The organism is Hymenobacter miniatus, from assembly GCF_016427455.1.
Taxonomy (GTDB): Bacteria; Bacteroidota; Bacteroidia; order Cytophagales; family Hymenobacteraceae; genus Hymenobacter; species Hymenobacter armeniacus.
Genome location: NZ_JAELXR010000016.1, coordinates 1 through 56,793 on the forward strand (window position 1 = coordinate 1; position 56,793 = coordinate 56,793).

The 56,793-nt window shown below is 61.1% G+C and carries 54 protein-coding genes and 2 pseudogenes; 37 read left to right on the top strand and 19 right to left on the bottom strand.

Annotated elements, in window-relative coordinates:
- From JAO73_RS19555 to JAO73_RS19635, 17 genes are all read left to right on the top strand, one after another.
- Positions 1-282 (top strand): four-helix bundle copper-binding protein (locus JAO73_RS19555; protein WP_198978968.1); only part of this gene is annotated, 282 nt, incomplete at its 5' end.
- 161 nt (positions 283-443) lie between these two features.
- Positions 444-1,070 carry a hypothetical protein gene (locus JAO73_RS19560; protein WP_198978969.1) on the top strand — a complete coding sequence of 209 codons (627 nt, stop codon included), beginning with the start codon at positions 444-446 and terminating at the stop codon, positions 1,068-1,070.
- A 127-nt stretch (positions 1,071-1,197) separates the two neighbouring features.
- Positions 1,198-1,407 (top strand): heavy-metal-associated domain-containing protein, encoded by a 210-nt coding sequence (locus JAO73_RS19565; protein WP_198978970.1) that lies wholly within the window; start codon positions 1,198-1,200, stop codon positions 1,405-1,407.
- A 383-nt stretch (positions 1,408-1,790) separates the two neighbouring features.
- A complete protein-coding gene (locus JAO73_RS19570; protein ID WP_198978971.1) occupies positions 1,791-2,156 on the top strand; it encodes a DUF6799 domain-containing protein in 366 nt (121 codons plus the stop codon).
- A gap of 30 nt (positions 2,157-2,186) precedes the next feature.
- On the top strand, positions 2,187-2,777 hold the full coding sequence (locus JAO73_RS19575; protein WP_198978972.1) for a hypothetical protein: 591 nt from the start codon (positions 2,187-2,189) through the stop codon (positions 2,775-2,777).
- A gap of 24 nt (positions 2,778-2,801) precedes the next feature.
- The gene (locus tag JAO73_RS19580) at positions 2,802-3,221 is read left to right on the top strand and encodes a hypothetical protein (RefSeq protein ID WP_198978973.1); all 420 of its coding nucleotides are present in this window, start codon (positions 2,802-2,804) and stop codon (positions 3,219-3,221) included.
- Between the two features lie 52 nt (positions 3,222-3,273).
- Positions 3,274-3,948: a hypothetical protein gene (locus JAO73_RS19585; RefSeq protein WP_198978974.1), complete on the top strand. Its 675-nt coding sequence runs from the start codon at positions 3,274-3,276 to the stop codon at positions 3,946-3,948.
- Between the two features lie 66 nt (positions 3,949-4,014).
- On the top strand, positions 4,015-6,093 hold the full coding sequence (locus JAO73_RS19590) for a 2Fe-2S iron-sulfur cluster-binding protein (RefSeq protein WP_198978975.1): 2,079 nt from the start codon (positions 4,015-4,017) through the stop codon (positions 6,091-6,093).
- A 5-nt stretch (positions 6,094-6,098) separates the two neighbouring features.
- Entirely contained in the window at positions 6,099-6,860 is a 762-nt protein-coding gene (locus JAO73_RS19595) for a hypothetical protein (RefSeq protein WP_198978976.1), read from the top strand.
- The gene (locus JAO73_RS19600; RefSeq protein ID WP_198978977.1) at positions 6,848-7,654 is read left to right on the top strand and encodes a cytochrome c3 family protein; all 807 of its coding nucleotides are present in this window, start codon (positions 6,848-6,850) and stop codon (positions 7,652-7,654) included. Before JAO73_RS19595 ends, JAO73_RS19600 begins: the two co-directional genes overlap by 13 nt.
- 37 nt (positions 7,655-7,691) lie before the next feature.
- Positions 7,692-9,020 carry a family 1 glycosylhydrolase gene (locus JAO73_RS19605; protein ID WP_198978978.1) on the top strand — a complete coding sequence of 443 codons (1,329 nt, stop codon included), beginning with the start codon at positions 7,692-7,694 and terminating at the stop codon, positions 9,018-9,020.
- A gap of 155 nt (positions 9,021-9,175) precedes the next feature.
- The gene (locus JAO73_RS19610; RefSeq protein ID WP_198978979.1) at positions 9,176-9,721 is read left to right on the top strand and encodes a hypothetical protein; all 546 of its coding nucleotides are present in this window, start codon (positions 9,176-9,178) and stop codon (positions 9,719-9,721) included.
- A gap of 87 nt (positions 9,722-9,808) precedes the next feature.
- Positions 9,809-10,135 (top strand): hypothetical protein, encoded by a 327-nt coding sequence (locus tag JAO73_RS19615; protein ID WP_198978980.1) that lies wholly within the window; start codon positions 9,809-9,811, stop codon positions 10,133-10,135.
- Positions 10,136-10,161: 26 nt separating this feature from the next.
- Positions 10,162-10,914 (top strand): SDR family NAD(P)-dependent oxidoreductase, encoded by a 753-nt coding sequence (locus tag JAO73_RS19620; protein ID WP_198978981.1) that lies wholly within the window; start codon positions 10,162-10,164, stop codon positions 10,912-10,914.
- A 60-nt stretch (positions 10,915-10,974) separates the two neighbouring features.
- Positions 10,975-12,357, top strand: coding sequence for an NAD-dependent succinate-semialdehyde dehydrogenase (locus tag JAO73_RS19625; protein WP_198978982.1), 1,383 nt, complete (start codon positions 10,975-10,977; stop codon positions 12,355-12,357).
- Between the two features lie 340 nt (positions 12,358-12,697).
- On the top strand, positions 12,698-13,855 hold the full coding sequence (locus JAO73_RS19630) for a DUF2231 domain-containing protein (protein ID WP_317191259.1): 1,158 nt from the start codon (positions 12,698-12,700) through the stop codon (positions 13,853-13,855).
- A gap of 7 nt (positions 13,856-13,862) precedes the next feature.
- Positions 13,863-16,331, top strand: a complete 2,469-nt coding sequence (locus JAO73_RS19635; protein WP_198978984.1) for a multicopper oxidase domain-containing protein — start codon at positions 13,863-13,865, stop codon at positions 16,329-16,331.
- Between the two features lie 478 nt (positions 16,332-16,809).
- Here the strand turns inward: JAO73_RS19635 and JAO73_RS19640 are convergent, their stop codons facing one another.
- Positions 16,810-17,736, bottom strand: a complete 927-nt coding sequence (locus tag JAO73_RS19640; protein ID WP_198978985.1) for a toxin-antitoxin system YwqK family antitoxin — start codon at positions 17,734-17,736, stop codon at positions 16,810-16,812.
- Between the two features lie 205 nt (positions 17,737-17,941).
- On the opposite strand from JAO73_RS19640, the gene JAO73_RS19645 reads away from it, so the two are divergent.
- The 5 genes from JAO73_RS19645 (at position 17,942) to JAO73_RS19665 (ending at position 24,867) form a co-directional block, all read left to right on the top strand.
- Positions 17,942-19,117 carry a DUF4856 domain-containing protein gene (locus tag JAO73_RS19645; RefSeq protein WP_198978986.1) on the top strand — a complete coding sequence of 392 codons (1,176 nt, stop codon included), beginning with the start codon at positions 17,942-17,944 and terminating at the stop codon, positions 19,115-19,117.
- A gap of 95 nt (positions 19,118-19,212) precedes the next feature.
- Positions 19,213-20,325, top strand: a complete 1,113-nt coding sequence (locus JAO73_RS19650) for an imelysin family protein (RefSeq protein ID WP_198978987.1) — start codon at positions 19,213-19,215, stop codon at positions 20,323-20,325.
- Positions 20,325-21,689: an HTTM domain-containing protein gene (locus JAO73_RS19655; protein ID WP_198978988.1), complete on the top strand. Its 1,365-nt coding sequence runs from the start codon at positions 20,325-20,327 to the stop codon at positions 21,687-21,689. Before JAO73_RS19650 ends, JAO73_RS19655 begins: the two co-directional genes overlap by 1 nt.
- A gap of 19 nt (positions 21,690-21,708) precedes the next feature.
- Positions 21,709-24,120: a TonB-dependent receptor domain-containing protein gene (locus tag JAO73_RS19660; protein WP_317191255.1), complete on the top strand. Its 2,412-nt coding sequence runs from the start codon at positions 21,709-21,711 to the stop codon at positions 24,118-24,120.
- Between the two features lie 36 nt (positions 24,121-24,156).
- Positions 24,157-24,867 carry a DUF6577 family protein gene (locus JAO73_RS19665; RefSeq protein WP_198978990.1) on the top strand — a complete coding sequence of 237 codons (711 nt, stop codon included), beginning with the start codon at positions 24,157-24,159 and terminating at the stop codon, positions 24,865-24,867.
- Positions 24,868-24,927: 60 nt separating this feature from the next.
- Here JAO73_RS19665 and JAO73_RS19670 read toward each other — a convergent pair whose 3' ends face one another.
- The 3 genes from JAO73_RS19670 to JAO73_RS19680 all read right to left on the bottom strand — a co-directional run bounded on the left by JAO73_RS19670 (position 24,928) and on the right by JAO73_RS19680 (position 27,223).
- Entirely contained in the window at positions 24,928-25,392 is a 465-nt protein-coding gene (locus JAO73_RS19670) for a DUF6122 family protein (RefSeq protein ID WP_198978991.1), read from the bottom strand.
- Between the two features lie 431 nt (positions 25,393-25,823).
- Positions 25,824-26,438, bottom strand: a complete 615-nt coding sequence (locus tag JAO73_RS19675) for a DUF305 domain-containing protein (protein WP_198978992.1) — start codon at positions 26,436-26,438, stop codon at positions 25,824-25,826.
- A 158-nt stretch (positions 26,439-26,596) separates the two neighbouring features.
- Entirely contained in the window at positions 26,597-27,223 is a 627-nt protein-coding gene (locus JAO73_RS19680; protein ID WP_198978993.1) for a ferric reductase-like transmembrane domain-containing protein, read from the bottom strand.
- A gap of 828 nt (positions 27,224-28,051) precedes the next feature.
- Between JAO73_RS19680 and JAO73_RS19685 the strand changes: the two genes are divergently transcribed.
- From JAO73_RS19685 to JAO73_RS19710, 6 genes are all read left to right on the top strand, one after another.
- On the top strand, positions 28,052-29,011 hold the full coding sequence (locus JAO73_RS19685; RefSeq protein ID WP_317191256.1) for a site-specific integrase: 960 nt from the start codon (positions 28,052-28,054) through the stop codon (positions 29,009-29,011).
- 76 nt (positions 29,012-29,087) lie between these two features.
- Entirely contained in the window at positions 29,088-30,308 is a 1,221-nt protein-coding gene (locus tag JAO73_RS19690) for a methyltransferase (protein WP_198978994.1), read from the top strand.
- A gap of 60 nt (positions 30,309-30,368) precedes the next feature.
- The gene (locus JAO73_RS19695) at positions 30,369-32,102 is read left to right on the top strand and encodes a hypothetical protein (RefSeq protein WP_198978995.1); all 1,734 of its coding nucleotides are present in this window, start codon (positions 30,369-30,371) and stop codon (positions 32,100-32,102) included.
- Positions 32,103-32,125: 23 nt separating this feature from the next.
- Positions 32,126-32,962 (top strand): hypothetical protein, encoded by an 837-nt coding sequence (locus JAO73_RS19700; RefSeq protein ID WP_198978996.1) that lies wholly within the window; start codon positions 32,126-32,128, stop codon positions 32,960-32,962.
- Positions 32,963-33,084: 122 nt separating this feature from the next.
- Positions 33,085-35,913, top strand: a complete 2,829-nt coding sequence (locus JAO73_RS19705; protein ID WP_198978997.1) for a type I restriction endonuclease subunit R — start codon at positions 33,085-33,087, stop codon at positions 35,911-35,913.
- 11 nt (positions 35,914-35,924) lie between these two features.
- On the top strand, positions 35,925-36,659 hold the full coding sequence (locus JAO73_RS19710; RefSeq protein WP_198978998.1) for a restriction endonuclease subunit S: 735 nt from the start codon (positions 35,925-35,927) through the stop codon (positions 36,657-36,659).
- A 30-nt stretch (positions 36,660-36,689) separates the two neighbouring features.
- Here JAO73_RS19710 and JAO73_RS23530 read toward each other — a convergent pair.
- Positions 36,690-37,343, bottom strand: a pseudogene (locus tag JAO73_RS23530) (recombinase family protein).
- A gap of 442 nt (positions 37,344-37,785) precedes the next feature.
- Here JAO73_RS23530 and JAO73_RS19720 point away from each other — a divergent pair.
- Together JAO73_RS19720 and JAO73_RS19725 are read left to right on the top strand one after the other, a co-directional pair.
- Positions 37,786-38,079, top strand: coding sequence for a putative quinol monooxygenase (locus tag JAO73_RS19720; RefSeq protein ID WP_019949546.1), 294 nt, complete (start codon positions 37,786-37,788; stop codon positions 38,077-38,079).
- Positions 38,080-38,175: 96 nt separating this feature from the next.
- Positions 38,176-39,057, top strand: coding sequence for a helix-turn-helix domain-containing protein (locus JAO73_RS19725; protein WP_140467141.1), 882 nt, complete (start codon positions 38,176-38,178; stop codon positions 39,055-39,057).
- A 206-nt stretch (positions 39,058-39,263) separates the two neighbouring features.
- On the opposite strand, the gene JAO73_RS19730 is transcribed toward JAO73_RS19725, so the two are convergent.
- Entirely contained in the window at positions 39,264-39,806 is a 543-nt protein-coding gene (locus JAO73_RS19730; protein ID WP_198978999.1) for a recombinase family protein, read from the bottom strand.
- A 138-nt stretch (positions 39,807-39,944) separates the two neighbouring features.
- Here JAO73_RS19730 and JAO73_RS19735 point away from each other — a divergent pair, with 138 nt between their 5' ends.
- From JAO73_RS19735 to JAO73_RS19760, 6 genes are all read left to right on the top strand, one after another.
- Entirely contained in the window at positions 39,945-41,060 is a 1,116-nt protein-coding gene (locus JAO73_RS19735; protein WP_022821627.1) for a sensor histidine kinase, read from the top strand.
- On the top strand, positions 41,057-41,836 hold the full coding sequence (locus JAO73_RS19740; protein ID WP_198979000.1) for a LytR/AlgR family response regulator transcription factor: 780 nt from the start codon (positions 41,057-41,059) through the stop codon (positions 41,834-41,836). The genes JAO73_RS19735 and JAO73_RS19740 overlap by 4 nt, the downstream gene beginning before the upstream one ends.
- A 129-nt stretch (positions 41,837-41,965) precedes the next feature.
- The gene (locus JAO73_RS19745; protein WP_051166806.1) at positions 41,966-42,409 is read left to right on the top strand and encodes a DUF305 domain-containing protein; all 444 of its coding nucleotides are present in this window, start codon (positions 41,966-41,968) and stop codon (positions 42,407-42,409) included.
- Between the two features lie 96 nt (positions 42,410-42,505).
- Positions 42,506-43,912 carry a YncE family protein gene (locus tag JAO73_RS19750; RefSeq protein ID WP_198979001.1) on the top strand — a complete coding sequence of 469 codons (1,407 nt, stop codon included), beginning with the start codon at positions 42,506-42,508 and terminating at the stop codon, positions 43,910-43,912.
- A gap of 111 nt (positions 43,913-44,023) precedes the next feature.
- A complete protein-coding gene (locus JAO73_RS19755; protein ID WP_198979002.1) occupies positions 44,024-45,253 on the top strand; it encodes a hypothetical protein in 1,230 nt (409 codons plus the stop codon).
- Positions 45,254-45,360: 107 nt separating this feature from the next.
- The gene (locus JAO73_RS19760) at positions 45,361-46,833 is read left to right on the top strand and encodes a YncE family protein (protein ID WP_198979003.1); all 1,473 of its coding nucleotides are present in this window, start codon (positions 45,361-45,363) and stop codon (positions 46,831-46,833) included.
- Between the two features lie 102 nt (positions 46,834-46,935).
- On the opposite strand, the gene JAO73_RS19765 is transcribed toward JAO73_RS19760, so the two are convergent.
- The 13 genes from JAO73_RS19765 to JAO73_RS19825 form a co-directional block, all read right to left on the bottom strand.
- Complete coding sequence (locus tag JAO73_RS19765; RefSeq protein WP_022821621.1) at positions 46,936-47,217, bottom strand: YidH family protein; 282 nt, start codon at positions 47,215-47,217, stop codon at positions 46,936-46,938.
- A 9-nt stretch (positions 47,218-47,226) separates the two neighbouring features.
- On the bottom strand, positions 47,227-47,889 hold the full coding sequence (locus tag JAO73_RS19770; RefSeq protein WP_022821620.1) for an MBL fold metallo-hydrolase: 663 nt from the start codon (positions 47,887-47,889) through the stop codon (positions 47,227-47,229).
- Positions 47,890-47,977: 88 nt separating this feature from the next.
- Positions 47,978-48,463 (bottom strand): hypothetical protein, encoded by a 486-nt coding sequence (locus JAO73_RS19775; RefSeq protein WP_019949215.1) that lies wholly within the window; start codon positions 48,461-48,463, stop codon positions 47,978-47,980.
- 83 nt (positions 48,464-48,546) lie between these two features.
- On the bottom strand, positions 48,547-49,197 hold the full coding sequence (locus JAO73_RS19780) for a TMEM175 family protein (RefSeq protein WP_198979004.1): 651 nt from the start codon (positions 49,195-49,197) through the stop codon (positions 48,547-48,549).
- A gap of 3 nt (positions 49,198-49,200) precedes the next feature.
- A complete protein-coding gene (locus JAO73_RS19785; RefSeq protein WP_198979005.1) occupies positions 49,201-49,488 on the bottom strand; it encodes a hypothetical protein in 288 nt (95 codons plus the stop codon).
- Between the two features lie 65 nt (positions 49,489-49,553).
- Positions 49,554-49,760: a hypothetical protein gene (locus tag JAO73_RS19790; protein ID WP_073112413.1), complete on the bottom strand. Its 207-nt coding sequence runs from the start codon at positions 49,758-49,760 to the stop codon at positions 49,554-49,556.
- A 116-nt stretch (positions 49,761-49,876) separates the two neighbouring features.
- Entirely contained in the window at positions 49,877-50,593 is a 717-nt protein-coding gene (locus JAO73_RS19795; protein ID WP_233169304.1) for a substrate-binding domain-containing protein, read from the bottom strand.
- Between the two features lie 61 nt (positions 50,594-50,654).
- Complete coding sequence (locus JAO73_RS19800; RefSeq protein WP_019949220.1) at positions 50,655-51,611, bottom strand: molybdate ABC transporter substrate-binding protein; 957 nt, start codon at positions 51,609-51,611, stop codon at positions 50,655-50,657.
- Positions 51,612-51,664: 53 nt separating this feature from the next.
- Complete coding sequence (locus tag JAO73_RS19805; protein ID WP_019949221.1) at positions 51,665-52,159, bottom strand: DsrE family protein; 495 nt, start codon at positions 52,157-52,159, stop codon at positions 51,665-51,667.
- A 74-nt stretch (positions 52,160-52,233) separates the two neighbouring features.
- Complete coding sequence (locus JAO73_RS19810) at positions 52,234-53,364, bottom strand: c-type cytochrome (RefSeq protein ID WP_019949222.1); 1,131 nt, start codon at positions 53,362-53,364, stop codon at positions 52,234-52,236.
- 140 nt (positions 53,365-53,504) lie between these two features.
- Positions 53,505-54,575 (bottom strand): YeiH family protein, encoded by a 1,071-nt coding sequence (locus JAO73_RS19815; protein WP_019949223.1) that lies wholly within the window; start codon positions 54,573-54,575, stop codon positions 53,505-53,507.
- A gap of 227 nt (positions 54,576-54,802) precedes the next feature.
- Positions 54,803-55,204: a hypothetical protein gene (locus JAO73_RS19820; RefSeq protein WP_019949224.1), complete on the bottom strand. Its 402-nt coding sequence runs from the start codon at positions 55,202-55,204 to the stop codon at positions 54,803-54,805.
- Positions 55,205-55,330: 126 nt separating this feature from the next.
- Entirely contained in the window at positions 55,331-56,242 is a 912-nt protein-coding gene (locus tag JAO73_RS19825; protein ID WP_022821614.1) for a LysR substrate-binding domain-containing protein, read from the bottom strand.
- Between the two features lie 104 nt (positions 56,243-56,346).
- Here JAO73_RS19825 and JAO73_RS23515 point away from each other — a divergent pair.
- Positions 56,347-56,682 (top strand): annotated as a pseudogene (locus JAO73_RS23515) (recombinase family protein).
- The last annotated feature ends 111 nt before the right edge of the window (positions 56,683-56,793 follow it).

Here is a 56,793-nt window from a genome sequence, read left to right on the forward strand (position 1 = left end):
CATTGTGCTACTGCCTGCCTTAGTGAACAGGATGTGCAGATGATGGCCCGCTGTATCAGCATTGACCGCGACTGCGCTGACATCTGCGCCATTACCGCCCGCTTTGTGGCCCGCGGCTCCGAGCACGCCATGCACGTGATGCGCGAATGCGCCGAGATTTGCGGCATCTGCGCCGCGGAATGCGAGAAGCACGGCGCCCACATGCAGCACTGTAAAGAGTGTGCCGAAGCCTGCCGCCGCTGCGAGCAGGCCTGCCGCCAGGGTATGAGCACGGCTGCCTAGCAAACCCCGGATTGAAAAAGCCAGCCCGCACGATGCGGGCTGGCTTTTTTGGCTTTTGAGAGCGAGCAAATCATGTAAGTGGCCGGCGTAATCCTGTACCGCGTCCGCTTCGCCGACGGGTACTTTTGAGTGACTTCCGTGTATCCTCAAATCCCTCCATTATGACGTTTGGTCCTGCTTTTCGCAAGCTCATGCTCACGGCCCACATCACGTTTTCGGTGGGGTGGCTGGGGGCGGTGGCGGTTTTCCTCGCGCTGGCCGTCACGGGACTTACCAGCCACGAGGCGCCGCTGGTACGGGCCGCTTACCTGGCCATGGGCCTGAGCGGCTGGTTGGTGCTTGTGCCCTCCAGCTTCGCGGCCCTGCTCACCGGTGTGGTGCAGGCGCTGGGTACCCCCTGGGGCTTGTTCAAGCACTATTGGGTGGTGGTGAAGTTGCTGCTCACGGTAGCCGCCACGGTGCTGCTGCTGGTGCACATGCAGCCCATCAGCTACTTGGCGGAAGTAGCCGCCAAATCCGACCTGTCCTCAACGGAGCTGCGCGGCATGCGCTTACGGCTGATTGCCGACGCCGTGGCGGCCTTTGTGGTGCTGCTTGCGGCCACGACCATTTCCGTGTACAAGCCCTGGGGCCGCATCGGCAACTGGCTGCAGCAGCGCAACGCAGAACCGGGCGCAGTGGCGGCCCTGCCCACATCCCGGGGCCAGTACGTGCTGCTGGCGCTGCTGGGGCTGGTGGTGGTGTTTATCATCGTGCACCTGCTTGGCTGGGGCCTGGGGCACCACTAAGCGGTATCCGCGTCAAATCATGCAAGCCCACGGCGCAATTCTGTATCCTTCCCGGCGCACGGGCCGCTCCTTTTAGACGTTACCTACTTGAAACCGACCCGCTCGGCTTACCCTAACTCCTACTCTCATGAAAACCCTTCAGTTTAAAACCAATATCAATTGCGGCGGCTGCATCAAGGCCGTAACGCCCACCCTCAACCAGGAAGCCGGGGCCGGCAACTGGCAGGTGGATACCGCCAACCCTAACAAGATTCTCACCGTCAGCTCCGACACGCTCTCGGCCGAACAAGTGGTGCAGGCCGTTGAAAAGGCTGGCTTTAAGATTCAGGCCGCCTAAGCATCCGCGCTTCCTCTCATTGAAAACGCCCGGCCCTGCCGGGCGTTTTTGGTTTCGGGCCAATGCCAAGCCAACGGCCCGCCCCGCAGCTGCTTGGCTTACGCCGCGCGCAGAGCCGGCGGTGTTAGCACTGCCTGCACCGGATTACCACCTTTCTGGTAATTCAATAAGCTAACAGGTCTAATCGTGCAAATATGTGCTCATACAGTGCGCATTAGCTGATTAAAGTCATTGCACGGGGCCGCTAATGTCATGTCAGCGGGGGAAGGGAATGGTGAATTTTGCACCAGACTCTTTCCCTTCCGCCTCCCCCGTCCGGTTCAAGCACCGGCGGGGAGATGCAAGGGGCTGGAGCTTATCAATCAACCCCTTCTTTTTCAACCATGAACAAGCTCCCCATCCTTCTTGCCCTGCTGCTTATCACCGCAATTGGCAGCGCCGCGCAGGCCCAAACCGCGCCCATACACCAGCATGCCGCCGGGGCCAAAGCCGGGCAGGACTACATGACGATGCAGAACGGCAAAATGATGATGTCGCACGGCGGCAAAATGATGCCCATGACCAAAAACATGACCATGGCCGATGGCACCGTGTGCATGACCGACGGCACCTGCAAAGCGAAGGACGGCACCATCACCAAAATGAAAGAAGGGGACCACTGCATGATGATGAACGGCAAAATGATGGTTCATCCCGGCTCGGGCAAGCGTCCTATGAAGGGCGGCAAAATGGGCGACATGAAAATGTAAGCCGGCGCACGGCCTGCATTACCTATCCGCATGAAAACCTTTCTAATAGCCCTTTGGGGCATTTTCGCCCTGGCTTCTGCGGCTCGGGGCCAGTCCCCGCCGCTCGGCAGCGGACTGTACCGCTCGGCCGCAGACTTTCGCCAGCATCGGCTGGCGCTGGCGGTGGACTGCAAAACCGCGACCCACAAGCTGCGCCTGCACGAATTCAGCGGTAAGCCCACCATGACGGTCATTCACGGCGGCAAACCCTATCAGGTGGCGAAAGATAGCCTGTTTGGGTTCCGCGACTGCGACGGCCGCGACTACCGGTTTGCCTCCAATAACCAGCACTACCCCATCCTGAACCCGGGCGAGGAGCTGCTCATTTACAAGGTGGAGCAGCCCACCGTGGGCAAGAATCCCGGTTACGTGCACCTTTATTTCAGCCCCACGGCCGCGGCGCCCATCCAGCCCCTGACGCTGTTGGCCGTCAAAAAAGCCTTCCCGAGCAACCACCGGTTCCACGACCTGCTAGACGCGCAGTTTCAAGGCGGCGACATGGCTGCCTACGATGCCTTGCACCGCATGACCAAGCTCAACTGGCTGCTCCGCCAGAGCCAGCCGGCGACGGTCTCGCATTAAGCTAAGGGCGCATTCGCTACCGACATGAAGTTCGCTCCCTACTTCCCCACAGCCCTGGCGCTCGGGGGCCTCAGCCTGCTCGGGATGGGAGGCTACTTCCTGTTCCTGCGGCCGCCCTTGCTGCCCGAGGATGCCCGCTACCTGGGCACTTCCCTGCCCGCGCTGCAAGCGGCCGTGCCGGGGCTAGGGCGCTGGCTCCAGAAGGTGTTCTGGGTGCTGGGCGGCTACATGGCCGCCACCGGGATGCTCACGGTCCACGTCGCGGCTTCCTCCTTTCGGGCCCGCCGTCCGGGCACTTTTCCGGTGGTGGCGCTGGCGGGGCTCAGCTCGATTGGCTGGATGGCGACGGTGAATTTTCTGCTCGACTCCGACTACAAGTGGCTGCTGGCGGGCCTCACGCTGCCGTGGGTGGCCGCCTTGCTGCTGTACCGAATCGAGAAGTAACTCCCCGATTCGCTCATCTACGCTAAATAAGCCAGTACATTCCATCAACGCCATGAAAACGAACCAGATATACCTCATCCTCGCCGCCGGGGCGGCCGCTTTTCTCGGTAGCTGCGAGACCCAAAATCGCTCCGACCGCGACACTACCAACGCTGCGGCCCAAAATGAGGCCCAACTGGACCACGCGAGCGAGGGCATGGATATGATGCACCGGGGCATCGAGCTGGTGAAGTCCGGCAAGGAGCTCGTGGACCGGGGCCAGACCGCGCAGAACCGCGCCATGATGGGCCGGGGCATGCGGGTGGTGGACCAGGGCCTGGCTGTCATGAACGTCGCTAAAGACCTGCTGGCGAAAGAACGTCGCGCCGAAGCCGGGGAGCACAACATGGCCAACATGGCCGACGACATGGGCATGATGCACCAGGGCATGGGCATGATGAGCCAGGGCAAGGACATGGCTGGCAAAGGCATGGGCCCGATGGGCCTGGACTCGGCGGCCGTGCCGGGCATGATGGACGGCGACATGATGGCCAAAGGCATGGCGATGATGGACAAAGGCATGGCCATGGCCGACAAAGGCGCCGCCATGATGAAGGACGACCAGATGAAAAAGGACGCCATGAGCAAGGACTCCATGGCACAGGACCCGCCCATGATGGACGACGACAAGCCCATGACGGATAAGCCGATGAAGGACAAGAAGATGCCCATGGAGGACGATATGTAAGGCCGGCTCACCAGAGTCGCAACCTACCCTTACCAGGCCTACCCTTCCAGCCCTAGCCCCCGGACGATGATGTATTTCCGCGCTGCCATTTCCGTGCTGCTGCTGCCGGCCACGCTGCTGCTCACGCCAGCGCCGGCGGCCCGGGCACAATCCGAGCACGCTAGCCACCACCCCGACACGGCGGCAGGAACTGGTGCGCCGGCCATGGCCCCGGCGGGCGCCGCCAGCGCGCCAAGCGGCGGGGGTATGGCCGGCATGGGCAATGGCGCGGCCGGAGCGAAGCCCGGCGGCATGGGGGGCATGGAAGGCGGCATGGGCGAGATGATGCAGGAGATGACCAAGACGCCCGAAATGCCGCTGTATCCCACCATGATGCAGGACCCGGCCCCCGAGCAGCGCAGCAAAGCGTGTCAGTTGGCCAACGAGCGCATGCGGGAGGGCAGCGCCCTGTTAAATACCGGCCTGCAACGTTTCTCGGAAGCATCCGGCGGCCGGCGCCAGGACCTGGGCGCCATGCAGGACGCCACCGAGCAAATCCGGCGCGGGCAGGAGCTGCTGGAAAGTGGGCTGGCCGCGCAGCGCGCGCTGGCCGAAAACGAGGACCCGCGCGCGGCGGCCCTGCAGTGGTTCAACGTCGAGATGAACCTCACGCCCCGCTTCGCCAGCGAGCAGCCGCACGGGTTTTTCGGGCTAAACTGGTTTCACTACGTCGTGATGCTGACCCTGGCAGCCTTCATGGCCGCGATGATATGGATGTACTTCCACAAGATGCAGCGGGCCAACGCCCTGGTAGCCAAGCTGACGGGCGCACCAGCCGGGAGCACCCCGGCACCGGGGGCTGCCCCCCCCGGCGCTCCGGCGCCCGGCGCGGCCGTTGGCGTTGTAAAACCCGCCGGCACGTCCCCGCCGGCCGCTGCGGCCGCCAAGCCCGTTCCTCCTCCCCCCGGTGCCCCGGCTGCTGCCAGGCCCGGGGCGCCTTCCAAGCCCAACGCGTGGACGGGGACACTGCTCGTATCCGAAATCTTTGAGGAGACGCCCGGGGTCAAAACGTTTCGCCTGATTGACGTGGCGGGCGGGAAAATCCCGTTTGTGCAGCTGCCGGGCCAGTTTATTTCCCTCACGGTGCGGCCGGATGGCGAGCCCGTCACCCGCTCGTACACCATTGCCTCGTCGCCCACGCAGCCCGATTACTGCGAAATCACGGTCAAGCGCGAAGACCAGGGCGTGGTGTCCGGGTATCTGCACCGGCTGGTGCACGTGGGCGAGCTGCTGCAAATCATGGGGCCGGCCGGCCGGTTCACCTTCACCGAACCCGACGGCGACAGCGTCGTGCTCATCGCGGGTGGGGTAGGGGTGACGCCCTTCATGAGCATTATCCGCTACCTGACCGACCGTTCCTGGAAGGGCGACATCTACCTGTTCCTCACCTGCCGCGACCAGGGCAGCATCATTTTCCGCGAAGAGCTGGAATACCTGCAGCACCGCTACCCCAACCTGCACGTCTTCATTGTGTTGACGCGAGCGCAAGGAGAGCTGAAGGAGCCCTATCTGGGCGGCCACATCACCAAAGAGCTGCTCAACCAGCGCGTGCCGGAAATAGCAACCCGCCGCATCCACATCTGCGGGCCACCCAAGATGATTGACGCGGTAGCGCAGATGCTCAACGAGCTGGACGTTCCCAAAGGCAACGTCAAAACCGAACTCTTCGCCAGCCCCCCTCCGGAGCCCCCGGCAGCAACAGGTGGCGGCATGCCGCCGACTACTCCGCCAGGACCGGAGCCAGCGGGCCCGCCGCCCGCGCCTCCGCCCGAAGAACCGGCCCCCGCCGCCGGGCAAGAGCCGGCGCCACCTCCCGCCGCCGCCGCTGACGCGCCCGCCGCGACGGCGGCGGTTGTTACGTTCGCCAAATCGAACAAAACCGCCATCCTGACGCCCGATAAGTCGGTGCTCGAAGCCTCGGAGGACGTCGGCGTCAACATCGACTATTCGTGCCGCGTGGGAACCTGCGGCGTGTGCAAAACGCAGCTGCTGTCCGGCAGCGTGACGCAGGCGGTGCAGGATGCGCTGAGTGAGGAGGAAAAGCGGCAAAACATCATCCTGGCCTGCCAGGCCAAGGCAACGGAAGCCATTGCGGTGGACGCCTGAACGCTATGAAAAACGAACGAGCCCTGATGATTGCCTTACTCGTGCTGCAGCTGGTGCTGTGGCTGGGCTTTCTGTTTCATCAGGCGCCCCGCTTTGCCGGTAGCCTCACGGGCGGCGTGCTCGGCATGGCCGCGGCGGCGCTGCTGCTGGTGCCGCCGCTGCTCTATTCCGCCGTCAAGCGCATCGAGGTGGTTAAGCAGCTCATCACCCAGCGCGTGTCGCTGGGCACGCTGCTCACCTGGCACGTGTACACGGGCATCCTCGGGGCCATTCTGGCCATCCTGCACACCGGGCACCGCTTCGAGAGTCTCCTCGGCATCTGGCTGGTAGCGATGATGATGCTCACGGTGTTCAGCGGCTTCGTGGGGCGCTATTTTCTCGGGTATTCGTCCATGGAGCTGCGCGAAAAGCAGGACCTGCTCAACCGCCTTGCCACCGAGTACAACCAGTTGGTGGGGGCCCTGGCCCGGCAGCCCAACGCCGAAATAACCTACGCTGCCGCGCACGACCCGGCCGCGCACGCCTTCAACAGCTTCGTGGGCACCGCCCCGGCGCAGGCCAACGCCAGCGGGCCGCTGTCCGTGCGGGCCCTGCGCCTGGCCGAATCCATTGCCGACCTGGAATACGCCATTGAGACGCACGAAGTCCTGAAAAAGCGCACCGCGCGCTGGCTCTACGCCCACATTGCTACGTCGGTGGCGTTCTACTTACTGCTCGTTTTTCACATCTGGTCCTCGGTTTATTTTGGCTTGCGATGGTTCAACTAACCCTTAAGAACTGGGCGCAGCTGCTCGGCTTAACGGTCGGGGTGGTGGCGCTGCTGGTGGCCAGCCTTGTGGATTTCGGGATTCGCCCGCCCACGGTGGCCACCTGGCAGCGCCAGGTCAGACCGGGCCATTTGTCGGCCGCGCACGCCATGCTGGCCAGCAACTGTGCCGCCTGCCACACGCCCGTCATGGGCGTGGATGTGGCCAAGTGCATCAGCTGCCACGGCGGCAACAAAACGCTGCTGGCCCGCCAGCCCACGGCCTTTCACGCCACCATCGGCAACTGCGCCGCCTGCCACGGCGAGCACCAGGGCCGCAACGCGAACCTGCGCACAATGGACCACAAAGCCCTGGCGCGGGTCGGGATAAAATTTGTATCCGCCGGCAAGGAAACGCCCCAATACCTGCTCGACGAGCAGCTGCCCGCCGACCACCCGCTGCTCACGGCCCTCGAAGCCAAGCTCAACTGCGCCAGCTGCCACAACGCCAAGTTTGCGCCGCACTTCGGCCTGTTCGGCAAAAACTGCGCTTCCTGCCACGGCACGGCCCAGTGGACCATTCCCAAGTTTCAGCACCCTTCGGTGCTTTCCATCAGCTGCAACCAGTGCCACAAGCCCCCGCCCAGCCACCTGATGATGCACTTCGAGATGGTGGACAAGGGCGTGGTGGAGCAAGGCACCGTCGAGGACCAAATATGCTGCGGCGGCAATGTCCTGGTGGCGCAGTGCTACAAGTGCCACCAGACCACCTCGTGGAACGACATCAAGGGCGTGGGCTTCTACAAGCACCATTAGCAGCCCCGCTTTCCCTCACCATCCAGCAATCCTAGTTATGGGCCTTCAATTCCTCTTTGCCACGGGCATCGAAAACAGCAACCCCACCATTGACCACGGCAAGCAGCGCGTGGACGAGCTGGAAAAGTGCGGCCATTACCAGCGCTGGCACAGGGATTTTGACCTGGTGCAGGAGCTCGGCATCCGCTTTCTGCGCTACGGCCCGCCGCTGCACACCACGTTTGTGGGGCCGGGCAAGTACGACTGGTCGTTTGCCGACGCCACGTTCCGCGACCTGCTCCGGCGCGACATCGCGCCCATGGTCGACCTGTGCCATTTCGGAGTGCCCGACTGGATAGGCAACTTTCAGAACCCGGATTTTCCGGTGCTGTTCGCGCAGTACGCCAAGGCGTTTGCGCAGCGGTTTCCGTGGGTGCAGCTCTACACGCCCATCAACGAAATGTACGTCTGCGCTACGCTCTCGGCCCTTTATGGCTGGTGGAACGAGCAGCTGCGCAGCGACCAGGGCTTCGTGACGGCCCTCAAGCACATCGTGAAGGCCAACGTGCTGGCCATGCAGGCCATTCTGGAGGTGCGGCCCGACGCCATTTTCGTGCAGAGCGAATCGTCGGAGTACTACCACGCTGAAAACCCGGCCGCCATCAAGCCCGCCGAGGAAATGAACGCCAAGCGGTTTTTGTCGCTGGACCTGAACTACGGGCAGCGGGTGAACTCCGAGATGTACGAGTACCTGCTCGACAACGGCATGCGCCGGGACGAGTACCACTTCTTCATGCACAACAAGCTCAAACACCACTGCATCATGGGCAACGACTACTACAAAACCAACGAGCACCGCGTGGCCGCCGACGGCAGCACCAGGGCCTCGGGCGAGATATTCGGCTATCACGCCATCACTAACCAGTACTACGACCGCTACCATTTGCCCGTGATGCACACCGAAACCAACCTGTGGCAGGGGCCCAACGGCGACGAAGCCGTGAACTGGCTGCATAAGGAGTGGGCCAACGTGTTGCGCGTGCGCAACGACGGGGTGCCCATCGTCGGCTTCACCTGGTATTCCCTCACTGACCAGGTGGATTGGGACTCGGCCCTGCGCGAAAACAACGGCCGCCTGAACCCCGTGGGCCTCTACGACCTCGACCGCAACATCCGGCCCGTGGGCGCGGCCTACAAGCAGCTTATTGCCGACTGGAATCAAGTATTGCCCACCCAAAGCATGTGCCTGCAGGTGCCCATCGTGATGCCCAGCGAGCACAATTGCGGATGGGCTCAGAAGCAGCGCGAAGATGTGAGCGCTAGGCAAGTACCCCCCGCCTCCGGTGGGGCGCCCCCGCGACGCAAAGGAAAACCCGCCTGTGCCTGATAACCAAGTTGTAACAGGCTCCGACCCGTGAGGTTCGCATGACAAAAATCACGCGCTGAGGCATGTATTGTCATGGCAGCAACTGAACGGAACACGGAATTTTGCCCCATCCCTTTTTCTCACCGCTGGCGCCCGCGCCGGCCTCGAACCCAACCATGAAAAAAGACCTCTGCTTTCTCTCCCTGCTCCTTCTCACTGGCCTGAGCAGCGCCACCTACGCTCAGAACAAGCCCCAAACCACGGCCTCTACCAACGGCATGGCCATGATTCATCAGGGCATGGACATGGTAAAATCCGGCAAGGCCATGATGGACAAAGCAGAAGCGGCCCAGGACAAGCCGTCGATGGCTCGCGGCATGAAGATGATGGATAAGGGCATGGACATGATGGACATGGGCCAGGCCATGACCAAAAAAGCCCAGGGCACGATGCCCGCGGCCGGCATGGCGACCATGAACCAGGGCATCGACACCATGGGCAAAGGCAAAGCCATGACCAGCAAAGCCATGGACCCGGACCCGGCAATGAATATGGAGCCAATGGACGACGCCATGATGGACAAAGGCATGGACATGATGGAGAAGGGCATGGGCATGATGGACATGTGCTGCGGGGATAAAATGAAAAAAACCCCGATGCAGAAGGCACCCATGAAAAAAGCCCCCATGAAAAAGGCTGCCCCGATGGGCGACCATATGTAAGCCAGCGCCCGTCAGCGAGCGGCTTGTGCAGCGCCCGTCACCGACGGAGCCCCATCCCTCATTTCCTCACGCTCAACTTTAGAAATTATGCGCATCCCCTTTGCTGTTTCCAAGCACCTCTTTGCGACTGCCCAATTTCGTTTGGCTGGCTTTTGCATCGTGGCTTTCATCTCGTCGCTCGCCGTGGGCTGTACGGATAAAAAAACCGTGGACAACACCGGGAGTTCGGGCGCTGCCAATCAGGGCACCAACTTGTCCAATGAGCACGAAAACGAGGCTGAGCAAGAAAACGAAGGGGAGGGCATGGGAATGAACCACGGCCGCGCTTCTGCGGAGGGCATGGATACCATGCGGCGGGCCGGGCGCGCTCATTCCCGTGGCATGGGCATGATGGATAAGGAGCATCGTCGCTAACCCAACCATTCACCAGCTAACGGCTCATGGATAATTCACTTAAAGGAAAGACGGCACTCGTAACCGGGGCGTCTTCTGGTATCGGCAAAGCGGTCGCACTGCTCTATGGCCGGCACGGGGCGAACGTGGTGCTCTCGGACGTGGACGAAGCCCAAGGCCGCCAGGTTCTGGAACAGCTGACTGCCGCTGGGGCCAACGCCCGATTTTTCAAAGCCGACGTGGGAGACCCGCTGCAGTGCCAGGCACTGGTGCGGGAAACGGTTTCGGCTTTTGGGGCCCTCGACATTGCCTGCAACAACGCAGGCATCGGCGGCGAAATGAACCTGACCGCCGATTATAGTCTGGAAGGCTGGCAGCACATCATCAACGTGAACCTCAACAGCGTCTTCTTTTGCCTGAAGTACGAGCTGGAAATCATGCTGAAGCAGGGGGCAGGGGCGGTGGTCAACATGGCTTCGATTCTGGGCCAGGTAGGAACGCCTAACTCGCCGGGCTACGTCGCCGCCAAGCACGGCGTGGTGGGCCTCACCCAAACGGCTGCCTTGGAATACGCAGCCAGCGGCATTCGCATCAATGCCGTCGGGCCGGCCTACATCGATACGCCGCTGCTGGCGCAATTATCCCCGGAAACCAAGCAGCAGCTGGTGGGCCTGCACCCCATTGGCCGCCTGGGCAAATCCGAGGAAGTGGCCGAGCTGGTGCTCTGGCTCAGCTCCGATAAAGCCTCCTTCGTCACGGGCGCCTACTATCCGGTCGATGGCGGCTACTTGGCCAGGTAGGCGGACCAGCCGCACATCCCGGCGCACGGGGCATTCCTAAACCACTTCTTTCTTCCCATCATGCCCATTCAAACCATCAATCCGAACACCAACCAGACGGTCAAATCATTCGAAGAAATGACCGACCAAGCCGTGGACGCGGCCGTGGCTCAGGCCGTCATTGCCTTTGCGAGCTGGAAAAAGACCACCTACCCGGAGCGGGCCGCCCTGCTGCACCGCGTGGCGGACCTGATGCGGGCGCAAAAAGCGGAACTGGCGGCCACCATCACGCTGGAAATGGGCAAGCTCATCGCGCAGGCCGAAGGCGAAATCCTGCTGAGCGCGGACATCCTGGATTACTACGCCGACCACGGGGCGCAGTTCCTGGCCGACAAGCCCCTGGAGCCCGAATACGGCGAGGCGCTGGTGCGCCACAGCCCGGTGGGGGTGTTGCTGGGAATTGAGCCGTGGAACTTTCCTTTTTACCAAGTGGCCCGGTTTGCCGCGCCCAACCTCATGGTGGGCAATACCGTGTTGATTAAGCACGCATCCAACGTCCCGCAGTGCGGCCAAGCCCTGGAAGCGCTGTTTGTGGAGGCCGGCGCCCCCGCCGGCCTGTACACCAACCTGCTGCTGTCGGGCAAACGCGCCTCGGCGCTGGTCTCCGACAAACGCATCAAAGGGGTATCGCTGACCGGCAGCGAAGACGCCGGGGCCAGCGTGGCCGCCGAAGCCGGCAAATACCTGAAAAAGTCGGTGCTCGAACTAGGGGGCAGCGACGCCTTTATTATTCTGGAAGATGCCGACCTGGACAAAACGGTGGAGTGGGCCGTGGTGGGCCGCATGAACAATAACGGCCAGTGCTGCGTGGCCTCGAAGCGCTTCATTGCCGTCGAAAGCATTGCCGATGCGTTCCTGGCCAAGTTCAAGGACAAGCTGGCGCACCTCAAAGTGGGCGACCCCATGGACCGCACCATGGAGCTGGGCCCGCTGAGCAGCGAGGCGGCTGCCGTGCAACTGGCCGACCAGGTACAGCGCTCCGTCGCGGCCGGTGCCACCGTGGTGCTGGGGGGCCAGCGTCTTGACCGGCCGGGCGCCTTTATGGCCCCCACCATCCTCACGGACCTGAAGCCCGGCATTCCGGCCTATCACGAGGAGCTATTTGGCCCGGTAGCCTCTTTTTACCGGGTAAAGGATGAGCAGGCGGCCATTGATTTAGCCAACGATTCCACGTTTGGCTTGGGCGGTTCGGTGTTCACGCAGGACGAGGCGCGGGGCCGGCGGGTAGCCGACCAACTGGACACCGGCATGGTGTTCATCAACCACCCCACCTGGACGCAAGCAGATTTGCCATTTGGCGGCACCAAACGGTCGGGCTACGGCCGGGAGCTGTCGGAGCTGGGCATCAGCGAGTTTGTGAATAAAAAGCTGATTCGCGTCAGCGCCCTCACCGACCCGTTTTAAAAGCGGCTATCGTCCACAACTGTTACCGCTCCGTTTCATTGCCTGACCATTTAGGTCGCACTGGAGCGGAGCCTAGCTTCTTTGACTCGCACAGTACGCCTCGCAGAGCGAGGCGTACTGGTGTAAGGCTGACTATGAGTCTTCAATTTGAAGGCAATAGTGGGAATTATGTAATGCGGACAGGGTAATAGCAGCAAACATTAAGGGGGCCAGGTGGCGTATGGGAGCGTAAAGTGCTGGCCCGCGCATTCCACATGGGCCTTTTGGCCGCGCATTGCTTTTCAGGAGTTTAGGGGTGGGCACAGCTCACCTGCTAACCGCCACCTATATCAGGCACTCTATGTTTTCAGATTTTCCCAACCTGCATCCCTTGGTGGTGCATTTGCCCATTGTCCTGCTCCTGCTCAGCGCCGGCCTGCAGGCGCTGAACGTGTACAAGGACTGGCCGCCGGTGAAGTGGATTACCATGGGGGTGATGGCCGGCGGCTTTCTCGGGGCGCTGGCGGCCAGCACCATCTTCCACGCCATGCCCATGGGCTTGGCACCCCGGGCCGCCGCCGTCTTTGAAGCGCACGAAAAGTTCGCCAGCTACACGCTCTGGCTTGCGGGCATCAGCCTGCTGCTGGCCGGCATCGGCGCTTTTTTCAAGATTCAGCGGCGGGCCTACGAAGTACTGGTGCTGGTTTCGGCCGTGGCCACGGCCGGGGTGTTATCGGTGGCCGGGCACCGTGGAGCGCAGCTGGTCTATGTCGAGGGCGTGGGGCCGCAGGGCCGCCTGCTCGATAAAAGCCATGGCCACGGGGGTGGGGAGGCCATGCCTGGTATGGAGATGGAAGCCGATACGCACGACGAGGCGGCAGGGACCGACGACCACACCAAGGACCAGGCGCCCGCTTCGCCCCATCCAGACGCTGCCCCGGGCTCCGCTGCTATGCCCGGCATGGAGATGAGCACGCCCGCCTCCGGTAAAAAGGGCAGCCGCACTTCCCCGGGTACAATGGATAACATGGACATGCCAGCCGGCCAGCCGGCAGACCAGAGCCGGCCGACTGCCCCGAAAAGCGCCATGAAGGGCATGCCCGGCATGAATATGCCCGCCTCAAAGAGCACGCAACCCATGCCCGCGGGCATGGATATGAGCCGCCCCGCCAAGCAAAAATCCATGAGTGATATGCCCGGCATGGCGGACATGCCGGGCATGAGCAAACCGCCGGCTGGCGCTAGAATGCCGGCAAAAGCCAAATCCGGCAGTGAAGGCATGTCGGGCATGGGCAACATGGCGGACATGCCCGGCATGAAGACCGCCAGCCCCAAAAAGTCGGCGCAGCCGATGCCGGCGATGGGAAATATGAAAGACATGCCCGGCATGGAAAAAGGCCAGGCCATGCCCGCAACGGGCACCATGCCCGGCATGAGCATGCCGGCCAATCCGATGGATAAGTTCCGCTTTGAGGACAACAACCCCGCCCGGAACAAACCCAGGACCGATAAACAATAGCATACTGATGAGATTATTCGCCTGCCTACTCTTTTTGCTCAGCTCGCTGCCCCTGGCGGCCCAAATGCCCCAGCACCAGGCCATGCCCAAGGGTAGGGAGGCCAACGGCATCGCCACACCGCCCCCGGACCAGGACCTGCGCGGCCACGTGGTGGCGCCCCGTACCACCCACGCCGGCCACCGGGTCGAGTACGACCTGTACGTGGACGAGCGCCAGGTGAACTACTCCGGCAAAACCCGCCTGGCCATCGCCATCAACGGGCAGATTCCGGCGCCCACGCTGCGCTTCACCGAGGGCGACACGGCCATCATCCGGGTGCACAACCAGATGGGCGTGGAAACCAGCATCCACTGGCACGGCATCCTGCTGCCCAACCAGTACGACGGCGTGCCTTACCTCAACACGGCTCCCATCGAGCCGGGCGGCATGCACACCTTCACGTTTCCGCTCATTCAAAGCGGCACCTACTGGTACCACTCCCACACCATGCTGCAGGAGCAGTCCGGACTCTACGGCTCCATCGTCATTCAGCCCAAGGAAGTGAAGTATGAGCTTAAAGAGTACGTATTGGTACTTTCCGACTGGACCGACTACAAGCCCAAGGAGGTGCTGCGCTACCTCAAGCGGGCCGGCGAGTGGTTTGCCGTGCAGAAAGGGGCCACGCAGAGCTACGGCGAGGCCATTGCCGCCGGCTACTTCAAGGACAAGGTGAAGCAGGAGTGGCAGCGCATGCCGGCCATGGACCTCACTGACATCTACTACAACAAGTTCCTCACCAACGGCCGCGAGAAAAGCTACTACCCCGACGCCAAGCCCGGGGAAGTGGTGCGCCTGCGCGTCATCAACGGCAGCGCCTCCTCGTATTTCCACCTGCAGTACGCCGGCGGGCCCATGCAGGTCATCGCCGCCGATGGCATCAACGTGGAGCCCTTCCCGGTGTCCAAGCTCGAAATTGCCACCGCCGAAACCTACGACCTGCTGGTAACCATCCCGCCCGCGGGCGCGGCCGAGCTGCGAGCCACCGCCAACGACATCACCGGCTACTCGTCCAGCTACTTCGGCAGCGGCGAGCCGATGAAAGCGCCCGATTTGCCGCGCATCAACTACTTCCAGATGATGCGTGAGATGGGCAGCATGGGCAACATGACCGGTATGGATATGGGCGGCAACGGCCAGATGGCCCCCACGGGCGGCGGCATGAAGGGCATGGATATGAAAGGGGGCGGTGGGGATATGAAGGGCATGGACATGCAGGGCCAACAGCCAAAACAGGCGGCCGACCCCGCCATGAAGGGCATGGACATGAAAAACGGCACCATGCCCGCCAGCACGGCGCCCTCGCCCCAAGACCGGCCGATGAACGAGCAAGAGAAAGCCGGCAAAAGCATGGGCACCATGCAGGACAAGGGCAGCATGGCCGGTATGGACATGGGCGGCGGCATGGCCGGCATGAGCATGGGCGGCAGCAGCGGCGACTTCAACTACAACCAGCTGCGGGCCCTGCACCCCACCACGCTCGATTCCACCCGGCAATGGCGCGAAGTCAAGCTCACGCTCACCGGCAACATGCTGCGCTACCTCTGGTCGTTCGACAACAAGACCTTGTCGGAAGCCGATAAAATCCCCATCCGCCGGGGCGAGAACGTGCGCATGACCTTCACCAACCTGACCATGATGCGCCACCCGCTGCACCTGCACGGGCACTTTTTCCGCATGGTGAACGCCCAAGGGGCCTACTCGCCCATGAAGCACACCTTCGACATCCCGGCCATGGGCACGGTCACCATCGAGTTCGAAGCCAACGAGGAGCAGGACTGGTTTTTCCACTGCCACATCCTCTACCACATGATGGCCGGCATGGCCCGCATCGTGAGCTACGACGCCAGCCCGCAGAACGAGTACGCCAAAGGCAACTACCGCATGCTCAAGCGCGAAGACAACGCCGTGTACCCGTGGTTCGACCTGTCGGTGCATTCGCAGGGCGCTTTCTTGGAGGGCAACCTTTCCAACAACCGCAACGCGTTGGAATTTGAGGGACGCGTGAACTACCTGGGCAACTACGAAACCGAAACTCACCTGCTGCACTACCTCGACAAGCGGCAGCTCTGGGCCGGCTTCGTCGGCTATGACTTCCGCGACAACAAAACCCTGCGCTCGGCCGCCGACACCGAAGGCGGCAACCGCCGCACGACGGAAAACAACCGCAACTTTCGTCGCCAGGCGGAGGTCGGCGTGTACTACCTGTTGCCCATGCTGGTGCGGGCCGAGCTGCGCACGGACCTGACCGGCCAGGCGCGCCTGCGCCTGGAACGCCGCGACCTGCCCCTGAGCAACAACGTGTTCATGGACATCAGCGGCAACACGGACCGCGAATTCACCATCGGCTTCCGCTACATGGTCAGCAAGTACGCTTCGCTGAGCACCAACTACGACAACCAGTACGGCTGGGGTGCCGGTCTCACCTTCCACTACTAGGCGGGGGCATCTTGTGGGGCAGCTCGCTTATACGACTCCCCGAAAGCATTGCATAGTTTATTGGCAGGCAACTTAGTAGGGCTGATTCCCCGATTACGCAGTTAAGCCGGCCGTGAGAAACTTGAGGGAGTGCCGGCACCGGCACTCCCTTTTGCTACGGGAATCCGGCGGCCCTGAAATCAGCCCCATAGCGCGACCTTTCATGCACCCTGAGGAATTTGATTACCTGATACGCCGCGCAGCGCAGGCCGTTAGGCCTTCCTCGGAAGCTGAAATTGAAGGGGGCTGGCAGCAGCTGCTCACCGCCTCGGCCAAGATGAACTCTGGGATGAGCCGGGAGCGGCGCGCGCTTATCTGTGTTGACCTTCCCGGCCCGCATGGCCGGTTATCAGCAGTTGAACGCACCGATACCAATTCCCTAGCAGGCCGGCTACCGCAATAATGCGCATGAAAGCAGCCGGAGGGGCACTTCTGGCCCTTACTTACAAGCCTGCACCAGGGCACTGACGCTTAGCGTAGCCGTCGCGTCGGTGGTGTAGTTGTCGTTGTTCACGCACACGAAGAGCCGGCGCGTGCCGGGGGGCAAGGTAATGGGGCGCGTTTCCTGGGGCGTGTTGAGCGCCGCCCGCAGAATAGTTTTGTCTTGGCTGATAGTGCCCTTGGTATCCAGGAATTGCTGGGCGGCGTCCTCGTCCGGCGTAATGTACCAGTGGCACTTGGTGCTGACGGTAGGCGGGGCGTTGTTGCCTTGCTTCACCAACGCCGAGGCGGCGGTTCCTAACAAAGCCGGGGCCGCGGCGCCGCCGCTGCCGGCAACGGCCGCCACGGCCAGGGCCGTCGACCATGATACCGGGGGCTGGCCTTCGTCCCGCACATCGAGCTTGTACACAATACCCACGGTGCCGTCCGGAATATCCACCGTGAACACCTTGCGGCTAGTGTGCATGCAGTTGCTGCAGTGAATGGTGGCATTGCTCAACGGCAGGGCCTCGACCATCTTGGAACCGCACTTGATTTCGCGCCCGTCGGGGCGCCAGCTGCGAAAGTCGGCCTGCTGCACCCCATTTACATAAGTCCCGCGGAAACTGACCTGGCCGTTCTCATGCCAGCCGCAGCACAGCCCGGTGGGTTTGTCGGGCTTCTCCGCAGCCATCTTACCCTCCCATTGCTTCTTCCACGAAGGGTAGAAGTAGTCCCGGACGGTGCCCACCGTTTTGCCGGCCTCGTCGTGGCGCGCCACGCGGGCGTAGCTGACTTCCTCCAGCGTTTCGGTGCGTTCCCAGTCGCGGTCAAAGTATACCGTGTCGGCCGGCGGAAGGGTGACGGCCGCCGGTTTGGGCCGCTGAGCCAGCGCGGGCAAGGAAACGAGCAGAAATAGGGTATAGAAAGCGTAGCGTTTGGCCATAATAAGTGAATTGGCTGGTAGGAGAGAGGATTTCGCAGGGTAAAGGTAAACCCTTGCGCGCTGCCACCAAACCCTTGTTGCTGGCTCATCAATTTGATGAATAATGACATATATGCAGAATACTTATTTAGACACCTTATAAAAAAACTTTGACCTTATTTGGAATAATTACAAATAAGGTCAATACCTTTGAGGCATCAATCCCATGTCTCTCGTTAACCCTGTTCCCATGACGTTTAAGTACGTTCCCGCTGCGCTGCTGGCCCTCGCTTTTGGCTTCACTTCCTGTGACAAGAATGACGCAGAGTCGGTGCCGGCCCTGCGCACCAAGATGGACGCCAGCACCCTGACGGCTTCTTCCAAGTACACGGAATCATTCAAAGACGCCAGCGGGCAGTCGACGGTGGATTTGACGAGCTCCAACCAGCGTTTGGACATGTTTTCAGAGCTGAACTCCTACATGGCCCTGGTGGCCGTGGCCGCTCCCGCCACGCCCGCTACCCTGGACGTAACCAAGCTGCGCGGCTACTACACCAACACCGGCGGCTACTTCACCGGCACCGGCCTGAACGGCTCGGGCCTGACCCTGCGCACCACCACGGCGGCTTCGTTTCCGGCCACCAACGCCGAAACCGTGCGCACGTATGTTGATACCAAGCTGACTCAGCTGGCCACCGCCAGCCAGTCGGTGAACAACGTGGCCACGCCCGGCACCGCCGGCCGCCTGGGCCGCTACCTGGTGGATGGCAACGGCATCGAGGTGAACCAGGTGATTCAGAAAGCCCTGATTGGCGCCCTGCTGCTCGACCAGATTGACAACGTGCTGCTGACCGACAATGCCCTGAAAGCCAACAACAGCAAGGTGGTGGACGGCAAAGCCTACTCCGAGCTGGAGCACAACTGGGATTTGGCCTACGGCTACCTGACCAGCAACGCCATCATGACCACCGACATTAACCTGACGCCCCGCGAGCGGTTTCTGGCCAGCTACCTCAACGAAAAAAACCCCACCGCTTCGCCAGCCGTGTACATGGCCTTACTGAAGGGCCGCGCGGCCATCGTCAACAACGACGCGGCGGGCGTGAAAACGCAGGCCGAGTTCATCCGCACGGAGCTGGAGAAAACCATTGCCCTGGCGGCGGTGTCTTACCTGAGCAACTGGAAGTCGGCTTCCACGCTGGACGTGAAAGCCCACGCTTTGGGCGAAGGCCTGGGCTTTGTCTACTCGCTGCGCTTCTGCACCAAGTACGGTGCCGATGCGGCTTTCTCCGATAACCTGCTCACGGGCCTGACCTCGGGAACCAGCGGTACCTGGAGCCTGACCAACGCGCAGGCCGACGTGGCCATCAACGCCATCAAGGCCAAGTTCAGCATTCAATAACTTTTGGCCCGCTTAGCGTAAGCGGACCCAAGGCCAACGAATCAGGCAGCTCCGGCGGCGTGGTCCGTTGGCCTTCGCCACGAAAAATTGCCCCGATGAAAAAGACCGTTTTGTTTGCCCTGCTGCTGCTCTTCACGGCGGTTGGCATCTTTAGCTGCCAGAAGACTACGGGCGATGACGCGCCCACCCCGGATACGTCCCTGGACCGCAAGGCCCTGCTCACGCAGTGGGCCGACAGCTTGGTGAAGCCCGGCTACCAGCGCTTCAACGACAAGCTCGCGGCCCTCAAAACCAAGACCACGGCCTTTACGGCAGCCCCGACCACGGCCACGCTCGTGGAGGCCCGCCAGGCCTGGCAGGCGGCCTACCTGGAATGGCAGAAAGTGGAGCTGTTTGAGTTCGGCCCCGCCGAGTCGGTGAGCCTGCGCAACCACTTCAACATCTACCCGGCCGACGTGACCGGCATCAACCGCAACATCACAACCGGCAGCTACGACTTCGAGGTGGCCACGGCCATTCCGCAGCAGGGCTTCCCCACGCTGGACTACCTGCTCAACGGCGTCGCCGGCAGCGACGCGGCCATCGTGCAGCAGTACGTGTCCTCGGCCAACCACCGCCGCTACCTGACCGACGTGGTGGCCAAGATGGACCAGACTTTCGGCACCGTGTATTCGCAGTGGACCGGCTCCTACCGCGACACGTTCGTCAACAACGCCGGCACCGACGCCAGCAGCTCCCTTTCGCGGGTTATCAATGCCTACTCGCTTTACTTTGAGCGCTACCTGCGCGCCGGCAAGGTGGGCATTCCGGCCGGCACGATGAGCGGCACGCCCCGGCCCGAAAAGATTGAGGCCTACTACCTAAAAGGCGCCCTCCCGCTGCAGCTGGCCACCACGGCCCACACCACGGTGCAGCAATTCTTCAACGGCCGCGCGGGCCGGCCCTCACTCAAAAGCTACCTCGATGCGCTCGGTGCCAAGGACAGCCGCACGGGCCAGAGCCTGACCAGCATCATCAACGCGCAGTTCGGCGTCTCCTTCCAGCAGCTCAGCTCGCTGGGTCCTGATTTGTTCACCACCATTACGGCCCGCAACGCCGATGCCGTTACGTCTTATAATGAGATGCAGAAGGCCGTGCGCCTGATTAAGGTGGACATGACCTCGGCCCTGGGCGTCACCGTGACCTACGTCGACAACGACGGCGACTAATGGGGGAAGAGCTCCGGCGCTACTTTCTGGCTGATACTTCTGCCGCTCCACTGGCCACGTTCCGCGTGGCCTTTGGCGTTTTGGTGCTAGCCAGCGTGGTGCGCTTCTGGGCCAAGGGCTGGATTGCGGAGCTGTATCTGAAGCCGAAGTTCTTTTTTCCCTACTACGGGCTGGAGTGGGTAAAGCCCCTGGGCTCCTACACGTACGGGCTGTTCGTGGTCTGCGGGGTGTGCGCCTTGCTGGTGGCCCTGGGCTGGTGGTATCGCACGGCGGCGGTGGGCTTGTTTTTGAGCTTTACTTACATCGAGCTCATGGACAAGAGCACCTATCTCAACCACTACTACTTCGTGAGTTTGGCGGCTTTTCTGCTCGTGCTGCTGCCCGCCGGCCGGTATTTTTCCGTGGATGCACACCGCAACCCGGCGCACTTCCGCAGCCAGGTACCCCGCTGGACGGTGGACGCGCTGCGCCTGCTCGTGGGCATCGTGTACTGCTACGCCGGCCTGGCCAAGCTCAACTCCGACTGGCTGCTGCACGCCATGCCGCTACGCATCTGGCTGCCGGCCAAAAACGACTTGTGGCTGGTCGGGCCGCTGTTCAACCACGTGTGGGTGGCTTACGCCTTCAGTTGGTTTGGCGCGTTTTATGACCTCACGGTGCCCTTCTTTCTGCTCTACCGCTCCACCCGGGCCTGGGCCTACGCCGCCGTAGTGGTGTTTCACGTGCTCACAGCCGTGCTGTTTCCCATCGGCATGTTCCCCTACGTGATGATAGTGGCGGCGCTGGTATTTTTCCCGGCCGATGCGCACGTACGGGCCCTGGCCCGGCTGCGGCGCTGGGTGCTGCGCACGCCGGTGGCGCCCCGGCTTGCCCAGCCGCTGGTGTACGCGCCGCGCACCAAGCAGGCCCTGCTGCTGGTGCTGGGCACTTTTTTCGTGGTGCAACTGCTGTTGCCTTTTCGCTACCTGCTCTACCCGCGCGAGCTATTCTGGACCGAGGAAGGTTACCGCTTTTCCTGGCGGGTGATGCTGATGGAAAAGATGGGGCAGGTGCAGTTCAAGGTGGTTGATAGCCAGACCGGCTGGGCCCGGCTCGTCAACAACGACGAGCACCTGAGCGTGCTGCAAGAAAAGATGATGAGCACGCAGCCCGACATGCTAGTGCAGTTTGCCCATTACCTGCGCGCCTATTACGCCCGCCGCGGCGTGCACCAGCCCAAAGTTTACGCCGATGCCTACGTGAGCCTGAACGGCCGCCTGGGCAAAAGCTTCATTGACCCCACTGTGGACCTGGCCCAGGCGTCTGATGACCTACGGCCCAAGTCCTGGATTTTACCCTTTGACGATGAGATTTCCGGTTTATAGCGTTGCCCTGGCAGTGAGTGTGCTTACCTCCTTTTCGGCCCTGGCCCAGCAGGCCAGCCTGCAGGGCCGGGTGCGCGAGGCGGATACCAACCAGCCCGTGGTAGGCTGCGAAGTGTACGTGCGCGGCTCCCGCCAGATTGCCCGCACCGACTCGGCCGGCCTGTTCACCATCGCTAAACTCCCGGCCGGACGCCAGCAGCTGCAGTTTTCCTCCATTGGCCACGAGCCCTTCAGGACCGAAGTGGACGTGCCGGTGGACGGCGGCATCGTCGACTTCACCCTGACCCGGCGGCAGCGGCAGCTGCAGGAAGTGGTGGTGGCTGCCCCGCAGAGCCGCTTCGGGCCGCAGCGTCTGCGTGAGGTGGAGGGAACGGCCATCTTCGCAGCTAAAAAGTCCGACGTCATCGTGCCCGATAACCTGGTGGCCAACCTGGCCACCAACAACGCCCGGCAGGTGTACAGCCGCGTGGCCGGCCTTAACATCTGGGAAAGCGACCAGGGCGGCCTGCAGCTCAGCATCGGGGGCCGGGGCCTGGACCCCAACCGCACCAGCAACTTCAACGTGCGCCAGAACAACTACGACATCTCGGCCGACGCGCTGGGCTACCCGGAAAGCTACTACACGCCGCCCGTGGAAGCCATCAAGCGCATTCAGCTGGTGCGCGGGGCGGCCTCGCTGCAGTACGGCACGCAGTTCGGCGGCCTGCTCAACTTCGAGCTGCGCGCCCCCGAACCCGACAAAACCGTCTCGGTAGTCTCGCGGCAGACGGTGGGCTCCTACGGTTTTTTCAACTCCTTTAACAGCGTGAGCGGCACGGTCAAGAAGCTGAGCTACTACGCCTTTGCCCAGTACAAGCGCGGCGACGGCTGGCGCCCCAACTCCCACTTCGACTCCAAGACGGCCTACGCCAACGTGCGCTACCAGTTCACGGAGAACTTCAAAGTCGGCGCCCAGGTCACCCACATGGACTACCTGGCCCAGCAGCCGGGCGGCCTGAGCGACGCGCAATACGCCCAGAATGCGCGCCAGAGCAACCGGGAGCGCAACTGGTTTGCCGTGGACTGGAACCTGTTCAACGCCTCGGCCGACTGGAAGCTCAGCCCCCAATCCAATATCAACGTGCTGGCTTTCGGGCTACGGGCCACGCGCAAGTCCCTGGGCTTTCGGCCCAACCAGGTGGCCCTGCCCGACAACGATACCTACCTGCGCGACCTGATTACCGGCGAGTTTCAGAACTACGGCGTGGAAGCCCGCTACCTGAACCGCTACGCGCTGGGCAGCAAAAGCGGCGTGTTGCTGCTGGGCACGCGCTACTACCACGGCTACAACCACAGCGTGCAGGGGTTTGGCCCCACGGGCCGGGGTGCCGACTTCCGCTTCGTGGGCCCGGAAGGGGTGACGTTCGCCAACGGCTTCTCGGACTTCGAGTTTCCCAACCAGAACGTGGCTGTCTTCGCCGAGAACATCTTCTACCTCAGCGACAAGGTGTCGGTGACGCCCGGCATACGCTACGAGTACATCCGCACGAAATCGCAGGGCACCTACGGCAACGTGATTCGCGACAACGCCGGTAACATCGACGCCATCACCCAAAAGAATGAGGAGCGGCTCAGCCCGCGCGGCTTCGTGCTGGGCGGCATCGGCGTGAGCTACAAGCCCGTGGAAACGCGGGAGCTCTACGGCAACATCTCGCAGAACTACCGCTCCATCACGTTCTCGGACATGCGCATTGCCAACCCCTCGGCCGTCATCGACCCCAATTTGCAGGACGAGCGCGGCTACTCCGCCGACCTGGGTCTGCGCGGCGAGCAGGGGCAGTGGCTGACCTACGACGTGAGTTTATTTGCCCTGCAGTACGGCAACCGTATCGGCGAAGTGCAGACCTACGACGCCGCCGACCGGGTGCTGCGCCGCCGCAGCAATGTGGGCCGGGCCCTGATTCTGGGCGTGGAGTCCTACGCCGAAGTCGACCTGCTGCGGGCCCTGTTCCCCACGGCCGAGCCCGGCCGCTGGTCGCTGGCCACTTTTGGCAACCTCGCCCTGATTCGGGGGCGCTACACGCAAAGCGACATTGCGGGCGTGAAAGGCAACCCGGTCGAGTTCGTGCCGGATGTCAACCTCAAGGCTGGTACCCGCGTGGGGTTTGGCCCTTTCAAAGGCTCGCTGCAGGCCACCTACTTGTCCAAGCAGTATACCGACGCCACCAAGGCTGAGCTGGGCGGCGTGTCGGCCGTGGTAGGCCGCATTCCGGCTTATACCGTGCTCGATGCCTCGGTGTCGTGGGAGCGGCGCTGGCTCAAGCTGGAAGGCAGCGTGAATAACCTAGCCAACGCCATCTACTTCACCCGCCGCGCCACCGGCTACCCCGGTCCGGGCATCCTGCCCTCCGATGGGCGCAGCTTCTTTGTGACGGCGGCCGTGAAATGGTAAACGGTATCTTCGCGGGGGCAATCATCCCCACCGCGCATGAAACCAGCCACTGCCCCGATGGACCAAGTGCTGCGGGCGTGGCCCCGGCTGCGCGGCTACTTTCGTGGCCGTAATCAGGTTTCGGAAGGGGAGCTGCTGAACTTTTTCCAGGAGGCGGTGCCCATAGTAACGGCCGATGCCTGGCCGGCGGTCCGGCAGGGATTGCTGCGAAGCCAGCTGCTGAACGAGGCGGGCCCCGGTCTGCTCTCGTTTGAGCCGCCCACCACCGGAGGCTTTCTGAAACCGGTTTTACTGCCCGAGTGGCTGGCCGTGTGGCAGCAGCTGCAGGCCGCGATGGCCTTGCCGCTGGGTTGCCTGTGGTCTACCCGGTGGCTGCAGCCCCTGCTGCCGGTTCTGCCGTCCCTACTGGTGGTGGAAGTGCGCTGGGCCGAGCTTAATCAGGCCGGGCGCGTGCTCGCGGTTTCTTCCCCATCCCCAGACCCAGTGGTGGTACGGGCCTGGCAGCCGCTATCCCCCGTCCGGCAGGTGCGGGGAGTGCCCACGGCGCGCCTGGAAAAAATGCTCGTCGACGCCGCCCTGATTCCTGAACTAGCCCCGGCTACTTCGGATGCCGCCCTCGCGGCAGCATTGTCGGTTCTGCTCGCCCGTCAAGGCTTTAGCCAGCCGGTGCTGCTCCAGTACGCGGCCCGCTGCGGTGCCGAAGCCCGCTGGGCCGCGTTGCTACACGCGGCCACGGCTCCCGACTAAAAGATGCCGACACGTTATTGCGGCATAGCGGAAAGTCGCGGCACCCGCGGGAAGGTCCGTTCACTCGACCACCTCCCGGCCCAGTAGCTTCCGTACCCAGTTGCGCAAGGCATGAATACGGGAACGGAGGTAGCACTCGTGGCAGTGGCTGAAATTCCACAGGCAGTCTATCGTATCCGTAATCAGGTGGAAGAGCAAGCCCACGGCGACCGGTTGTGCTGCCGGCAGCAGCAGCAGCAGCGCATACACCGGGATGGCATAGAAAGAGTGCAGCGGGTGGTACCCAATGCTGCAGCGCAGCGGGTCGAAGAGGGGTTTGGCCAGCAGGTGGTCCACGTCCATGAGCATCGTGGCCAGCATCAGCAGGTAGGCGGCTTGCCACATCCCGGGGAACAACACCAGCGCCAGCACGGCCGGGAACAGAAAGTGCAGGGTGTAATGCACCAGCGTTTGGGCGCTGAATAGTTTGGTGGGGAATTGCCGGCGTAGCCCGCGCAGGGGCGTCGGCTGGGTTGCCCTGCGCACGGTATCTCTGGGCGCTGCGTGGGCATACTTCCCGCTTGGCTCGCCCGTTGGCTCGTGTATCTCCCGGGGCGCGTGGGCCGGCGCGCCTACGACGGGAGGCGGCACATCCGCTTTAATCCGCTGCGGCGGGGTGGTGGGGTGCTCGGGGACGGTGACGGCCGTCGCCGTGTCTGCGCGCGGGGCCCGGGGCGGGTGGTGGTACCCGGCAGAAGCGGGAAAAGAAGGGACAACTGCGGCTGACCGGCACCCGGCAAGCACCAGGACGGCGGCGATGCAAGGATATAGAAAGTAACGGAAAATACGCAATGGGCGCATGGTAAACATTGCCATGGAAGTAGCCATCTGATAGTCCATTTAGCCACTTACCGGTCGCTTGAAACAAAAAAGGCAGCTCCGCAAGAGCTGCCTTTTTACAGAGATTAAAACCCCAATTAGCGGTTGCGGGTCAGCCAGTTTTGCAGGGCGGCAATCTCCTGACGCTGGTCGGTGATGATGTTTTGGGCCAGGGTCTTCGTGGTGTTGTCGCGGCCGTACTGCAGCAAGGCCTCCGAGTTGTCGATGGCAGCTTGGTGATGGTCCACCATGAGCTGGGCGAAATCGTAGTCGGCCCGCATCGTTATGGTGCGTGCGTCACTAGCCTTCATCATCTTATCCATGTTGGTTTTCTGCACGGTGTTAAACTGTGGCACCAAGGGCTGCATGGGCTGGTGGCCAGCGGTGAAGGCGTTGAACTGCCCGATTTCGGCTCGCTGCTTGGTGATGATGTCCTGGGCCGTGGTCTTCATTTCCTGGTTGCTGCCCGTGCGCAGTTCCTCTTCGGCCATCTTGATGGCAGCTTCGTGGTGCATTACCATCTGCGTGGCGTAGTCGTGGTCGGGGTCCTGGGTTTTGACCTGCGTGTCCATCTGGCTCATCATGTCCATCATGATTTTCATGTACGGACTATCATGCTTCATGTCGTCCATGTCGTGGTCCATCTTACAGGCCGTGAACAGAGCGCTGAAGACCAGCAGGGCAAAGAAGGGCAAACGGAATAAACGGTTCATGGGTGGGGAGTAAGTGGAGAAAAAACTTCCTGCCTGATAAACGCCGCCGCATTGCCGTTGGTTTTTACACCTTCCAACCTATTTGCTTGCATAATTTCCCGCTGCCGAAACCACTGGCCGGGCAAATAAAATTCTGGCTTACAGTCGCTTCTGCCTCTCTATGACGCCTTTCTTTGCCATTCGAAACGATTCTTTCGATAGTGGGAGAAGCCCAGGAGCTGGACGACCACCACGGGCAGAATAAGCGCGGCCAGCAACAACGGGTAGGGCAGCTTGCGGCTCTCGATGATTTGGTAGGAAATCCCGTGCACGACCACTAAGCCATAAAACAAGTAGTTCCAGCGCTGCCAGTACTTCCAGCGCGGAGCCTTGAGCCGGCGCAGGGACAGGTCGTTGGACAAGGCCAGCAGCATTACCAAAATCAGGCCGCCGGCCAGCCCCACGTAGTTGGCAAACCCAAACAGGTCGGCCCGCAGCGACAACGCCTTAGTGGCTTTGTCTTCCTCGAAGAAGTAGAGCAGCATGTTGCCCATGTGCACCTGCCAGCCAATGGCCACGTGCGCTAGGCCCACGAGGCCGCTCCAGATGCCGATGTCGCGGCGCAGGTCGGTGGAAACGGGGTTGCGCTGGCGACGCAACACATTGAGCGGGCCGGTGAGCAAGGTGGCCCCCAGCAGCAAGAGGGAAACATAAGCCGTGCTCATGCTCCACTTGTACTTGACGTCGGGGGATTCTACCGCGTAGTACAGCCCGCCGAGCAGCAGCAGGCTGAGCAGACCCAGCACCAGATGGTGATAAAATCTGCGTGACGCACGAAAGTCTAGCATAGATGGACGGGACTGAATTGACCGGAGTAAAGTGAGCAAGGCGAAGCTGAAACCGTAAGGTACTCGGCTACCGCAAATGCTGACTTATGGCTTCATTTGCTAGATTCCCCTCCGGCCTCTTTAAGCTTCATGGATTATTTGTCTGATATACAACAATTTATAAGCAAAATTGTCACATTCGGCATTGTGTTCACTTCGTGTATCCAGCCTTGGCGTACACGAAGTTTAACTGTGGAATGCTTTCATTTAGCTAAATAAAATGCTGCCTACTGCTCTAATAGGCACTTTTTAGGCAAGGACGTAGAATTTACAAGGGCGTGTAAAAGGATAGAAATGGTACGTCAACGTGCGGAATGCTCGCCCGAACTGCTCTCCTCTAATCGCCAATAGTAGCCCCAGTGGCTTAAAACGCTTACCATTTCTATCCTGTCAACCTAAGCCGGCCGTTTTGGCTTACCATTTCTATCCTTTCGGGAATCTAGTCGGGCGCTACGTGCCATTGCCATCCTTTCTGTTCGCGCCTCCGGGACTTCACCAACTGACTGGAGAGTCCTGCTGTAGCAGTCTCCGGTAAATATTTTAAGTTATGATAACCTTCACTTATGATGTCTAAAGGATACTAAGCGCATCACCTTAGCTTGTCATATAATAGGTATCGATAAGGAAGTCTTAACACTACCTATGTTTTTCAAATAAGGTATGATAAGTCTTAGTTATCATACCTTATTTACTACTTTTGAGAACCGCCCATTTCCTGCGTTTCTAATCCTTATTATATAGGCTGCTGTGAGCTCCGTTCCTGCCGTTACCACTTCGCCCACCTCCGCCGGCCTGGCGCACCTGACCGAGCACACGTCTCGGTATGTGGAAGCCGGCCTACAAGGCGCTCCCAACACGGCCCGGGCCTACGCCGGGGACTGGCGCCGCTTCACCGAATGGTGCACCGCGCACGGACAGGTCGCGCTGCCGGCTTCGGTGGAGACGCTCGCGGGCTTTGTGACCCATCTGGCCGAAGCCGGCAAAAAGGTATCGACTATTCAGCGTAGCTGCGCGGCCATCAGCAAGGCCCACGCGCTGCGCGACCTGGCCTCGCCTACGGACGACAAGAAGTTCAAGGTACTCCTGGAAGGCATCAGCCGACTGAAGGGTGTCCGGCAAAAGCAGGCTCCGGCTTTTTCCCTGGCCAGCTTCAAGCGCATCATCAAGCACCTCGATGCTTCGACACCAGCAGGCTTGCGCGATAAGGTCATCCTGCTGCTGGGCTTTACCGGCGCCTTCCGGCGGTCGGAGCTGTCGGCGCTGGACTTGGACGACTTGACGTTCTCCGAGGACGGACTCACCATCAACCTGAAACGCAGCAAGACTAACCAGCTGGGGGAAGCAGAAGAAAAGGCCATTTTCTATTCGCCGGACCCCGCCCTATGCCCGATTCGCACGCTGCAGGCTTGGCTACGGCTTTTGGAACGCATGTCGGGACCCATTCTGGTCTCATTCCGCAAGGGCAGCAGGCTTACCGACCGCCGCCTGACTGACGTGCACCTTAACAAAATCGTGCAGCGGCACCTGGGCCCTAAGTTTACGGCCCACTCCCTAAGGGCTTCCTTTGTGACAGTAGCCAAGCTCAACGGGGCGGATGATAGCGAGGTCATGAACCAAACCAAGCACAAGACGAGCGAGATGATACGGCGCTATACCCGCCTGGACAATGTGCGCCAGCACAACGCGGCACAGAAGTTAGGACTTTAAACCATAGACAAGTTGTATCTTGCCTAGCATTGTAGAATAGCGGGACCGCCTTAGTTTCGTGCAATAAATTAGATGAATGACTCCTGCTTCAAAAGCACTAGACCAGTATTTTACTCCGCCTAAGCTTGCTGCCGAGCTTATTGAGGCTGTCACAATTGAGAATCCATTACTAGTTGGAGATTTTGCTGCAGGGGATGGGGAACTGCTAAAAGCGGCTATTAAAAGATGGCCTGATACACAATGCGTTGCCATTGACATTGACCACCATGTCATCGAGTTGCTCACAGAGAATCAGCCAAGTTGGCTCGTTGCTTGCGCGGATTTTCTTGACAATGATGAAAGACAAAATTTGACGGTGCTTAAAGAGCGCGAAAAGTCTTTCCCATTAATAATTTTAAACCCGCCCTTTTCTTGCAGGGGTGGCACCATGCGATGGACTAATATAGGCGGCACAAAAACCCACTGTAGCCCTGCATTAGCATTCATCGTCTCTGCCGCAGCTTATTTACAAGAAGGCGGACAGCTAGTGGCAATTGTTCCTTATGGCCTTATTCAAGGCGAAAAGGACGAAATTGCTCGAGACTTGCTCAGAAGGTATTATGGATTTGAAGTAATTGAAACCTACGCAAATGGAGGGTTCGCAAAGTGTTCGCCACGTACAGCAATAATAAGACTCACAGCAGGTTACTCGACTTACCACAAGCCTGATGTATCAAGCAGTCCTTTAAAGCGCATTTTTAAAGCTGATTCAAGTACTGTAAGTATACAAAGGGGACGCATACCAAACAATAATCCGAATATAGAAAATACACAAAACGGATTACCGTTTATCCATACTACTAACTTACAGAACAATAAAATTGTAGGACTATTCAGGTTTGCTGGCAATAACCTAGAGAGATTTAGGGGGCCAGGCATATTGTTACCAAGGGTAGGCAGGCCTAAAGTTGAGAAAATTGTTCTATTAGAAAGCGAAAGTGAATTTGTGATATCAGAATGCCTTTTTATGATTGAGTGTGTCTCTAAAAATGATGCGTACTTAGTTTACAGATGTTTGATTGATAATTGGGCTTCTTTCAAAGAAAGTCATGGAGGAACTTGTGCAACTTTTATTACTATACAGTCTCTAAGCGTCTTTTTAGAAAATACTGGGTTTACTGTACTCGGTAAAAAAGCCTCTGTTAGAACTTATACATACGCCAGCTCAGATGGTCCTGTAAAGAAAGCGGTAGGCTCTTTTAACTCAAATACCAATAAGCCATTGAATGCTGAATCATTATTTCACATCCAGCTCTAGCATATATACCAAGTCACACCCTAAGACAATTATTTAATCGTCTTTTTACTCTTCAATAAAATGCCAGAAGCAAACGAACCAACTTCCCTATTCGAGGAAAAGGAATTTGAGGAAAGGTCGGACTATATTGATGAAACGGACCTAGAGATATGGAACGTCGAAAATGAACATTTTGCTTTCATACAGCAGAAGCTTCTTTCAACTGGAACGAAGCTTCTTGTTGGTCCAAGGGGCACTGGCAAAACGCATCAGATGAAGATTGTTCATCTAAAATGCATTAAGGATGCCAACAAGCCTTTATCCGTTTTTGTATCTTTTAGCAAATATTATCACTTAGAACCTTTTTTAACAAAAGTCCCAAATGCAATTCAGATTTTTCACACTTGGGTATTGAGCAAAATCCTTCAAGGCTGTTTTACAGCTGCTGAAGAATTTGGTATTGACCTTTCCTTATTTAAGTTAAATAATTCATATTTAGTAAAGGCTGATATTGATGCCTTTGTTGAAAAAGCAGAAAAACTAAGAGCCTCTCAGTTACATGATGATGCACTTATTTCGCTATTAAGCATATCCAAGGTTACTAATACACTTGAAAATCTAGCGAGTACTCTGAAAAGGTCAAGAGTTGTGTTAATGCTAGATGATGCAGCTTTGTCATTAACTCCTGAATATTTAGTGGAGTTTTTCGATATTGTACGTAGCCTTAAAACGAAAACAATCAGCCCAAAAGCATCTGTTTACCCAGGCACAACTCAATATGGGCCACGTTTCCATGTGGGTCATGACGCAGAGATGGTTCAATGTTGGCTAAGTATTGAGAGCGATACATATTCAACCTTTATGGACAGTCTCATTGAAAAGAGGTTTGTTCAATATAAAGAAGGTGTTAATACTGAGGTATTAGAACTTTTTAAGTACGCTTCATTTGGAGTACCGCGTGCTTTTATCAGTTTGCTGAGAAATTACAAGGCAAATTCCAATAAAAACACCCAATCAAAGTACAATGCTGTAATTGAACAGCAAGCCAAATTCATAGACAGTGAGTATTTATCAATTGCTCAAAAGCTGGTTCAATATAAAAAAGTCATAGAAACGGGCAATAGACTTTTTAAGAATATAGTAAATTCAATAAAAGAAGACAATAAAAACCTAGTCGACTCAAAGAACATATTGATAGGCATATCTTCCGAAAGTATATCAAATCATAAACTGGCTGACAGAATGCTCCGCTTTCTAATCGAAGCTGGTTTATTGTATGAGGATGTTTCCGTTAAACATGGTTTAGAAGGAACAGGAGAGGCAAGGGAATACCGTCGGTATATACCGCATATTTTATTTCTTATTCAGAACAGATCATTCTCGCAAGGCCACGGGACCAGCTATGCAGACATCTTATTCAAAATCAGGGCAAAGTCACGTAGACAACCTTTGAGACGCGTGCTTAACAGTTTACTTAGTCCTGAAGAATTAAACGGTCTTTCGCTGGACTTACCTCCGTGCCAGTCATGTAATACTCTTCGGTTAACGAATGAGCAAAGATTCTGTCACAATTGTGGGAAAGAATTGATAAATCAGTCAGCTTTCGAAGCATGCCTAAAAATAAGTGTTGATAGCTTACCACTCACTGATTGGCAAAAAGAAAAAGTGAAAGGGATTCATCTGAATACTGTTCGTGACTTTATGTCCTTACAAGACCCAGCAACTGAGTTAAGAAAAATTCCCCAAGTAGGTGAGGTTCGTTCTAATCGCATTTACAAGGAAGTAATACAAATCGTTGATGAATTTTTGGCGTAATGAGCGGAATCACATCACTTCCTATGACTGCAAACTCAGTCATCACTGGTATTGTAGCTTACGATTTACAAAATGCAATTGACCAGACATATATTGAAAAGTCATCATCACCAATTGATAATTTTGTTTCTAACACAGTAGAAATCAATAAGTTATTTGTCTCTACCCCATCGCAAGTTTTAGGCAACTTAATTATATTAGGTTACGTGTCTGCAATAGAAAGTTACTTTCGCGAAATATTTCGTAGGCTAATTATAACTGATGAGCTATCGCGTTTAAATTGTGAGAAAAAGCCTGTTACGTACGGAGCAGTTCTTTATCACGACAATAATATGCTGCCTGAAGCTCTCTTTGAAGACTTGTCTTTTGCAGGGAGACATAACATTTTAACTTCAATTAAAACCTTCCTGAATGTAAATGTCCAAGAGTCAGCCTTGCCGGCTGACTTATCCGATAATCTAAACCAACTCAGTGAAATATGTGAACTTAGACATTGTATCGTCCACAGGTTTGGGAAATTCGGCTCTAAAAACGCGATTGCCCTAGGGCTATCAAAGTATGCTAATTATTTTGAAAAGCCTATAAAATGCGACTTTAACACATTGCAACAGATGGTTGCCATATGTAGCAATACAGTCAAAATAACTAATAATTTGTTGTTCGAAAGAATAATGAATCGTTTGATAGTTGACGCAGGCAGAAAAAATCTAACTCCAATATGGACTTGGGATTATGAAACTGACAAACTATTGTTTTCGAAGTACTTTAAAATCTTTTATTCAAAATTGAGCCCGCCAAGTACAGCTCTTACTGCAAAAAAGCAATACGAGCTTTACAAAACTTATTATAATAGCATCTAATGCAACCATCTACCAGTACCCTAACTGAAGCGTTATTGGTACTAGATAGTTGGCAAACGACCTTGTGCAAGGATTAGCTTGGCGAAACCCTTACTTTCGCTTTCTGGTCTCTGCCACATTTCATGCTCACCCCCGAACAGCACGCTCGCCAGCTCATCGATGCCCAACTTGCCCTTGCCGGCTGGCTTGTGCAGGACTATAAACAACTGAATCTAGGGGCTGCTATCGGCATTGCTGTACGTGAATATCCCACAGCCTCCGGGCCAGCGGACTACGCCCTGCTGGTCGACCGCAAGCTTGTGGGCATTGTCGAGGCGAAGAAAGAAGGCTCTTCCCTCACGGCCGTGGCCGAGCAGACGGCCCGCTACCAAGCCAGCGCCACCAAGCATGCCCAGCGGGTGGCCGAGCAGCTGCCCTTCGGCTACGAGGCCAACGGCCAGGAAATCCGCTTTGCCGACGCCCGCGACCCCGAGCCACGCTCCCGGCCGGTGTTTGGCTTCCACCGGCCCGAGACCCTGCGCGCGTGGACCCGGCAGTTGGGCGGCACGTTGCGGGCACGGCTGCGCACCCTGCCGGCCGTGACCACCGCCGGGCTGCGTGACTGCCAGATTGAGGCCTTGCGCAACCTCGACGTGAGCCTGAAGGACGACCGGCCTCGGGCGCTGATTCAGATGGCCACGGGCTCGGGCAAGACCTTTACGGCGGTATCATTCATCTACCGGCTCATCAAGTTTGCAGGGGCCAAGCGCATCCTGTTTCTGGTGGACCGGGGCAACCTGGGGCGGCAGACCCTGCAGGAGTTCCAGCAGTACACGGCCCCGGACGACGGGCGCAAGTTCACGGAGCTCTACAACGTGCAGCACCTGACGAGCAACCAGCTCGACACGGTGAGCAAGGTCACCATCACCACCATCCAGCGGCTGTACTCGATGCTGCGGGGCGAGGTCGAGTTCGACGCGGGCAACGAGGAGCGGTCAGGCTTTGAGCTGAACGCCGAGGCGCCGCAGCGGCCCCGCGAGGTGGCCTACAACCCGGCCCTGCCGCCCGAGGGGTACGACTTCGTGGTGATTGACGAGTGCCACCGCTCCATCTACAACGTGTGGCAGCAGGTGCTCGAGTACTTCGACGCCCACCTCATCGGCCTGACGGCCACGCCGGCCAAGCAGACTTTTGGCTTCTTCAACCAGAACCTGGTGATGGAGTACAGCCACGAGCGCGCCGTGGTGGACGGCGTGAACGTGGGCTCCGACGTGTTCCGCATCGAGACGGAAATCACGGCGCAGGGCTCGCGGGTGGAAAAGGGCAGCGCCGTGAAGCGCATGGAGCGCCAAACCCGCAAGCGTCGCTGGGAAACGCTCGACGACGACCTGGTGTACTCTGGCACGCAGCTCGACCGCTCGGTGACGGCCCCCGACCAGATTCGGACGGTGCTCACGAAGTGGAAATCCAGCTTGTTTACGGAGCTATTTCCGGGGCGCGAAATCGTGCCCAAGACCTTGGTGTTCGCCAAGAGCGACCACCACGCCGACGAAATCGTGGAGCTGGTGCGTGAGCTGTTTGGCAAGGGGAATGACTTTTGCAAGAAAATCACCTACGGCTCCGACGAGAATGCCGACACGCTGATTCGCAAGTTCCGCAACGAGTACAACCCGCGGGTGGCCGTGACGGTGGACATGATTTCGACCGGTACCGACATCAAGCCCCTGGAGTGCCTGCTCTTCCTGCGCGACGTGCGCAGCCGGGTGTACTTCGACCAGATGAAGGGCCGCGGCACCCGCGTCATCAGCCCCACCGACCTGGAGACGGTGACCAGCGACGCGGGCACCAAGACCCGCTTCGTGATTGTGGACGCGGTGGGCGTGACCGACTCGGTGAAGAAGGACACCGAAAGCGTGGAGCGCCTCGGCGGCCTGGGCTTCGAGAAGCTGCTGCACGCCGTGGCTCAGGGCAACCACGACCCGGCCCAGCTGCGCAGCCTGGCCACCCGCCTGGCCCGCCTCGACCGCCAGCTCACGCCCGACGACCGCGCCGCCGTGCAGGCCCAGGCCGGCGGGGCCACCGTGCAGCAGCTCGCCGCCCGGCTCTACGACGCCGTGGACCCCGTGCGGCAGGAAGCCGAGGCCCAGCGCGTGGCCGCCACCGAAGCCGCCGCGGCCGGCCTGCCCGCCCCCGGCGAACCGGGCAGCGCCCTGGCCGAGCCCTCCGACGCCCACTGGCAGCAGGCCGTGGAGGCCCTCACCGAGCGGGCCGTGCACCTGTTCGACGACCCGGCCCTGCGCACGCTGCTCACCAAGGTGCACGCCCAGCACGACCTCATCATCGACCTGGTTAGCCAGGACCGGGTGGTGGCGGCGGGCTTCGAGAGCCGCACCTCGCCCGAGGCCGCGCAGGAGGCCCTGGCCCGGCAGCGGGTGGACAAGTTCCAGGCCTTCATCGAGGCGCACAAGGACGAAATCACGGCGCTGCAGCTGTTGCACAACCAGCCCTACGCGCGCCGGGCCGTGACCTTTGCCCAGATTCGGGAGCTGGCCCTGGCCCTGCGCCTCGACCACCCGGAGCTGACGCCCGAGGGCATCTGGGCGGCCTACGAGCAGCTGGAAAAGGCGCGGGTGCGCGGCGCCGGCCCCAAAACCCTGCTCACCAACCTCATCAGCCTCGTGCGCTTTGCCCTGCGTCAGACCGAGACGCTGACGGCCTACCCGCTGGGCGTGGACGAGCGGTTTGGGGCGTGGCTGGCGGCGCAGCAGCAGGCCGGCCGCACGTTCTCGGCCGAGCAGCAGCGCTGGCTCACGATGATGAAGGAGAAGGTGGCCACCTCCCTGAGCGTGGAGGCCGAAGACTTTACCTTGCCGCCCTTCGTGGACCAGGGCGGCTACGCCCGCGCCCGGCAGGTGTTCGGGGCGGAGTTGAATCAGTTGGTCGCCGAATTAAACGAGGCCCTGGCCGCGTAGAAACGTAAGAAATGGAAGAGCAGCAGGAGTTACCGCAGGGTTGGGTTTGGACTACCGTGTCGCAGTTGGGGAAGGTGAGCGGGGGGCTTACTAAGAATGCAAAACGTGGGCTGCACGAGTTGCAGCTTCCCTACCTCCGCGTTGCGAACGTTCAAGCAAATGAACTTCGACTGGATGACATCGAAACGATTGGCATATATCCAGGCGAACTGCCCCGAACGTTACTCGAAAAAGGCGACCTACTGGTAGTAGAGGGAAATGGCAGCCCGGATCAAATTGGCCGCGTTGCTATTTGGAATGGGAGCATTACGCCATGCTTACACCAAAATCACCTAATAAAGGTGCGGCTGAGATTCCCAGAGCATGGTAGTTATGTGCTTCATTGGCTTTTGTCAAAAAATGGCCGCGATAACATCCGCCAGGTGGCTAGCTCAACCTCAGGCCTCTACACGTTGAGCATATCTAAGATTGAAGCACTACCAGTGCCGTTTGCGCCCCTGCCCGAGCAACGGCGCATCGTGGAGAAGCTGGAGGAGCTGTTCAGCAAGCTGGATGCGGGCGTGGCGGCCGTGCGCCGCACCCAGGCCCTGCTGAAGCGTTACCGCCAGTCGGTACTGCACGCCGCCGTCACGGGCGAGCTCACCCGCGCCTGGCGCGAAGCCCACCCTGCCCCCGCCGAAACCGGCGCCACCCTGCTGGCCCGCATCCGCGCCGAGCGCCGGGCGCAGTGGGAAGGGTGTTGTTAAACAAATAGGGTAAAACCTCCGAGTCCATGGCTAAAAGGGGTTCTTCTTCCCAAAGGGCGGATTTACACGGTAAGCACTTTTTAGCTTCTGGGCGTAATTGTAGACGGTGCCATAGGCCAGGTCTAACTGCTTGATGACTTGATTCATGGATAAGCCATTGCGCAGAAGCTGCGCAATGGCCTCCTGCTTAGACTGGGCCAGTGGCGGCCGGGCCACATGCTTGCCCTGGGCTTTGGCCCGGGCCATGCCGGCGCGCACGCGCTGGCTGATGAGCGTGCTCTCAAACAGGGCCAGCGAAGCCATGACGTGGAACACCAACTCGCCCGTGGGCGTGGTGGTGTCGATATTTTCCTGGTAGGAGACGAAGTCCACCCCTAGGCTCTGGAATTCCTTCGGCGCGTTGACCAGCGCCTGGGTCGAGCGGGCAAAGCGGTCGTAGCGCCGGACCAGCACCGCGTCGAGCTACCGGTTCTTGGCCGCCGCCATCATCCGTTTGTACTGAGTTCATTCCTCGCTGGTACCCGAGGCCTAGTCCACGTATTCATCGACAACGGCAAAGCCGCGTCGCTGGGCGTACTCGCGCAGGGGGCGCAGCTGCGTCTCCGGGGCCTGCCCTTTGTCGAGGGTGGAGACGCGGGCATAGAGCGCCACGCGGGTGGGCTGGTCGGTCGGGTTGGCGGGCATCGGAGGTTATCAAAAAGGAGTTCCTTGTTGATAGGCAGCACGCACCCGCTCTACAGCGTAGAATCAGTCTTTCTCAGGCAGTACTATAACCCTCTTTGATAACCGGGCTTAGCGTGTAAATCCGCCCTTTTGGCAAAAGAACCCCAGAATTCTCAAGGCAGCTCAGCAACTACGTAGAATAGTTACTGAGCATAGATGAACGGCCTGCTCATGTTCTTTTCTAGCCTGGCTCGAAGCCTCAAGCCCTTCACGTTTTGCATCGTGCCGAGTTCTGCAACAGCCACTGCACCATTCGGGGCCAGTTAAACCAGGATACACGAGCTCACATACTGGTTTGAAGCGGCCATGGTCTTTTTGTCCAGCCACTAGTTGCGTCCGTCCATGTTAATCCTTTCAGAGAGGCAGCACCTTTGTTATATCAATTTACCTAACCCCCACTTCCATGAAGAATGTAGGATTGCTGGTCCGGCTCGAAGCGAAGCCCGGTAAAGAGCAGGCAGTACTCGATTTTTTGACGGGCGCTCTGCCCCTGGCTCAGCAAGAGCCGGCTACCATAACCTGGTATGCTATTCAGCTGGCGCCGGCCACCTTCGGTATCTTTGATACCTTTCCGGATGAAGCAGGCCGGCAGGCGCATCTGAACGGCCCTATTGCCGCTGCGTTGATGGCCCATGCGGCCGACTTGCTGGCCGTGCCGCCTGTCATTGAACAAGTAGCTATCTTGGCTGCCAAATAATTACCAGCCCCTAAAGCGACCTATGCCTGGGCATAGGTCGCTTTAGGGGCTGGCGGGCAGTTAGTCCGGTTGGCTAGCTGCTATTCTTCTCACGCGATGGCGATTGACTGTCTCCTGCTAACTCATCCGCACACGGGTGAATTAGCGTTTCGAAGCTACTCCTTTAGCGACGACACCCCGTTTAATTACTTACAACGCAATAATTATTACTCCCTCATTCTGCTTACGCAGGGCAGCGGCGAGATACGCGCCAACTTTGCCACCTACCTGTTTGCTGGCAGTACGCTGTGTTGTTTTGGCCCTTACCAACCTTACACTATCCAAGCCAGCACCGCTGTAGCGGGCCTGGTCCTGGATTTTCATGCCGACTTTTTCTGCATCTACCGGCATCAGCAGGAGGTAGCTAGCAATGGCATCTTGTTCAACACAATTTTTGAGCCGCCCTTCTTCCCGGTTACAACAGAGGCGGTGCGTGAATTTGCCGCCCTGGCAGCTGTGATGCAAGAGGAAGTACGGCGTCAAGAGGTAGCACAACAAGAGTCCATCGTATTATATCTGAAGCTCTTTTTGCTGAAAGCTATCCGTATTCGTACTGCACAGCCCGCGTTAGGCACCGAGCAGAACCCGTCTGGCCGGGAGCCCTGGCTCCTGCAGCAACTTCAAGATGCCATTAATACGCACTACCGCCACCTGCACACGGCCGGGGAGTATGCCGACCTGTTACGAGTTCCCGCCCGAAGCCTAACGCGCCTAGTCAAGTCCCATTATCAGAAGACGCTCAGCCAACTCATCACGGAGCGAATCATTATGGAGGCCAAGCGCGAACTGTACCTAACCAGTCAATCCGTCAAGGCTATCGCCTTCGCGCTGGGCTTCGGGGATGAATACTATTTCAGCCGCTTCTTCAAGAAAAATACGGCCGTATCGCCGCAGTTTTTTCGTGAATCAGTTGGGTTCGCAAAAGCAGAAGAAAGCTAGCGCTGTTGAGCTGCCAGCGGTTGGCTGGAGAAATCGTTTTTCTCAACCAGACCGCAGGCTTTCTTCTATAGGCTGCTGGCTCCCAAAGAGACCCCATACGGCGCATAGTATATAAAAAATATAATTATATAGGTAATTTAGGTGTTTTTGAACAAATAGGGTAAAACCTCCGAGTCGTCCGGTTAGGGGGCGGCATTTTGGCTCGGTTACCGCTGCAGTTTGGCTAGGTAGTTTTTCAGGGAGAGGTACTTGCCGTACTTCAGGTGCACGTCCACGATGGTGGTGAGCGGTACGCCCAGCGCGTGCAGGTGCAGAATCCGCTCGCGGTCGGCGTCGTACATGGAGGGCTGCACCACCCCCTTGGGCTTGCCCAGCACGATGCCCTGCTCGCGCCGCGCCCGCAAGCCTTCCTTCGTGCGCTCGGAAACGAAGTCCCGCTCCAGCTCGGCCAGCATGGCGAAAATGGTGAGCAGGATTTTGTGGGTCATGTCGCGGTGATTCTGCGGGTCCAGGTCCAGGCCCTGCTTGACCAGAATCAGCCGGCACCGCTTCTGGTGAATCAACTCTTCAATCAGGCCCAGCACTTCGCGCAGCGAGCGGCCCAGCCGGGAGAGCTCGGAGACGATGACCGTATCGCCGGCAGCAACCTTGGCCTTGGTTAAAAGTTTGGTACAAAGGTTAAACAGGCTAGTGAGAATTGTCTGACTCTCGGTGGGAGGCCCGCGCCTGCTACGGCTAACCTTTTTCACAAACTTCCCGTGCGCTTAGCCCCGGCGGGGTAATCGAGCTCGCCCAATACCGGCCCGAAGGCCCATTGGCCCGCCAAAAAGGCCATTCTGAATGCCAGGACGGCGCGGTGGCGGTGGGTTTCGCTACCTTTAAAGCGCATGAGCACGACCGCAGGGCCCTTGAAAACGCCGCAGAAGACCCCGCCCCTGGTGAGCGGCGCCACCATTGCCCTGGCGTGGCTGCTGTTCAGCGGGTTCATGGTGCTGCTGATTTTCGTGCAGAACCTCTCGGCCGGTACGCCCACCGACTGGCGCGAGGCCCTGGGCGGGCGCCTGCTGCACGGCCTGATTTGGGGGCTGCTCACGCCGGTGGTGTTTGCCCTGGCGGCCCGCTTCAACCTCCTCGAGAGCCGCCACCGGCTGCGGCACCTGCTGGCCCACGCGGCGGCCAGCTACGTCCTCACGCTTGCTTACCGCCTCGTGTACGCCGCCGTGATGCACGGCAGCGGGGCCGTGCCGGGCCGGGTTTCCCTCGCCGAGGTCGTGGCCAACGCCAACAGCTGGGTGCCCATTTACTGGATGCTGCTCTGCATCGCCTACGCCGTGCAGTACCGCGAGCGGTACCGCGAAGGCCGGGTGCGGGCCGCCCAGCTCGAAACCCAGCTGGTGCAGGCCCAGCTGCAGGCCCTGAAAATGCAGCTCCAGCCGCACTTTCTCTTCAATTCCATGAACGCCGTCTCGGCCCTGATGAGCCAGGACGTGAAGGCCGCCCGGCGCATGCTGGCCCAGCTCAGCCAGTTTCTGCGGCTGGTGCTGGAAGGTACCGACGAGCAGGAAGTGACCCTGGAACAGGAGCTGCGCCTCACCCGGCTCTACTTGGAAATCGAGCAAACCCGCTTCCCTGACCGGCTGGCCGTGCGCTACAATATTGCCCCCGATACCGAAGGGGCGCTGCTGCCCGCCCTGCTACTGCAGCCAGTGGTGGAAAACGCCGTGCGCCACGGCCTGGCGCCCCGCGCCGGGGCCGGCGAGCTGGCCGTGCGGGCCGAAAAACAGGGCGACCGGCTGCTGCTGCAAGTGCAGGACAACGGCCGGGGCGCGGCCGACACCGCCGCGCGGGGCATCGGCCTGCGCAACCTGGAAAGCCGGCTGGCCACGCTCTACGGCCCGGACTATGCCCTGGCGGTGGAGTCGGCCCCGGCGTGCGGCTACTGCCTGCGCTTGTCCATCCCGTTCCGGCGGGCGGTGGCCGGCGTTACCCCAGAGCCCGCATGAGCCCCATCCGCACGCTGCTGGTCGACGACGAGCCCCTGGCGCGCAGCCTGCTGCGCGAACTGTTGGCCGATTTTCCGGCGCTGGCCGTAACGGGCGAAGCCGCCAACGGCACCGAGGCCCTCACCGCCCTGCACACCGGCGCATACGACGTCGTTTTCCTTGATGTGCAGCTGCCTGACCTTGATGGCGTGCAGGTGCTGCGGCGGCTGCAGGCGGCCGGCCAGCCGCTCCCGCTGGTGGTGTTCGTGACGGCCTACGACCAGTACGCGGTGCAGGCCTTCGCCCTGCACGCCGTCGATTACCTGCTCAAACCGCTGGACCCCGACCGGTTTGCCGACTGCGTAGGCCGGGTGCAGCAGCAGCTGGCGCTGCGCCAGGACCAGGCCCGCGTCCCCGAGCTGGAGGCCCTGCTGCACAGCTGGACCGCCCCGGCGGCCGACTACCAGGACCAGTTTCTGGTGAAGCTGCCCGAGCGCAGCTTCTTCGTGCCGGCCGCCGAGGTGTGCTACTTCGAAGCCACCGGCAACGGCGTGCTGCTGCACGCGGCCGGCAGGCACTACCCGCTGCGCACGGCCCTGGGCCAGTTGGCCGAGCGGCTCGACCCGGCCGTGTTCCTGCGCATTCACCGCTCGTGCATCGTCAACCCGGCCCACATCGTGGATTTTAAGCATTGGTCGCACGGCGAGTACCTGTTTCGCATGGCCAACGGGCAGCACGTCACCTCCTCGCGCAGCTACAGCGCCGGGGTGCAGCAGCTGCTCAAGCGCTTCGCCTGAGCCGGGCCGGGCCGCAAAAGGCCGGTTCACCCCGGAATAGGTCCAGTTGGCCCGTGTCGGGCGTTCATCTTCTGGAGTTGCCCGTTAGCGCACCAGCCCCCCGCTCATGAGGTGGCAACGGCGCACGACATGACCAAACCCTTCCTCTTTTTACTAGCACTCACCTTCATCGGAGCCCTGACAGCCCACGCCCAACATAACCCGGCGGGCACGAAACCGATGCCGGGCATGGCCGGGATGGCCGGCATGCACATGAACCACGGCATGGCCGCCCCGGGCACCCCGGTCGCCGCCTTCCAGCACGGCATGGATTCGGTGATGGTGGTGATGGACGAGGGCATGCGCCGCATGACCGGCGCCAACCCCAACGACATCGACGCCAGCTTCGCGGCCATGATGCTGCCCCACCACCAGGGTGCCGTGGACATGGCCCGCCTGCAACTGCTATACGGCAAAGACCCGGCCCTGCGCCGCCTCGCCCAAAGCATCATCGCCGAGCAGCAGGTCGAGATTCAGCAGATGGCCGCCTGGCTGAAGCAGCATCCGGTGGCGAGCCAGAGTTCTGGCAAATAGCGCCCAATCAATCAGAACCGTCATGCTTCGACTACGGCTGCGCTCCTGGCTTGATGCGCCACATGCTCAGCATGACGTTCTTTTCCCCAATCCCAAATGAAATTTCCCCTTCTCCCCGGCCTGCTGCTTATTACCAGCGCCGCCGCGGCCCAGGCCGTGAGCCACCGCGACCGGGTGTACACCGCCGACCAGATTTCCAACACCGTTTCGGTCATCGACCCCGTCGACAACAAGCTGCTGGGCCAGATTGTGCTGGGCAAGCCGCAGCCCGATTTGCTGTCGGCGCTCTACAAAGGGCAGGCGCTGGTGCACGGCCTGGGCGCTTCGCCCGACCACAAATTGCTGGCCGTGGTGTCGGTGGGCTCCAATAACGTCACGTTCATCGAGACGGCTACGAATGCCATCCGGGGCAGCGTGTACGTGGGCCGCGCCCCGCACGAGGCCACGTTCCGGCCCGACGGCAAGGAGGCCTGGATAACGGTGCGCGGCGAGGACTACCTCTCCGTCATCGACGTGGCCACATTGCGCGAAACCCGCCGCGTGCCCGTGCCCAACGGCCCCGGCCAGATTGCCTTCAGCCCCGACGGCAAGCGCGCCTTCGTGTGTTCCAGCTTCTCGCCCGAGCTGGCGGTGGTGGACGTGGCCACCTACAAAGTCATCAAAAAGGTCCCCGTGGTGAGCCCCTTCTCGCCCAATATCTTCCCCACCAAAGACGGCCAGCAAATCTGGTTCACGCACAAGGACGTGGGCAAGGTGTCGGTGCTGGATACCAAGACGCTCACCATCAGCGGCGTGCTGACGACCGGCCCCATCTCCAACCACGTGGCCACGGTGGACGTGGCCGCCGGCAAGCTGGCCTACGTGACGGTGGGCGGCGAGGACGTGGTGAAGGTGTACAGCCGCGCCCCGGGTTTTAAGCAGTTGGCCACCATTCCGGTGGGGGCGCTGCCGCACGGCATCTGGCCCTCGGGCGACGGCAGCCGGGTGTACGTGGGCCTGGAAAACGGCGACTCGGCCGTGGCCATCAGCACCGCGAGCAATAAAGTGCTGGCCAAAATAAAAGTCGGGCAGGCCCCGATGGCCCTGATGTACGTGCCCAACGCCGTGCCGGCCGGCGCGGCCGGCGCCACCGGCCTGGGCCGGCAACTGGTGGACCAGCCCGCCATCGTCCGCACCCTGAAGCCGCCCACCGCCGGCCCCGCCACCGGCACCATGACCCTGCGCTCGGAAGGGCTGGTGGATTTGGCCACTTTCGCCCTGCGCGGCCTGACGCCCAACACCGACTACGACATCTTCCTGACCAGCGGCACCAAGGCACCCTACCCCCGCGACTACGCCCTGACCACCGTGCGCACCGACGCCAAAGGCGGGGCCATGGGCCAGGCGCTGGGGCCGGTGCAGCGCATCGCGGGCGGGGATTTGAATACATCCGGCAAAACGTTTTCGCGGGTAATCGTCGCGCCCAAAGCCGCTGACAGCGAACCCGTTTTGGTGGCCGAATAGTCCGCCTTTGGACGGCCACCCAAAGGCCATTAATGGCCGCCGGGACAACCATTCCTGCTGCAATGCCGAGCTAATCTAAACTGAATTCACTTGTAACCACAACCCTACAACATGCAAGCCATTTTCAATCAACACACTGGCATCAGCTCGCGGGCGCAGTCGCTCAAACGGTTTCTGCTGCCGGTGGCGGCGTGTGCGCTGCTGCTCGGCGGCTGCAAGAAAGACAACGAGGCCATCGCCGACACCAGCGCGCCACCGGTGATCAACATCGTCTCGCCGGTGGAGGGCGCGACCATCATGCCCGGCGGGCGGCTGGGCAACGCCACCACGGCCGACTACAACGGCACGGGCTTCGCCATCAACCTGGAAATCGTGACCAAGGACACCGTCACCATCCCCACCAAGGAAAGCCTCAACATCCGCAACACCGCCGCCCTGGACCAGCCCAACGTGAACCTGCCCGGCTTCACGGCCAGCCTCGACGTGGACCTGATTAAGCCCGACGGCGGCACCATCCCCAAGGGAACCAACCTGGCCTCGCTCTTCAACATTGCGGGCACCGACGACACGCCCGGCCCCGGCGTGACCACCTGGGTGAGCTGGCACGTGCTGGAGTCGGTGGCGGCCGGTACTACCAGCTGCACGCTGACTACTTCGGTAACGGACCGCGCCGGCCGCAAGGTCACGGCCACCCGCTTGCTGAAGGTAGGCCCCGGACCCAACGGGGCCCTCAGCGGTGAGGCCCTGACGCCCGCCCCCAAACCCATCACTTACGGCACGGTGGACAACCCCGACGGCCCCACGGTGACCATGATTGCCCCGCGCACCCCCTCCAGCATCAGCCCCGGCATCCAGACGGCGGGTGTGCTGCCGGCCCCGCCCACCAGCGGCGCGCTGTTTTTCATCCAGGTGTCGGCGCTCGATAAGTCGCGCAACGGCATCAACGTGGCCGAAAACGGGGACGGTGCCTTCGGCAAGCCCGCCGCTGACCGCGGCACGATTGAAGACAAGACGCAATCCAACGCCGGCGTGAACCGCTACGTGCCGGGCCTGAAAGTCACCTTCGACGTGCCCCTGCTCCAGCCCAACGGCAACGTGATTCCGGCCGGCGGCAACCTGGCCCCGGTGTTCAACACAGCCGGCAGCGAGCTGGACCCGAGCGGCTTCGTGCGCACCACCTTCGGCTGGAGCGTGGGCGGCACCCTGCAGCTGGGCGGCAAAACCAGCGTCACCATCAAAGCCGCCGTAACCGACGCGGCGGGCAAAACCGGCAGCGCCACCCAGGTGGTGCAAATCAGCCCCGTGGCCAACGGCCAGCTGCTGACCCCGGCCCCGCGCTAAGGCCCTGAATTTTAGGCCGTAGCCCCGTAACGGCCCGAAGGCTGGCCCGTTTCACGACGAGCCAGCCTTCATTTTTTAGCATCCCTTCCACTCCATTTTATTTTTCCATGCGCATTCCTAACTTCTCCACTTTCGCCCTCGCGGCCACCCTGCTGCTCGGGGCCTGCTCGAAAAATAACGATGAGGATGCCCAGCCCGACATGGTAGTGCCGGCCGACCCCGGCCCTCAAGCGCCCAGCGCCAGCGACCGGGTGTACACGTCCGACCAGTCGTCGAACACGGTGTCGGTGCATGACCCGAACACCAACCAGCTGCTGGGCGTGATTCGCCTGGGTAAAGGGCGGCCCCAGTTCCTGAGCCCGCTCTACGACCGGGAAACCAACGTGCACGGCATGGGCGTCTCGCCCGACGGCAAGACGCTGGGCGTCATTGCTACCCTTACCAACGCGGTGGTGTTCATCGACCTGGCCACCAACGCCATTAAGAACACCGTGTATGTGGACCGTAATCCCCACGAGGGCTTTTTCACGCCCGACGGCAAGCAGTTCTGGGTGACGGTACGCGGGGCCGACTACGTAACGGTGATTGACGTGGAGAAAATGCAGGCCGTGAAAAACATCAAGACTGCGCCGGGCCCCGGCATGGTGGTGTTCCGGCCTGACGGCAAGGTGGCCTTTGTGGACCACTCCTTCACGGCCGAGCTGGATGTGGTGGATGTGAAAACCCGCGAAGTAATAGCGCGCGTACCGGTGGTGAGCAAGTTTTCCCCTAACCTGGCCGTAACGGCCGACGGCCAGCAGGTATGGCTTACGCACAAGGACGTGGGCAAGGTGACGGTGGTGAATGCCCAGACCTACGCCGTGGAGGGCGTGATTGACACCGGCCCCGGCACCAACCACGTGAACCTGGCCGGCCCCGGCGGTGGCACCCGCTTCAGCGGCGCGGCGGCCGGCGACTTTGCCTACGTAACCGTGGGCGGCGAAAACGCGGTGAAGGTATACACCCGCCAACGCCAGTTGGTGGCCACCATTCCGGTGGGCCCCAATCCGCACGGCGTGTGGCCCAATGGCGACGGCAGCAAGGTGTACGTAGGCCTGGAATACGGCGACGCGCTGGTGAGCATCGATACCAAAACCAATACCAAGCTGAGCGAAACTCCCAGTGGCCAGGACCCGAACGCCATCATTTACGTGGTGAAGGCCGGCGGTGGCAGTCCCGGCACCGGCAACCTGGAAGCCTTTGTGCCAGTCGCGCCCGTTAACCTGCGCCTGGTACCCGTCGGTACGCAGCCGGTACCCGGGGTAGGCGGCGTGGCCGTTATCCGGCCGGTAGAAGACGTGGACGAGTTGATTCTGGCTCTCAAGCGGCTGGCCCCGAACACGAACTACACCTTATACTTATCGGACAATAAAACCGCGCTGGTAGCCCCGGAACCGGTTATCGCCTTCAAAACCGATGCCGAGGGCGCGGTCGAAGTCAACGCCTACTACCAGATTCGGCTGCGGCTGGCGGGGCGCTTTGCCGTGGTGGTGCTCGGCGACAAGAACCCGGCCGGCGCGGTCACGCTCACGCAGCCGTAAGCCGGCTGCTGACCAAAAAGGCCCCTGGTGCATGACGCATCAGGGGCCTTTTTTATGGGTGCAAACGCTTTTGCCTCGGGTAGCACCGGGGGTGTTTGTTGCTCAACTACCGCCGCCAGCCGGGAGCTGGCAGGTCGCCAGCTCCCGGCGGTGCGCCCGAAAGCGCAGCAGCCCTACCGCCAGCACCAATCCCGCCACGGCCAGCGCGGAGTACCCCAACCGGCCGCCCCGCTCGGGGTGAAATTGAAGGAGCGCCAACCCGAAGCCCACCAGTGCCAGGCTGGTGCGCACGTAGGTGAGCAAGGTCCGCTCATTGGCCAGCCGGGTCCGTTGCAGGGCCAGCCGGTCCGACAGGGTGAGGGGGTTGGTGGGGGTAAGCGGCATGGGGGTGGGCTACGTGAGGGTAATGGCCGCGCCCGGTTCGGCCAGCCGGTGAAACGTGATGCCGTGCTTCTCAAAGTACGGCCCGTAGTTCTCGTAGCGCTGCTGCACGAAGAAGGGCTTGATGTAGCCGTCGTGCACTGGCAGAATCTGCTGCGGTCGCATTTTCAGGGCGAAATCGGCCACCACGAGCTCCGTGAGAAAAGGCGCGGTGATGGGCAGAATGAGCAGCTCCACGCCCGCGAAGGGGAGCAGATTATGGGCAAAAGAGTCGGCCGGGTTCAGCACCTTGCCATTCACCAGCCAGGCTGTCATCTGTGGCAAGGGGCTGTCGAGAATGGCCTCGTGCTGCACCGGCAGGGCGTGCAGCTGAAACGCGCCCAACTCCAGGGGGCCTTCCTCGTGGATTTGCACGGCCAGGCCGTGCTTTTTCAATTCGGCCGCCACTTCACGATTGGAAATGATGACGGCCTGGTGCAGGGCCACGATTTTCTTTAGCGCCACCACATCAAGGTGGTCGGGGTGGTCGTGGGTAATGAGGACGACCGAGACGTCCTTAAAAACCTCCGGTTGCACCAGGCCTTCGTTGAAGGAAAACTTGCCGGGGTCGAAGAGAATTTGTTGGCCATCCAGCTCAAACAGCAGGCAGGAATGGATGTACTTGGTGATTTTCATGACCAGACTTAAATAGTGGGGCAGGACGGAAATGCGCGCCGAGAAGAGCGGAAATTTAACTAGCAAACGCTTACGGAAACCAGCGCTGCTAGACCCCTGCCGCCTCCTGCTGCTGGCGCAGGTACGCATACAGCCCGCCCAGCACCAGCCCGAACACCGCGTTGGCAACAAAAAAGTACGCCATGCCGCCGGCCGTCAGCACGTGCCCGCCCGCCAAGCCCTGCCCCAGCAGCGGCAGCACCACGAAGCCGTTGAGGACCCAGGGCAGCAGCGAAAACAGGCCGCCTTTTACCCAGCCATTGCCCGGCAGCCGGGGTTCGAACACCAGCACGTACAGCCCCACCATGCCCAGCCCCGTGAGGTAATGAAACAGCAGCTTGAAGCCCTCGGCTTTGACCACGGGCAGCAGCCCGGCCGGCAACACCGGCGTGGTATGCAGCAGCACAAGCTTGAGCAGGCCACCGCTTTCGGCGTTGACGGCCATCAGCGGGGCCGCTTTCAGCACCAGAGTATTGGCGGTGATGGCGACCACGCCGGCCAGCAGCCCCAGGTACAGGCGGGGGTGTTTTTTCATGGGAGGGAGCAGAAAGGAAATAGGACAGGCAATGGGGGAGTATACGGCCACCCACGCGGCACCATTTGGCCCCGATGGGTTCTTCAGTCGCCCAGCCAGCGGTCGGCCACCAGGCCCAACGCGTAGTTAAGCTGCACCAGCAGCAGCAGCCCCGCCCCGGCCGGCACGCTGAGCAAGCACAGGCCCGCCGCTGCCGCGTACTGCACCTGCATCAGGCCCAGGCGGCGCACCAGGGCCCGGCCCACGGCCGCGTGCTCGGGCCGCAGCAGTCCGTGGCGCTGGGCGTAGCGGTAGCTGCCCAGCAACGCCCCGCCCAGCAGCAGCAGGTTGGCCCAGTACACCAGCACGGCCCCGCGCAGGGGAAAATGGGTGGTGAGAAACGCCGTGGAAAAGGGCAGCAGCCCCACCACCAGCAGAAAGGCAATGTGCCACCAGGCCAGCCGGCGGTCGCTGCGCGCCAGGTAGGTGAACTGCGTGCTCTGGCACACCCAGAAAATGCCCAGCGAGAGAAACCCCAGCACGTAGCCCCCGATGTTGGGCAGCAGCGCCCGCAGGGCCGGCCCCACGTCGGCCTCGGTGCGCACGAGGGCGGCGGCCGGCACCCGCAGGTTGAGCACGAGCAGGGTCATGGCGATGGAAAACACGCCGTCGCTGAGCGACTCGATGCGGCGCAGGCTCTGGCCCGCTACTTCAGTGTAGGCCAGGGGCGGTGCGTGGGACGAAGACTGGGCCATCGGCTAGCGCGGCGAACCGCCCGCCCGCCGGGTTTTGCGCGGGGCGGGGGCCTGGCGATGGTCCAGCCGGTCTTCCTCCCGAACGAGCTTGGGCTCTTTGCTCAGGCTTTGGCCGTGGTTCACGCGGCCGTCGCGCATCATGCGGCGGTTTTCGCGCAGCAACTTGTTGTCGGTTTTGCCTTCTTTTTTGAGCATTTTGCCGCCTTCCTGGCCGTGACCCGGTGGGTTGATGGCGGTGAGCAGCAGGCCGGTCAGGGCGAGCAGGCCGGGGAGTTGAGCGAGACGGGTCATGGGGTTTGGATGATGGAGAAGCGGTTGCCGCAGGTACGGCGGCCCGTATTTTCAAACTTGCTTTGTTAGCCCAGCTGCAAGCGAAACAGCGTGGAAAGCGTGCCCGCCACCAGAGCCCAGGCCATGCCCGTAAGCAGGTACTGTTTGGCAATGGTCTTGGGGTCCTGGCTGAATACGTAGCGAAACAGCCAGTGCGGCGTTTCGTGGTCGGCCGGGGGGGCGGCGGGCAACGGGGTGCTAGGCACCGGCATCGGAAGCGAAGGAATAGCCATGCGAATGCGGGAAAGCAAGGTGGAATAGTGAAAACCAAGAGCCATTTGCCCGTCCTGCTGAGCGCAGCCGAAGCAGGACGTTCTTCATGTTTGCTTTCCGGCCGCCAACGCCCGGCCTATTCCCAGCCGTTGCGGCGGAAAATGGCGTGCCCGTCGGCCGACTGCAGAAAGGCCACGAACTGCCGGGCCGCGGCGGCCTGCGTGGTGCGCTGGGTGAGGGCAATGGGCGTGCCCCGACTCACGCGCTGGTCGCGGGGCAGGCGCACGAGGGCCGAGCCGGGCAGGCGCGGCTGCCAGGAGGCATAGGTTATCCAGGCGTCGTAGTCCTGGGGCTTTTGCTGCCAGAGGGCCACGGCCTCGGCGCTGGTTTTGACCGACGTTTTGGTGTTGTGCTGCAGGTTGCTGATGAGGGCGCTGCTGCGGGCCATGTCCTCGGTCATGCCCATCTGGCCGGCCCCGTTCACGTCGAGCAGGCGCACGCCGGGCCGGGCCAGGTCTTCGAGCCGCTTGATGTGCAGCGGGTTGCCGGGGCGCACCAGCACCGCCGACTCCCGGGCGTAGAGGCTGGTGCGGCTGGCTTCGTCGATAAAGCCGGGGTGGGCCAGCGCCGTTTGGGTGAGCATGTACTCGGCCCCGCCGTACACCAGGTCGGCGTCCTGCTGCGCCTGGGCCAGCCACTTGGGCTCGGGGCCGGCCGTGACGGCCACGTCCAGGCCGGTTTGTTTGGTGAAGGCGGCGGCGCATTCCTTCATGGCCGTGGCCGGGCCGCCGGGGCCGTACACGTGCAGGGTTTGGGCGGCGGCCGGCGCGGCCGCGAGCAGAGCAGGAGACATGAGCAATAGAGCGAAGCGGCGGAGCCGGGTAAGCGGGGATGTTTTCATGGGTATTAGCGCGTTACTTAACGGGCGGCAAAAAGCCGTATTTCTGGTACACGGCCTGCCCGTCTGGGCTGTTAAGGAAGGCCACAAAGTCTTCGGCGGCCTTGGCGTGGGGCGCGGCTTTCATCACCCCGGCCACGTAGTTGGCCATGATGTTTTCCTTGGCCGGGATGGCCACGCTTTCCACCGGGTGGCCCAGCATTTTCTGATAAAAGGCCTCCGTGTACCACACCGGGGCCGCGTCGGACTGGTCGTAGAGCACCCGCAGGGGCGACTGGCGGTGGTGAATCTGGGTCAGGTAAGTGCTGCCGGCTTTCACTTTGGTCGTCATCACGGCCGTTTTCAAGGCCGCGCCCCCGGCCTTCTCGTACGATTCCTCGATGCGCTTGCCGATGCCTTCCCATTCGGGGTTAGGCATGCTCACGCGCACCTCGGGCCGGCCCAAATCGCGCAGGCTGGTCACCTTCTTGGGGTTGCCCTGGCGCACGAGGATGGCCAGCCGGTTCTGGGCGTAGCTGGTGGTGCGGGCAAACCACTCCGGCGTCATATCCATGCGGTTTTTGCCGGCCGCGTACACGTCGGGCTTCAGCTCGATGCGCAGGTTGCCTACTACCAGGCTGCCCTGCGTAATCTGCTTAGCCAGGATGCCGGGCGGCAGCGTTTCCACGAAAATGCGCACGTACTCGGGGTGGGCCTTGCGGAACTCCTTCAGCAAATCATCGAGCACCATGAACTGGTTGCCCCCGAAAAACACCACCAACTGCGGGTCCACCACGTCGCCGTAGAGGTCGGGCGCGTTGTCGATGCCCGGCACCGTGAAGGGCACTCCAGCCTGAAACGGCGCGTTCCAGGGCGGGTCAAAGCGGTGGGCCGGCTCGGGCGGCGTGGGCTTTTGGATAGGCATGGTCTGGGCGAAAAGGGCGGCCGGGGCGGCCAGTGCCAGCGCCAGCAGCAGGTGCGGAAGGGGTTTCATGGGGTTGGGTAAGGAAAGCGGAGAAAAGCACAAAAGCAGCGGAGAGCCCGGCGCTACGGATGCACCAGCGACCAGCCCTGGGCCTGCCGGATAATAAGCTCGCCGTTGCCGCTGGGCACGTAGGAAATCAGCGGCAGCAGCTCGTCCTTGCTCATTTTCCTTTCCTTCAGCGTGTTCAGGCACTGGGCCAGAATCACGCCTTTCTGCTTGAGGGCCGTGAGCTGGGCCTCGTAGGGCTGGTCCTTGCGGTAGAGCGTGGTGCCCCCGCCGAAGGCAATCAGCTCCACGGTGAGCTTGCCTTTCAGCCGGCTGTCCTCCAGCGCGTTGCCGATGTTACGCAGCGTCTGCTGGATGAGCTTGGGGTCGTCGCTGTCGAGCTGGTAGATGACATGGTACTGGGCCTGGTCGGCCGTGGCCCCTTGGAAGGCACCTTTTTGAAAAGCTTCGCGGTCATGCATGGCGGTGGCGTTGCGGGTGGCGGGCGTCTGGGCGCGGGCCGAGAGGGTGAGGCCGGCGAGCAGCGCGGCGGTCAGCAGCAGGTGTTTCATGGCAACTGGGGAAAGGGCACCACCGAAGCAGCGCGGTGAAAACGAAAGGGGTGAAACTGGAAATCGGTGCGGGGCTACTCGCCGCCCTTTTTGCCCGCTTCCATCGCCGCGTAGGGACCAAACTGGTGCTGGTGCTGCGTAAACCGGTCGGCGTAAGGCGGGTAAGGGCAGTCGGCGGGCTTCTTTTTCAGGTTGGGGTAGTCCTTTTCCAGGTGGGCCATGCGCGGGCGGGGCAGCGAGTTGATGTAGGCCGCCACGTCGTAGGCGGCGTCATCGGTGAGGATGCTGTGCTCGGCCGTGGCGCCGAAAGGCATGTTGGCCTTGATAAAGCGGGCCGCCGTTTGCAGGCGGTGCATGCCGGCCCCGTCGTTGTAGCTGTCGGGCCCCCACAGCGGCGGGTACTGGTAGCCATCGGCGGCCAGCGTGCCGTTGAGGCGGCCCTGGCCATTGGCTCCGTGGCAGCTGGTGCACTGCTGGGCGAAGACGATTTTGCCCTGCCCGAGATTCGCCTCGCGGTTGGGCATGGTGAACTTAACAAAACCCTGGCCCTTCACCTTCTCCCCCACTGGCACCTGGCGGCCCAGCCATTTCATGTAGGTGATGATGGCCTTCATCTCCTTGCCGTCCACCGGCAGGGGCCGGCCGTTGAGGCTGCGCGTCATGCACCCATTGATGCGGTCCTCCAGGGTGCTGATGGCATCCTCGCGCCCTTTGTAGGTGGGGTAAATGCCCCAGATGCCCACGTAGGGGGCCGAAAACGCCTTCTGGCCGGCCTGCAGGTGGCAGTTCTGGCAGGCCAGGTTGCTGCCGGCCAGCCGCAGGGCCGGGTTGGCCACTTGCGGGCCGAGGTAGTGGGCGGTGTGGGCAATCAGCTCGTGGCCGTAGCGGATGAGCTGGCCCTCCGGGTCGGGCTTCACGCTGTCGAGCACGAAGCGGGCGGGCTGGAAGAAGTTGGTTTTGCTCCCCACAGCCCCCCCGGCAACGTCAGGCAAGCCCGCCGCAGGCCCACTCGCAGCGGCGGCCGTCGTGGCCGGGGCATCGGCCAGCAGGTCGGGCGTTTTGGGGTTGAAGACGACGATGTAGGCCGTCACGGCTACTACCAGCACCATCAGGGCAATCACCCAGGTCAGCAGGCCAGCGATTTTGATGAAGGCCTGCTTGTCTTCCGGCTGCAGCCGAGGCGAGGGGTCGGGAGTGGTTTCCATGAGGCCAAGGAAAGAGGTGAAACAGGCGGCAATGGCCAGCCAGCGCGCAAAACAACTTGTTTTGCGGAATGCAGACAGTCAATTAGTTAAATCGGGCAAAGCAAGCGCTACCATTCGGCCGCTCTGCCCCGTTCAGGCGGCTAGACCGTGTGCAGAATCACGTAGAGCGAGCCGGTCGAAATCACTACCCAGAGCAGAATGCCCAGCACGTAGGGCTTTATTCCCACCGAGCGCACCACCTTGGCCGAGAGGCCCGCGCCGATAAAGAACAGCGTCACCGTGAGGCCGATTTTGGCCAGGTTCACCATCACCGGGCCCAGGGGCTTGGCGGCGGGAATAAAGGTGTTGACCAGCATGGCGGCGATGAAACCAAAGATGAAGTAGGGAATTTTCACCTTCACGCCCTTCTGCTTGAATAGCATGGCCGTGCCGATGGAAATTGGGATAATCCAGAGGGCGCGGGCCAGCTTCACGGTGGTGGCCACTTCCAGGGCCTGGTTGCCGTAGGCCGCCGCCGCCCCCACCACCGAAGAGGTGTCGTGGATGGCAATGGCGCACCACAGGCCGAACTGGTTCTGCGTCATGGCCAGGGCGTGGCCGATGGGCGGGAAGGCGAATAGGGCCACGGCATTGAGCACGAACACCGTGCCCAGCGCCACCGACATTTCCTCGTCCTTGGCCCGCAGCACCGGTCCGATGGCCGCGATGGCCGAGCCGCCGCAAATAGCGGTGCCGCACGAAATCAAATGCACCACGTGCTTGCCCAGCCCCAGCCACCGGCCCACCACCAGGCCCAGCAGCAGCGTGCCGAAGATGGACACCACCGTGAAAATGATGCCCTCCTTGCCGGCCTGCACCGCCGCGTGGGCATTCATGCCAAAGCCCAGCCCGATAACCGAGAACTGGAGCAGCTTGGCCGTGGCCTGCTTGGTTTGCGTGGTGAAGGGGTTGCCGATGGTTTGGGCCAGCAGCAGGCCCAGCGCCAGGGCAATGGGCGGCGAGGCCCAGGGCGTGAGGCAGAACACGAAGAACAGCACGAACACCACCTGCTTCAAGGTGAAGTCCTGCCCGAACACCACCCGGGGCGTGTGCAGGTGGCGGAAGAAGCCGGTGGTTTCGTTGAATTCGGGGGCGGCGGTTTCCCCGGCCGGGGCAGGGGCGGGCAGCGGGGTGGAAGCTTGAAGCGGCGTGGGCTGAACTGGGAGGGCCATGAGCGGGAGGGGTTTGTTTCTGAGGCAAATATACGGCGTTGCCCACCGATTGGATTATCCAATAGTATTATCCTGCATAACCAAAGGTTATTGATTGCCCGGGCCGAGCCAGGGTGGCGCGTCCGTTTTGCGTGGCCAAGCCGGCCGCCGCGAGGGCTGGAAACGCCAGCGGCCGGCTCGTGGTGTACGAGCCGGCCGCTGGACGGATGAACTACTGGCCTGAGGGCTTAGAAGCCGGTTTGCTCGTCCTTCAAATCGAATACGTCGCCGCCAGCGTAGCGCGGGTCGTCGAGGGCGTAGGCGGCGCGCTCTTCGGCGTCGCTGCCCCCCTCGGCTGCGGCAATGGCTTCGGGGTGCTGGTTTTGCTCGACGTGCCCGCGCTGCAAATTTGGGTCAGCAATAGCACCGGGTAGGCAGTATTGCTCGGTGGCTGAGGCATTTTTGCCGCGAAATTCGCTGAACTCGTCGGGGTTGTCGTTCGAGCCGTCGTTGGTCGGGGCCTGGTAGTGGCGGGGCGCGGTGGGGTCGGCGGGGTGGCCGAAGTCGCCGTAGTGCGGGGTGCCATCGTGGGCGGCCGGTTCGGCGGCGGGTTGCGCATCGGTTGGGGCGGGCTGCGGAGTGTTTTCCATGAGTATAAGTAAGTCGGGTGAAGATGGGCGAACCACCCGGTCCGCACTACGCTGCAATGGTACGTAAGCTGCTCATAAAGTGGTGCTTTCAGCGGATACCGAATAGTTATCCAGCATCACCATTTTTTATTTGCCCCCCTTCAGCTGCCCCTGCACGAAGCTCAGGAAGCGCTGCGCCGGCCGGGCCAGCACCTGTCCCTGCACCGATACCGCCTCGAACTGCCGGGCCAAGTGCAGCCCGGCAATGGGCACGATTTCGAGCAGCCCGGCCGCCAGCTCGCGGTCCAGGGCCCGGCGCGACACGAAGCCCAGGGCGGTGGGCGCGGCTTCGAGGTAGCGCTTGATGGCCTCCGTATTGTCCAGGTAAATGGCCACGGGCAGGGCGCTGAGCTTGATGTGCTGCGCCCGCAGGGCAAATTCGAGGATTTCCAGCGTGCCCGAGCCCCGCTCGCGCAGCACCAGCGGGTGGGCCAGCGCCTCGGCCAGGGGCAGCGGGGCGGCGGGCGGGCCGCCGGGTGTGGCGCGGCGCACGGCCACCAGCTCGTCGGGCAGCAGCAGCTCGTAGTGCAGGTCGTGGCTCTTGGTGCGGCCCTCCACGAAGCCTAGGTCCAGCTCGCCGCGCAGCAGGGCCTCGGCAATGCGCTCGGAGTTGGCGTTCAGAAACGAGAGCTGCACCTGCGGGTAGCGGGCCTGGAAGGCGGGCAGCAGGCCCGGCAGCACGTACTGGGCCAGCGTGGTGCTGGCCCCCAGGCGCAGGCGGCCGGCGGCCTCGTCGGGGTCGCGCAGGGCCAGCAGCTGGTCCTCCAGCTGCTGCTGAGCGGCGGCGGCGGCATCGGCGTGGGCGTGCAGCAGGCGGCCGGCCTCGGTGAGGGTCACGCGGTTGCCGCGCCGCTCCAGCAGGCGCTGGCCGTACTGTGCTTCCAGCTCCCGGATGTGCTTGGTAACGGCCGGCTGGCTCACAAACAGCTCCTGGCCGGCCTTGGTCAGGCTCAGGTGCCGGGCCACAGCGGCAAATACGCGCAGACGGAAATCGGACATGGCGGCAAAGTACGCAGATGTGACATTTTGATATGGACAACTAAAGGTCGCGGGCGTAGACCGCCTGATTTGGGAAAAAATCAGCGGCACGCTCACAGCGCCCGGTGCTCACCGAGCGGCTGGCCACGTTGCGTGCCGGGGACACGGTGACTTTAGCCCGCCTGAACCGGCTGGGCCGCAACAGCACCCACATCATGTAGGTGGTGGCCGCTCTGCACGCCCGGCAGGTCCGCTTCGTCGCTCTGGACCTAGGCATCGATACGGCCACCCCGGCCGGGCGGGCGGTCTTGGGCCTCTTCGCCGCGCTGGCTGGGTATGGCCGCGAGAGTATCCATGAGCGGGCGACGGCGGGCATGCGACCACCCACGCAAGCAGGCCCTTGCAAACGGCTGGTGCAGAACGTAATCGTCTGTTGGAATTGCCTTTGTCCCAACCAGTAGCTGCTTCATGCCCCGGCGGCCGAGCGCTAGTCCGTGGCAGATTGATGTACTGCCAGCTCACGGGCGAGCTGGCAGCACATCAATCTGAACGGCGAGTTCGATTTCTCGGAC

Coding starts and splice junctions, on each gene's coding strand:
- JAO73_RS19560 (WP_198978969.1), top strand. CDS start 444: ATGACGTTTGGTCCTGCTTTTCGCAAGCTCATGCTCACGGCCCACATC.
- JAO73_RS19565 (WP_198978970.1), top strand. CDS start 1,198: ATGAAAACCCTTCAGTTTAAAACCAATATCAATTGCGGCGGCTGCATC.
- JAO73_RS19570 (WP_198978971.1), top strand. CDS start 1,791: ATGAACAAGCTCCCCATCCTTCTTGCCCTGCTGCTTATCACCGCAATT.
- JAO73_RS19575 (WP_198978972.1), top strand. CDS start 2,187: ATGAAAACCTTTCTAATAGCCCTTTGGGGCATTTTCGCCCTGGCTTCT.
- JAO73_RS19580 (WP_198978973.1), top strand. CDS start 2,802: ATGAAGTTCGCTCCCTACTTCCCCACAGCCCTGGCGCTCGGGGGCCTC.
- JAO73_RS19585 (WP_198978974.1), top strand. CDS start 3,274: ATGAAAACGAACCAGATATACCTCATCCTCGCCGCCGGGGCGGCCGCT.
- JAO73_RS19590 (WP_198978975.1), top strand. CDS start 4,015: ATGATGTATTTCCGCGCTGCCATTTCCGTGCTGCTGCTGCCGGCCACG.
- JAO73_RS19595 (WP_198978976.1), top strand. CDS start 6,099: ATGAAAAACGAACGAGCCCTGATGATTGCCTTACTCGTGCTGCAGCTG.
- JAO73_RS19600 (WP_198978977.1), top strand. CDS start 6,848: ATGGTTCAACTAACCCTTAAGAACTGGGCGCAGCTGCTCGGCTTAACG.
- JAO73_RS19605 (WP_198978978.1), top strand. CDS start 7,692: ATGGGCCTTCAATTCCTCTTTGCCACGGGCATCGAAAACAGCAACCCC.
- JAO73_RS19610 (WP_198978979.1), top strand. CDS start 9,176: ATGAAAAAAGACCTCTGCTTTCTCTCCCTGCTCCTTCTCACTGGCCTG.
- JAO73_RS19615 (WP_198978980.1), top strand. CDS start 9,809: ATGCGCATCCCCTTTGCTGTTTCCAAGCACCTCTTTGCGACTGCCCAA.
- JAO73_RS19620 (WP_198978981.1), top strand. CDS start 10,162: ATGGATAATTCACTTAAAGGAAAGACGGCACTCGTAACCGGGGCGTCT.
- JAO73_RS19625 (WP_198978982.1), top strand. CDS start 10,975: ATGCCCATTCAAACCATCAATCCGAACACCAACCAGACGGTCAAATCA.
- JAO73_RS19630 (WP_317191259.1), top strand. CDS start 12,698: ATGTTTTCAGATTTTCCCAACCTGCATCCCTTGGTGGTGCATTTGCCC.
- JAO73_RS19635 (WP_198978984.1), top strand. CDS start 13,863: ATGAGATTATTCGCCTGCCTACTCTTTTTGCTCAGCTCGCTGCCCCTG.
- JAO73_RS19640 (WP_198978985.1), bottom strand. CDS start 17,736: ATGGCCAAACGCTACGCTTTCTATACCCTATTTCTGCTCGTTTCCTTG.
- JAO73_RS19645 (WP_198978986.1), top strand. CDS start 17,942: ATGTCTCTCGTTAACCCTGTTCCCATGACGTTTAAGTACGTTCCCGCT.
- JAO73_RS19650 (WP_198978987.1), top strand. CDS start 19,213: ATGAAAAAGACCGTTTTGTTTGCCCTGCTGCTGCTCTTCACGGCGGTT.
- JAO73_RS19655 (WP_198978988.1), top strand. CDS start 20,325: ATGGGGGAAGAGCTCCGGCGCTACTTTCTGGCTGATACTTCTGCCGCT.
- JAO73_RS19665 (WP_198978990.1), top strand. CDS start 24,157: ATGAAACCAGCCACTGCCCCGATGGACCAAGTGCTGCGGGCGTGGCCC.
- JAO73_RS19675 (WP_198978992.1), bottom strand. CDS start 26,438: ATGAACCGTTTATTCCGTTTGCCCTTCTTTGCCCTGCTGGTCTTCAGC.
- JAO73_RS19690 (WP_198978994.1), top strand. CDS start 29,088: ATGACTCCTGCTTCAAAAGCACTAGACCAGTATTTTACTCCGCCTAAG.
- JAO73_RS19695 (WP_198978995.1), top strand. CDS start 30,369: ATGCCAGAAGCAAACGAACCAACTTCCCTATTCGAGGAAAAGGAATTT.
- JAO73_RS19700 (WP_198978996.1), top strand. CDS start 32,126: ATGACTGCAAACTCAGTCATCACTGGTATTGTAGCTTACGATTTACAA.
- JAO73_RS19705 (WP_198978997.1), top strand. CDS start 33,085: ATGCTCACCCCCGAACAGCACGCTCGCCAGCTCATCGATGCCCAACTT.
- JAO73_RS19710 (WP_198978998.1), top strand. CDS start 35,925: ATGGAAGAGCAGCAGGAGTTACCGCAGGGTTGGGTTTGGACTACCGTG.
- JAO73_RS19720 (WP_019949546.1), top strand. CDS start 37,786: ATGAAGAATGTAGGATTGCTGGTCCGGCTCGAAGCGAAGCCCGGTAAA.
- JAO73_RS19725 (WP_140467141.1), top strand. CDS start 38,176: ATGGCGATTGACTGTCTCCTGCTAACTCATCCGCACACGGGTGAATTA.
- JAO73_RS19735 (WP_022821627.1), top strand. CDS start 39,945: ATGAGCACGACCGCAGGGCCCTTGAAAACGCCGCAGAAGACCCCGCCC.
- JAO73_RS19740 (WP_198979000.1), top strand. CDS start 41,057: ATGAGCCCCATCCGCACGCTGCTGGTCGACGACGAGCCCCTGGCGCGC.
- JAO73_RS19745 (WP_051166806.1), top strand. CDS start 41,966: ATGACCAAACCCTTCCTCTTTTTACTAGCACTCACCTTCATCGGAGCC.
- JAO73_RS19750 (WP_198979001.1), top strand. CDS start 42,506: ATGAAATTTCCCCTTCTCCCCGGCCTGCTGCTTATTACCAGCGCCGCC.
- JAO73_RS19755 (WP_198979002.1), top strand. CDS start 44,024: ATGCAAGCCATTTTCAATCAACACACTGGCATCAGCTCGCGGGCGCAG.
- JAO73_RS19760 (WP_198979003.1), top strand. CDS start 45,361: ATGCGCATTCCTAACTTCTCCACTTTCGCCCTCGCGGCCACCCTGCTG.
- JAO73_RS19765 (WP_022821621.1), bottom strand. CDS start 47,217: ATGCCGCTTACCCCCACCAACCCCCTCACCCTGTCGGACCGGCTGGCC.
- JAO73_RS19770 (WP_022821620.1), bottom strand. CDS start 47,889: ATGAAAATCACCAAGTACATCCATTCCTGCCTGCTGTTTGAGCTGGAT.
- JAO73_RS19775 (WP_019949215.1), bottom strand. CDS start 48,463: ATGAAAAAACACCCCCGCCTGTACCTGGGGCTGCTGGCCGGCGTGGTC.
- JAO73_RS19780 (WP_198979004.1), bottom strand. CDS start 49,197: ATGGCCCAGTCTTCGTCCCACGCACCGCCCCTGGCCTACACTGAAGTA.
- JAO73_RS19785 (WP_198979005.1), bottom strand. CDS start 49,488: ATGACCCGTCTCGCTCAACTCCCCGGCCTGCTCGCCCTGACCGGCCTG.
- JAO73_RS19790 (WP_073112413.1), bottom strand. CDS start 49,760: ATGGCTATTCCTTCGCTTCCGATGCCGGTGCCTAGCACCCCGTTGCCC.
- JAO73_RS19795 (WP_233169304.1), bottom strand. CDS start 50,593: ATGTCTCCTGCTCTGCTCGCGGCCGCGCCGGCCGCCGCCCAAACCCTG.
- JAO73_RS19800 (WP_019949220.1), bottom strand. CDS start 51,611: ATGAAACCCCTTCCGCACCTGCTGCTGGCGCTGGCACTGGCCGCCCCG.
- JAO73_RS19805 (WP_019949221.1), bottom strand. CDS start 52,159: ATGAAACACCTGCTGCTGACCGCCGCGCTGCTCGCCGGCCTCACCCTC.
- JAO73_RS19810 (WP_019949222.1), bottom strand. CDS start 53,364: ATGGAAACCACTCCCGACCCCTCGCCTCGGCTGCAGCCGGAAGACAAG.
- JAO73_RS19815 (WP_019949223.1), bottom strand. CDS start 54,575: ATGGCCCTCCCAGTTCAGCCCACGCCGCTTCAAGCTTCCACCCCGCTG.
- JAO73_RS19820 (WP_019949224.1), bottom strand. CDS start 55,204: ATGGAAAACACTCCGCAGCCCGCCCCAACCGATGCGCAACCCGCCGCC.
- JAO73_RS19825 (WP_022821614.1), bottom strand. CDS start 56,242: ATGTCCGATTTCCGTCTGCGCGTATTTGCCGCTGTGGCCCGGCACCTG.